A 57,671-nucleotide genomic window follows, 5' to 3' on the forward strand; every position below is an offset into this window, starting at 1 on the left:
CCTCGCCTCCAATCCACCGCAATGTCCGATGACTTGTGCTGCGTCTCATCACTTCTGATGCGGCGGAGGCCTCGGCAATCAAGAAGAGCTAGCAGTATCCGGCGGCGCTCAGTCGCCGCCCCCTGGTTTCGTCCACAGCATGCCATCGCACCACACGTGATCAACGCGATCCCACTGACAGGCGGATGCCGCATTCGGGAAAAAGCCGCGTCCATTGTGATTGGCGCTGGTGTTGCATAGTAGAGGAATTCCCGTGAGGCCTTCGTATTCGACGAGAAGCTCGGCAACTTTGTGCTGAGAGGTCCTGCAAATAGTCTGCAATCGGGCAGATCCGTCCAGATGTACAATAGCGGGAATCTTATCCCGCCATTCTGGTCGTGTTAGGTGCTCGAAGAGCATGTAAGGATCTGGCGTTCCGGGACTAAAAATATCCGTCGCCCGATCCTCCAGGCATATTGGCGCCACTGGCCGGAAGTGCTCGCGATGTTTGATGTCGTTGAGACGGTCCTTCATTTGCGGCGTTGTCGCCGCGGCCAGTATGCTTCTGCTACCCAGAGCCCGAGGTCCAAGCTCCGCGCGGCCCGCAAGAAAAATGACAGGCTTGTTGCTGGCAAGAATGGTCGCGAGTTCGCGCATGCTGCATGGTGCGCCGCTCCATCCGGACGGCACGTCCCCTCTTTCCACGGCTGGACCACTATAGACGGACCATTCCAAGGGTACAAAACCTTGTTCCGCCGCCAATGCGGAGCAAGCAGCACCTATTGCGGAGCCACTGTCATTCGGAAAGGGGGGCACCCAGATAGCATCGAACAAGCCGGTCGCTCGTAATGCACTATTCCATTTTATGTTGAGACCGCAGCCGCCGGTTATGCAGAGATTACGCGCGGGAAGGCTCGAATGTCTCTGTATGGCACTCGCGAGCTTGCTAACGAGCAATCGCTCTTGAAAGCAATGAAAGGATGCAAGCACATTTGCGGAAGGTTTGGCCCTTAGCCGAAGCGCGCAGGCATCGAAGAAAGCATGGACAGGCTCAAGCGCGACGTCCTCGCTGCAACGACCGACGGGCTCCGTAAACGTGCTAAAGTGCTTTGCGTAGAGCTGGTGAAAATCCTCGACGATGCCTTCATCGACTGAACCGAGTGCGATGTAGGCCATCAACTTGCCGGCAACACCCAGGTCCCACTTGGTCCGGTTCGCCTGCTTGTATGGCCCGAAATGATAACCCGCGGCAGCATAAGCATGCCCTATCAGCGGGAAGAGACACTCGAGGAACCTGGCTGCCCGACGTTCTACATGGTAGAGCCGTGGAAAGGAGGCACCGTCCCAAACCAGACAGAACGCGGGCTCCCCGGCTTTGGCGAAAGGACTAGTACAAAAAGCGGAAGCCACGTGGGCTGCGACATGCGGATAGCTTTTATAGGGGAAGGCGCTCTCCTTGAGCATGAGCCCAGCGCCGTCGTGCGCTATGAGGAGTCCTTCGGCATCGCTCTCAACATATGGCGCCGCTTTAAGGGCGATGGGTGCAGTCCCGCTGAGAACCTGAAATTGGGACTCAACCTCGCCCCACCATCCGTCGATAACGAATTGGTCAACGTCCCCCGGATCAAAACCGTGCTCTGCCAAGGCGTGAACAACCGCATCGAGATTGTGGAGTTTTTGATATCGTGGATTATTGTCCCGCTTCTCCTGCTCGACACAAAAGACTAGCCGTCCGTCCTCGACAAGCGCGACTGCTCCGTCATGGGTCAGTTTGATACCGCAGATTCGCATACAGTCTCCGCACCTAACGTCAGATACATCGATTTGCGTCCCAACTGCTGCTCATGTCGCGAGACTCAGATGGGCTCCCACAGTCACGATGCACGCTCCGGGCCAGTTCCAATCAGAGGAATCGCTGGCAACTGTCTGACCAAAGTGCAGGTTGGACGCGACTTGACCGATTCGCGACACCGAACGCGTTCGGTTTCGGACCAAGCACTCGCCCCTGCGGCAACAATCTCAATGCGCACGACCTGCGGCGCCTTGTGCCTTCGACGTCGGGCGAACGAGTGCAGCGAAACTCACAAGCAGATAAACGATATCGTCGCCGCGCAATGCACGGAATGGCTCATCGCCAAACGAACGCGCTTCGCAATTCAGTTAGCGCCTAGGCAATCGCGCTAGGACGAGATTGCATAAATCGTAGCGAACTGCGCGTATCATTGGCAACTGTGCCGAGATGCCCGGGAGTGTCGGGAACACCGATGCGCTCGTCTGCACCGATTTGGCGCTGAAGGCACGTTGAGAAAAACACAGATGCTCGTTTTGGAGTGGTGCTCGCTCAACCTCGCGAACAGCCGCCGATCGTTGCATCGCCGCCCGTGTTGCGTGAAGACACCGGACACGGATGCCCCGAACGGCTAAAGGGTAGGCAGCACATGATCCGGGATCATGGCGGCTCAACATATCCGCCTAACCACCGTTTATCTCAGCTCCGCCAGTCGAGCCGATTTGACCGTCACCATCATCAGATGGAACGCATCTCCGCCGTCCTTCCTTGGGCTCCGCTTGCCGCTGGAATAGGGCGAGTTGGCACAGCCCCGACCTCTCATCCTTTCGATCCGCATACTGACTCGTCGACCGGTCCTTCTATTTCTAAGATCAGGAGACATGGCCCGAAGCAACTAGGAATCGCAGTCCCTTCATGTCACACCTTAACCGATGCTCGCCGTTCACGGACACAGGAGCTGCTTACAGTGCACAGTGAAAGTAGTTAAGAGCTGAAGCGGAGATATTCATACCAATGCCTTCATCTGAGCCTCGACCAGCGATTATCTGAGCCTAAAGGCTATTTAGCGCCTGGACGATGCGCTTCAGTCCGATCGCCAATGTCCCTGGTGGGGCGCCGAATGAGACTCGCAGGCCGCTGACGTCGCCAAACGCTTCTCCCGCGGCGCAAGCCACATTAGTTTTCTTCAGAAGCCATCTTGCAAAATCATCCGTCACTCCAACTTGCCCCTCGTCCCTCAAGGCAGATGCAAGCCTGTTTAGATCAAGATAGAAGAAGAATGCGCCGTCGGCGCGAGATAGGGTTACATCGCGTAGATTAGAAAGAATATTAAGACCTGAGTCGCGAGCGCTGAAAAGCCGTTCGTATGTCTCCCGCTCAACCTGACCGCCGGCGCGAAAGCGGCTTAGCGTGGCGCGCTGCACCTCTTGGCTTGGTGTCATCGCTGAATAGCCCCGAAGCTTGCTTGCGGTGGAAACGATGGACCGGGGAGCCGCGAAATAACCCAAGCGAGCGCCAGATATTGCCAGTGCCTGTGAACATGGATTGACGATGATCGTTCGTGATCTCAAGGCGGGGTGCACCACGACGATCGACTCATGGCGCTGCAAGCCTGTGAATACTAATCTTGAGTAGCGCTCGTCCGAAATAATCCATATCCGGAACTCGATAGCAAGCTCGGCTAACTCCTGCAATGTTGTTCGATTGTAAACTGCACCCGTTGGATTGTTGGGTGAATTGATCATCATCGCTTTCGTGCGTGATGTGACGGCAGCTCGGATCGAACTGACATCTGGGGTATATCGTGGTCGCTGAGCATCGACGAACACCGGTATCGCGCCAGCGCCGTGAACGAGCGCTGGTACCGACGGCTGCCAGGGCCGGATAATGATAACTTCGTCGCCTCGCTCCAGAACAGCCAACACTGCATAAAGCAGCGCTTCATCTGAACCAGCGGTGATTGCGATCTCTTCCGGACACCAATCAAAACCTGTCTCGGCCGCCATCCTCTCCGCAATAGCTTTGCGGAGCGGCAGGTGGCCAGCGGGATCCACGACGCCGCTCGCCTCAGATTCGCCTGTATACACCGTCCTGTCGAGCACTGATGAGGATGTATGGAAGACCTCCTCATTCGCGAGATCGATGAACTGATGTTCGCCGCAAAATGCAGAGCTCGACGCCACGTCTTGGGCGCCGGGCGCCTGCCCGGTAACACAGAACATTGTCCGGAGGGGCGGCAAAGTGACCCTCATAAGGCAGTCGACCTCGAACGGCGAGCTGACGCTCGCGATCGCCGTTGTGGCTCAACATCAAGTCGGACTGATCCTTGGCTCAACAATGGCAACACAGAAACTTGTTCTGGACTGCTTGCAAATAGGGGCACCTGCCGTTGTCCTCCCTGCGAATCGTTCTGCCGATAGCGCCTCTATGCCTGTGTCATTCCGAGCCAAAGGATTTCGCAAGCGTGAGGATAAGGCAGCGCGCGCCGGGCAAAGACCATTGAAGGTGACATATTGCAGCTTCTGACCAAACTGTCCGATGGTGCATCGTCCGGGTCCGCGCGAGCGACCACTGTGCGTCATGGCTAATCCAGATCAATTGCCAGTGTTAGTAGTTGATAAGGCGAGCATCAAAGCCACTCTTTGGCCTGCACAGAGCCCTTCTTCTTGGTGGTCATCCTTCTCCGCTTTAATGGCTAGACGCAAAATGAAAGACATGAGTGAAAGATCAGAAAGCTCTCGCCTATTTAAGCCCGCATCTGTTCGTCCGCTGTGGCGCTTTTCGCACATGGTCGTAGCATCCCGAACATTGCGTGGGTGCTTAAGCGGCACACAATGCCCACTCGATCGCTAGAATGGCTTGTCTTCCAACTCGCCTCGCTCCGGAAATGCCAGCCAGCACATGCAAAAGGCTGGTACGACGCTTGCTTAAGGATGAAGCGAAGAGCCATCGAGATACCCCGCCAGAGCTAATCCTTAACAAGTGAGTGACTATATGTCCGGTGTCGCCGGTGCGTTTCTCTGCGTTTCAAGTGAACCATCGCCGCGTGTCGTTGATCAACTGAACAAAATGATTCCCACCCTTGCACTCCGTGGGCAAGCTGGTGTCGTAGTGTCTGCCGTTATGCAAGGGCGCGGACTCCGGCATGGTAGGGCGTTTCAATCAAACGATAGTTCGGTACGCATTGACTGCATCGACCAGGACCCGGGCTTTCAGCCTCATGTTGCAATTGCGCAGATCCGTAGCGGATCCTGTGGAACTGGAGATGGCGGCGGCGTCCAGTCAATTCCTAGCCGCCACTTCGCCATTTCGCTGGACGGCGCCTTGGTGAACGCTCATGAACTCAGGAGCGAATTACTCGCTCGAGGCCGGCTGCTAGATACGAGCACTGACGCCGAGCTCTTGCTGAGGTGGATTGAACACGCTTGCGAACGAGAATATTGGCGTCACGGCCGGCCCGTAAACTACGAAGCTATCTTTCGCGATCTTGATGACCGTATCGATGGTGCCCTTAGTGCGCTTTTGCTAGATAAGGACGGAGATCTTGTTGCATACCGCAGTCGAAGCGGTTTGCGACCATTGGAGACTATGCGAGCACGTAATGGCTTGTTGCTCTTTGCTTCTGAAAATTGTGCCTTCGCAGGCTTGGAAGGTGAAACCAGCGAGCTCTTGCCTGGGAGCATACAGCGCGTGGATGCTAAGACCGGCGCCAGCGTTGACCATGCCCTGAACTGCCGAGGATATAGGGCCAAGCTCTGCGCCTACGAAGCCCTCTATTTGGGAAGCCCGAACACGTCGGTCGACGGCCATTCACATCGCCAAACCCGTTACAACATCGGACTCTCTTTGGGGAGAATTGTTGCGGAGCGAGTTAAAACAGATCTCTTGATGCCGCCAATCGTGTCCTCCATGCCAAATACAGGGGGGCCATACGCCGATGGTCTGTTTGACTCTCTCGCCGAACAGGGCGTGGTTACCGACCGTATTGACGTAGTGGCGACGCAATTTTTTGAGCGAACGCTGCTCGGCAGAACCAACGCCCGGCAATCTCGCATCGCCCGGAAGTATCGAGTGTCCGAACCCGCCGTTGCTGAGCGGACCGTAATAATTGTCGACGAGGCGCTCATTCGAGGTGATACCAGCAAAGCCGTCACGACGATGCTTCTTGCCGCTGGAGCCAAAGCTGTACATTGGGCGATTGGTTCTCCTCCTATAGTTGCGCCAAACTACTACGGCATGGGTATTGATACGCTAGACGAGCTCGCATTCTGGCAGGCATTGAAGCGGCTGCCGTCCGAACTGCTCGCCCAATGCCTCCGCTTCCACAGGATGGAGCCGCCAGCGCTCAGAATCGTTGAGAGCAATATTGCGACGGGGATCCAAGCAGCATCGATAACCTATCTGCCCTTCCGCGCCCTTGTATCGGTATTGGCCAACAGGCTAGAGGGCATCGATCTGTCACCCTTCACGTTCGACATGCCGACCCCCGCTGGGCGGCAGCTCGCGCGTAGTCACTTGGAAGCGTTGCTGGCCACCCTTCCTATCAATACCCGTTCGAGGTCAAGATCATGAAACCCGTTCTCGTGTTTGACTGGAACGGAACACTGCTCGATGACACCTATGCGCTGCTCGAAACGACCAATGTCATTTTGGACCGCTTTGGTCGCCCGAGCATCGATATAAAGACCTTTCGAGATCGTTGTGATGTTCCCCTCTCTCGTCTCTATCATAGCCTTGGAATGCCGCAGGAGGAGGTTGAGGCAGTGGAGCATGACGAAGGCGCACTGTTTCACGACACATACGAGCCTCTTGCGGCCAAAGCCGATTTACGTGAGGGGGCGCGCAGAGTACTGGAGTTGGCGCAACGAGAATCAGCACTGCTCATCATTCTTAGCAACCACATAGTTGCGCCTCTGAAATCCCAGCTGAGAAGGCTTGGGGTGGATAACTACATCACCGATGTGCTCGCATTCGAAAGTCGCGCCACGCAGTACAAATCGATGAGCAAAGGAGAGCGACTTCGGCTTTATATGGACAACCACAACCTGAAGCCATCGTCCACCTTCATCATCGGCGACATGCCGGTCGAGACCAATATTGCACGAGACCTCGGGCTGACGAGCATATCTATTACCGGGGGATTTGTTTCGACCTCCCGCCTGCAAGCCGCCCATCCAGATTACACGATCAACAACCACCACGAGCTCGTGCCCATCCTGCAAAGGCATGGCTTTTTTCAGGATGTTGAATCATGAGCAAGGGATCATCAGTGAACGCGCCCTCCACAACGATCAAGCAGTGCATAGGTCTCGTCGGAGCAGGGCGCATGGGAACGGGTATAGGCATCAGCCTGCTGCGTCAGCAAAGCGAGCTCCACATCAAAGTCAACAAGAACCGGCTCGGTGCTGATCGCCTGACAGGTGCCGGAGCCCGAGAGCACAAGTCGCTCGCTGAGTTGGCGCAGCACGTAAGTGTGGTGGTGTTGTCCTTACCCTCCAGCCGCGAGGTTGAGACGGTGTGTCTCGGTCACGATGGGCTGTTTGCGCACATGAGCCGAGGAGGTTTGATAATTGATTGCACGACCTCTTATCCTGCCTCTACCATTGCATTGGCCAAAAAGGCGCAAAGACGAGGTCTAAGCTTTATTGACGCTCCAGTGACACGAAGCCCCGAGCAAGCTGAGCTCGGCCTTCTCAATGCGATGGTTGGATCAGATGCAACACTCTTTCCCGTCGCCGAACGCATTCTGGCCGCGTTTTGCGAGACCGTCCTGCATGCTGGCGATGTCGGACAAGGCCACAAGCTGAAGCTCGTTTACAACAGCATGACTATGGGCATAGCTGCGGTTGCCGCTGAGGTTTGCCAATTGGCAGATCGTCTTCAGATTGATCTTGTAACGCTGCGTTCCCTGGTCAGTCGGGGTTCTACTAACAGTGGAATATTTCAAGCCTTCGCTGCCTTTTTGTTGGGAGAGAGACCAGATGCACTGGCAATCTCGATTGGGAATGCTGCAAAGGATATCGAGTGTGCGGTGCGCCTAGCGCGCGAAAGCGCGGTGTGCGTGCCGGTTCTGGATGCTGCCGCGGTGGAATTCAGCGTCTCGGTTATCGCAGGAAAGGGTGAACTGACCCTACCACATTTGGCTCGATCATGAACGCTTATTATGACTTCAAGCGGACCATCTTTCAAGCATGCCCTCTCCTTCTCCCTGCTGGGCTTCGCAGCCAATGAAATCAAGTTGGTTTTTCATCACAGCCTGGAGAAAACTCCCGCCCGAGACCGTTGGACAAAAATCAGCAAGGCTGATTTCTGCATTCCGATGGATCCATATTCTCATCATAATAGCAGACGATCCGTGTGCCGTTGTTGCAGGGTCCTATCCATGCAACGTCCCCCGGCGCAGCGTGTTGTTGAGCGAAGTGTATGCCACTGGTCAAAGACTTGGGCTTCGCAACCTTCGGATGCCCCATCTTTTTTGAAGCGCTCAAGACCCTGGGGACCTTTTTCATCTTCTATCTCAGCTCCCTGATTTTACCGCTGCCGTGAATCCTGAATTCAGCTTCGCGATATCATGAGCCTGCGGAACTTTGCTCGGTGCGCCCAGCGATATGATTATGTCGCCGGTCGTTGTTCTGCCTGCTGCGATCAGATTAGCGGCCGTGTTTGCGGATACGTTTACGAGGGTCCAACTCGGGGTGATGTTACCGTTCGCCATCGCGACGAAATTTGCTTCGTGCGTCAGAACGTCGGGCGCAGTGGTCCCGACCTCAGAGGGTACATTGGCTGAAATTAAGAACGGCAGCGTCGCGCCATCGAGCCAGTCCTGGACCTTTAGATCGGCGTCGAGAAAAATGCCGCCTTTTTCAATGCAAGGTCGGGGCTCGACAAGGTCATGCGTTTGATTGTTGAGGAAGTCGGCAGCTACGTCGTAAGTGTAGTCGATGTTTTCCGTGCGCGTAGCGTCGGCTTGCAGGAGTCCTCCCAGTCCTAGAGCTGTCGATTGAGGCGTTGAGATACTCGTTCTGTTGCTAAAATTCGTTGTTGCACTGGGGAGCAGCTGCTTGAAGCTGAGCCCCGGATTTAGGCTGCCCTTTTCCTCGGCGATGAGCTTGATCGTGATCTTGGCTTTGGCCTTATCGAGCCAAGTCAGTCGTCGCGTGTGACATCGCAGAGCGTTCTTGAGATCGTTGTTGTGAGCCGCGATCACGGCATCGCGCAGTTCGCATTTCGCGTGATTCAAGATCCGGTTGATCAAGAACGCCGTAGCGTGCGGCTCGTTTGGTGCAACGATATCCGGGAGATAGGTCCCGCATCCCCCGACCATGAAGCAACAAGCTGCTGAAACGAGCGCTGCCACTTTTCGATCTAAAATGATCATCGGCTTGCCTAAATAAAAAGTCGCAAATAAACTTTCGTCCACGATATAGCATCTCGACCAGCAAGTCAGTTGCGAAAATATTGCAATGCAACTTAAATCGGAAATCACGAAAGGGGCTCGGCTAAAACTACGCCGCGCCGTGGCATCGATGAGAAGGTCCGCCGGTTTTAGTTCTGGCCTACGGCTTCCGTCCGCGCTTGCGCGATCCCTTCACGGCGCGTTTTACCTGTCTCACCAGTACGCCTCTGTTGTCCTCAATCTCGTGCTCCCAGAACCTCAGGACGGTCCAACCCTGGATCGGTCGATGTCGAACGCTTTCGCCAAGCCCAGCCCTCCTTAGGAGCCCATGATCGCACGATCGAAATCGTTTGGGCGCCAAAAGATTTCGTCAATTGGCTATCCGCTCGCCGTTTTGAGGATGCCGAGGGATCTGAACGCCCTTCTGTCCATTCCCCAGCGATGAACATCCAAATTTCCGGGTACACAGCTTCCGCCGCTTTTTCCCGCCGCGTGATGCCCGCACCTTAATGTCCCCAGCGAAGAGCCAGGGGGTTGACCTCATTCGCAAGCTCGATCAAGCCAGCTCTCGTCGCGGGATGGATCTGTTCGAGCGGATGCCGTACGGCTTCGCATTTGATCACGCCACCTTCAGCCATCACGCTCTTGGCAGCGCGCAGGCCACACTGGCGATTTTCGAAATTGATGAGCGGCAGCACCTTTGCATACGCCAGAGCGGCCTGCTGCCTGTCGCCCGCTCTGTGATGAGCGAGCACGGGGCCCAGCAGGTCCGGCAACAACGCGCTTGACATTGTTCCGCTCGCACCGGCGTCGAGGTCTGCCATCATGCTGATGGCTTCCTCCCCGTCGAAAGGACCAACTATGATCTCACCTCCGAGCTCGATCAGACTGCGCAGCTTGGCAGCCGCAAACGGCACCTCGATCTTGAAATATCTGGCGAGCGGCACCTCGCAAGCGAGCCGAACGAGAAACGGGACCGTCAATGTAACGCCGGACAGCGGAGCGTCCTGGACCATGATCGGAATCCCGGCTGTGTCCGCGACCCGGCCGAAATGCTCGATCATGGCGCCTTCGTCCGCTTTGAGGCTTGCACCATGATACGGCGGCATCAGCATGAGGAGACTTGCGCCACGTTCGGCCGCATAGCGGGCCCGTTGCACCGCAATCTGCGTGCTGAAATGGCTGCAGGTCACCATGACCGGCTTGCGGCCCGCAACATGCGAAAGACAGAGCTCGACCAGAATGTCACGTTCCTGATCAGAGAGCAGGAACTGCTCGGAGTAATTGGCCAGAATGCAGATCCCGTCCACGCCTTGATCAATCATGCAATCGAGAACGCGCCGCTGCCCTTCGAGATCGAGATCTCCCGAGTCCGTAAACGGCGTCGGAGCAACCGGGAACAAGCCGCGATAAATGGGAGTTTTCGCATTTCTCATGTAGAGGATTCCGGACAGGAGGCAGTCAATTGCTCTCGAACTCGGTCAGCCCATCGCAAACCTCCAAGGACTGGAGATTGACTGCCGTGGCGTCACGAACAAGTTTGGTTTGAGGTCTTGGTCGGAGCGTTTCGGCACCCCCTAGACCCAGCCAGGCGGCACCAGGTCCGTCAAAATGGCAAGACATTCAAACAGGAAGTAGCTTCCGAAGATCAGTTCAACGTTCTGGGCCGCATCGATATCGCGCACGATTGCCTTTCGGGTGAAGCAACCGCCGGTGAGCATTCCAGGCGGTCGCCGGTCATCGGGACCAGTCGGCGTCAGGTATTTTGAGATCAGCTGAGTAACTGTGCGCTCGGCAAATAATCTATATTTGGCGCCCCGCTCAGGACCAAGTGCGGATGCGAGGCGCAGCGCTGCGGCAGCAGCGATAGCAGTGGCCGCAGTATCCCTGCTAGTGTTGGGGATCGCCGGATCGTCGAAATCCCAGAAGGCAACGAGATCCGCAGGGACGTGGTCGATCCACCAGTTAAGAAGGCGCACGGCGTAGTCGCGCCATAGCTCCTCGTCCGGGCGGACCATGGCGGCGTGAGCGGTGTAGAGCATCGCCCATCCCTGCGCCCGGCCCCAGGTGCTGATATCGCTATATCCTTTGTGCGTGTGCGTCCTGAGTACCTCCCCGGTGTGGGGATAGAGGGTGGACGACTGGATAACTGAATTGTCCCGCCGCACATGGATGTCCAGAACACGCCGCAGATGTGCATTGGCAACCTCCTCCATCCCGGCATCGGAAAGCTCGTCCGCGGCCCAATAGAGCAGGCCTGTCGCCTGGAGCGAGTCGATGCTGCTCTCGGAGGCTCCGACTGCGTTCGCCTCCTCGGCATCGCTGCCCAACGGTATCAGTCCGAGATGTGGATCGAACATATCACGAAGCGACCTCGCCGCTGTCAGAGCAGCGTCGCGTGCGTTTTCGTCTTTGCACAAGATGCTGCCGAGGGCGCCAGCATGATAGAAGCCGAAGCCTTTGAAGGCCGTAAGCCGCTCGGCACGCGGCAACATTCGACTTAGCGCAGCACGGGCGTCTTCGATTGGGAACTGCCGGGGATCAGCGAGATGCGCGAGCCAGAGCTCGCCGACAAATGCCCCGCCCGTCCAATCACCATCGGGCGTGAAGGTCCATTTTCCGTCTGCGGCACTCGCCCAGTGTGGCAAGCCCGAGCGTGCAATGTCCCGAGTCTCAGCAATGCGCTTGAGCATGCGCCCGCGCGCGAGCAGATATTGGTTGTCCGACATGGCTTCCGGTCCATCATAAAACTCGCCGCGCGGCCTTTGGCCTGGCGACAACTCAAAGCTCTTTACCAACAGATCCTGGGCTAGCGCGAATGGTGAGTGTTCACGCGACTTCCAAGCGTGCTTGGTTGCATCGCCGCCGAGCAGCAAACCTCGTCAGCAGCACCGCGAGGGACCGACGCCGCGCGCAACGTTTAGGCCTCTCACTATGCCCCCCCCCGTTGGAAAGCTTGCTACTTCCAAGAAATCTCTTTGTTCGTTTAGTGATGCGAGTCCGCAGCGCCGATGGCGCCTGTATCGTAAAGATCCTTCAATTTCGTGTCGTCATAGCCGAGCTCTTTCAGAATCTCTTCGGTTTGCGCTCCGAGCTTTTGCGGCGGCAAACGCACGTCCGGCTGCTCGCCGTCGTAGCGCACGGGATGGCCGACAAGGGTAATGGGAGCGCCGGTCGCGCCGGTGACGACCTGAAAATGTCCGTTGTGCGCGATCTGCGGATCCGCAACCACGTCGGCATAATCGTTCACCGCAGCGTGCCAAATTCCATGGGCTTCGAACAAGCCGATGCATTCGCTCGTTGTGCGTTCGGCGACATTGGCCGCGATCATGGCGGAGGCCTCATCCCGCCGGCGATACGCATCCTCGTCAGGAATCCGCCGGTCGGCGGGAAGGCCAAGCGCGTCTGAGAGCGCCTCGAGGGATCCCAAAGAAATCGCAATGTGCCCATCGTGCGTCGCATAGATGCCGTAAGGCGCGCCATAATACCAGCCCGCGACCGGGCCCGGCTGACGGACGTCGTCAGGCCTTTGGCCGTTCAAGTAGCAGGTAAATGATTCCATCTGGAGATCGAGCGCAGCCGACAGCAAACTAACATCGACCCGGCAGCCCTGCCCTGTGCGCGCTTTCCTCACCAGCGCAGCCAGGATGCCCGCCGCAAACAAGGCGGCGCCGTGATGATCAATGGCGGAAACGCCGACGGCGCGAGGCCCTTGCTCGCGACTTCCGGTAATCATCGCAAGTCCTGACAGCGCCTGGATCAGCAGATCCTGGCCCGGGCGGTTGACGTAGGGCCCGTCAGGACCGTAGCCGGACGCAGCGGCATAGATGATCTGCGGATTGATCTTCTTTGCATCCTCGTAGCCGAGACCAAGCTTGTCGAGCACACCCGGGCGGAAGTTCTCTGCGATCACATCCGATTTCGCGATCAGTTGTCTGGCGATGACCACGGCTTCGGGTTTTTTCAGATCGAGCGCGAGGCTGCGCTTGTTGCGGTTTCCCGTGAGAAGCAACATCGACTGGCCATCAACCTGCTTGTCGGCCCCGCCCCATTTCCTCTGAAAGGCCCCTCCGGGCGGTTCTACGGCGATCACGTCCGCGCCGAGGTCGGCGAGAAACTGCACGCCGACCGGACCCATCAGAAAGTGATTGAGGCTGAGGACACGAACGCCCTTCAAGAGATCGACCATCACATCCTAGCCTTCGGTTTTTCGCTGAAACGAGCGCTTTGGTCTTCGATTTCTGAAATCGATTTCAGAGTTAAGCGATGCGAGAAGCGGAGTCAAGTGAATCACCCAACTTTCAAATGAGCCTGGCCTCGTCCCGCTTGATCTGCGCCTGAGTGGGTCAGAAATAGCGCGCACGGCCCGCATCCAGGGCTTGAGAAAGTGGCGCTGGTGATGGTTTAACCCTTGTGAGAGGAAACTCTCTCCGGCTCCTGGTGACCAACGCAAATGGACAAGAAACACGTGATCGCGCCGAAAAGCCGCCAGCAGCCGCGGGTGAAGATCGAGGACGTCGCCCGGAAGGCGGATGTGTCGCCGGCGACCGTATCGCGAGTGCTCAATCACCCCGATATCGTACGGCCGGAGCTTCGTGACCGGGTCATGCGGCATATCAATGATCTCGCCTATACGCGCGATAGCGCAGCGCGAGCATTGAAATCGGGACGCATGCGGACCATCGGCATCATCGTTCCGACGCTGGCACTCGGTATCTTTGCAGAAGGCGTCGAAGCGCTCCAGAACCGCCTTAGCGAGAGCGGCTACACATTGTTCATTGCGAATTCGCAATATGACCACCGGCGGGAATTTCAGGAACTGCGCAGCCTCATTGAACGTGGCATCGATGGAATCGTGCTGGTCGGAGCTTCCCACGGACGGGAGCTGAGGAGCCTGATCGAACAGTCAGGCGTACCCGTCATCACCACCTATGTTGCCAAGGCCGGCGGCATGCCCGCGATCGGAATCGACAACGAAAGCGCCACCCGCGAGATGACGCAGTATCTGCTCAGGCTTGGACACGCCCGCTTCGGCGCGATCGCCAACGTCGCTGCCGTGTCGAACGACAGATCCCGCGCCAGGCTCGAGGGAATTCAGCGCGCGCTCTCCGACGCCGGCCTCCCGCTCAAGCCAACCCAGATCGTCAAGGCCGATTATTCGCTTGCCCAGGGCCGTAGTGCCCTTCGTCAACTCCTCACCGATCACCCGGACACGACAGCAGTTATCTGCACCACCGACACGCTTGCCATCGGAGCAATGGCAGAGGCTCGCAAGATGGGTCTGGCCGTACCGGCTACGCTATCCATCACAGGATTTGACGATGTGGAGCTGGCGGCGCAAATGGACCCGCCGCTCACAACGGTCAGTGTTCCCGCAGCAGAAATCGGCCGGGGAGCCGCCGATTATCTCATCAATGCCATCGCCGGAAGTCCTGTCCCGAAAAGTGTCGTACTGCCGTACCGGCTGGTCATGCGCTCATCGAGCGCGCCGCCGCGGTCTGGCGCCCGTCGCGGGCGCAGTCGAGATCATTGAGCAGGCAACGTCCCTGAAATCATTTCAGAACCGCGGCCTATCCTTCGCGGCCCCAGGCAGCCGGTGGGCATTTCATTGAACAATCGCCCGTAAGCAGAGCCTGCCGAGCAGGCAGTGCGCCGAGCGACCGTCAATAGCGCCGAAGGCGTCTCAATGCTCGCGTTCAACGTGAACGGAGTGAACGGGCGCGTGGTGGTGGCTCGCACCCAGTTCGTGCAGTCTATGGTGCAGGCGATGATGCGCAAGTTCAAGGGCGGCTCGCAGCCGCAAGTGCCGGGCTTCATCGGACTTGGGAGCAAGCGTGTCCATATAGGCGATCGATCCCTCGATTTGTGCAAGGACCGACACTGCGTCCGCGGTGGCAAAGATGGGCATGTCGCCTACCTGGACATATACCGCACTGGTATGCGCCGCAATGTCGGCTTCGCGTCCGGCGACACTGCCCCGAACGCGTAGCGCGATCCAGCATGACGCGCTGACGGGCAGCGAGAGCTGTCCCTTGCAAGATAAGCCGCCACATCGAACCTGCTCGACGACGCTGCCGTTGCGGATCAGCTCCAGGCGCGCTGGCGGCACGCTGACCGATTCGATCCGCCAGTCGATCGTGAGGATGCCGCCTGAACGGGGAAAGCTCCACCGTGCCTCCAGGGCGCCGTCCTTCAACGGTCATCTCAATCAGAGGCCCGACAGTAATGAACGTGTCGCCATGACGTACGGCATCCATCCAGTTGCGATACGTAAAGTCACGTTCGCCAAGCCGCACATACGTCCGCGAGCCCCCGAGGAGTGCGGCCGCGTCCATCTTGTCGGAGCCGGCTACCAGCGGCAGATGGTAGCCGATGTTGAGGTAACGGTACCAGTCGGCGAGTCCAAATGCGCTGATCTGTGCAGTCCGCGGGTTGAACGACATCATTTCGATGGCGTCGACAAGACCGAGCACAATGTCGGCCGCCCGCTCCGCTTGCGGATTCGGCGCGTGCGGCATGACGACCAGTCCCCCTTGCTGGCGGCAGCGCTCCGCCCAATCGGCCATGGTCGCTTCCAGAACATCGCCGATCGCAGCTTCGTTGGGCCCGCCGCAAGAGAGCGGATTGATCATCTCGCCTTCGTAACCAAGCAAAGATATGTGCCCTAGAACCTGCATCCGGTTCTCGGTGCCGACCCGAACCAGAAATTCTCCGTCTCCGCCGAAATCCTTTGCCCCGATCGTCGTGCGTCCGTCGAAATCGGCGACGTTGGTGAATAGCTCGCCCCATTGTGCGGCGAGCAAGTTGACGACGTTGACACCCTCCGCCTTGCCCTCAAGCAGGGCTGTCTGCGGGCTCAGGAAATGGACGTGCGTATCAGAGCTCACCCATCCCCGTTCGCGCCAGCGCAGCACACGATCGAGCTCAAAGGTGAGATTGTCCGTCATTGGAGTGATTTCGACGATGGTGCGTAGCGGTCGCACCTCAAACCCTCTGCAGATCTCTACAAACACGGGCCCGAGCGGCAGGTCTGCCTCGCAGCTGCCGTCCACGTAAGCGTACTGATTTAGCCCATTGGCAAATTCGCCCGAGAAGTCCTCGAACCGGCCGGTATTGACCTTGCGGTGATGTCCCTTTGGTGGCAGATATTCGCCGTGCGCACCATGGACATGCAGCCGCGCGGCAACACGCGCGCTGCTGCCCTTCTCCACGATGCGGATCTTGACCGGCCTTGTGGCGGGCTCGACTGCTGCCATCTCGAACGAGGCGCCGCCTGCGCTGCCGCCACTTTCCAGCGATCGAAGGTCAAATATATGCAAGCGGCCATCCTCGGAGCACAGATAGAGCTTCGCATCAGGATGCGCCGAGTACTCGATGATGACTTCGTTTTCGGAGCGCACGGGCTGCACATCAACTTTGGCGCCTAGCCAATCCGCTCTGGAGTACTCGAGCACTGCGCGGGCGGAGATGACGGCGCCAAGGTCCATGCCGATCTGCTCGCCTCGATCGTCAACATCGAGCTCGCCAAGCTTATTTAGATGGACCCCGGGCGGCAGGCTCACTTTCAGTTTGCGACGGAACTGGAGGCGAAGCGGGTGCTGGGCGAGCGCTGTCGTGGTCACCGCAAACACAAGAGAGATTTCCTGCTCCGCGCGCAAACTTAACGCCGAGAGCTCCTTGTCCGGATAAGGATTGGGCAGCGCGTAAAGCCACAGGTTCTCGCCTTGCCGATCCATGCGTCCCGATTGGTTGCGGGCCTCGCCCTGGAAGAAGCTCGCCCCCGGCGCTCTGCCGAGTATGAAATCCTCGCCGGTGCTTGCATGTACAATGGGGGCGCGTAGAGGCAAGGCAGCGAATGGACTCGCACCCCAGGAGATATGGTTCTGCTGGACCGCGAAGCGGCGCAGCACCGGCACGTCGCTTTCGCTGCCGTCGGTATAGCGGAGCCCGTATGTCGCTATGCAATCACCGAGTGGATTGCCTTCTATAGGCAGCGTAGCCGGGCCAATCTCTCCGAAACCCTCGGGGCTTGCAATCGTGCGGTCTGCCGCCACTTGCACAAACAGCAAATAGCTCGCCATTGTCGGCGGCAAGGCAATGACGGCGGGAGGCGCCCCGGGGCGCAGCTCCAGCACATCCGGCCCTGTATCGCTGCCGAAGAGAAAGGGCATGCCGCGATGGGTCTGGAGCCCGCGAAGCGAATTGATCCAGCCCGTGTCACCCGGACGGCTTGCGAAACCTTCGGGCGCATTTGCGCGCCTGGCGTTGAAGTAGGCTTTCAAGTCCACTGGCGTGAAGTGCGGCGATGAAGGTGTTTTCATGCTTCGGACTCCAGTTTCGGCAACTCAGTGCATCGCAAGCAGTCTTCGTCTTGTGAATGGCCGCGCCCGCAAGAACGCTTGTGCCGCCCCATGCTCATGCCCAGCATGACGAGATACGCGCGACCCCATACGAGCTTGCGCTGACGCGAACGCCTTCCGCAGCCTCGGGGCACGGCGAAGGGCATGGGCAGAGCGCGTTCATTCACCGATGTAGAGGCGGCCGCGCTTCTTGGCGATCCGATAGACCAGCACGCTCAGGAGCGCGATCACCGATCCATAGACAGGAAACATCCAGGCGATGTGCTCGCGTTGCAGCCAGACAAGCAGATAGGGTGACGTCCCGCCAAACAGGGAGACACCGAGCGCATAGCCGAGAGCCACTCCCGTGGTCCGCACGGCGCGCGGCATCAGCGTGGTGGCGATGAAGTTATAGAGAGCCATGTTGAAGCCGACGATCGCGCCGCCGAATACCGTGACAAAGAAGAACGTGACAATGCCTTTTTCAGAATAGAGCATCGTCAGGAAGAAACACGGGATAAGCAGAAGGCGCAGCAGCGTGAACGCGCGCGAGGGTCGCACCTTGTCCGCGAAAGCACCGACGAGAGGTGCCGTCGACATCCAGATCAGGACCATCAGCGTCATGATCCCGTACACATACGTGCTGTTTTCCTTGAAGACCGTGTTGGCCATGTTGGGCAGGCCGGTATTCCAGGCATAGTTGGCGATCTGCACGGACCCGATCACCAGGATGACTGCGAGCAAGGATAGGCGGACACTCCATAGCGTTTTCCACACGCCGCCAGTCGTCTCCTGAAGGCGCGAAGAATCATCATGCCGATGCATGGCTTGATTGATCAGAGTCTCCGGCACCGTCGTGCGCAGATAGATGATCAGAAGGCCGAGCACGCCCCCGACTGCAAAGGGTATGCGCCATGCCCACTCCCGCATGGCTTCAGGCGCGACGGAGGCGCTCACCAGGAAGGCAACCAGGCTAGATCCAAGATTTCCCAACTGGATGAATGTGCCACCGATCAGACCGAGGTAGTGTCCCTCCTTGCCAGGAGGCGCCAATTCAATGGCAATGGCGTTTGCAACACCAGCCTCAGCGCCTGTGGCAAGTCCTTGAATCAGGCGCATGATCAGCAGTGCTACGGCCGCCGTGACGCCGATATCCTTGTAGGTGGGCAACAAGGATATCAAAAGCGAGCAAACCGCCATGGCGGTGACCGAGATCAGCATCACACGCTTGTGGCTGATGCGATCTGCGACCGGACCCAGCAAAGCTGCGCCCAGCGGCCGCGCGCAAAAACCCGCCCCGTACACGGCCAGTCCCGCTAGCAGCGAGGTGGTAGGATCATCTGAAGGGAAAAAGTGCGGCGAGAGAAACGCAGCCATGACGCCGTAGACATTCCAGTCGTACCACTCCAGCGCCACCCCTCCTCCAAGGCCGGCCGTCATCCGCTTGTTGGCGGTTGGCTTATCAAGCTGGATAGGTAAAGCGCTAGGCTGAGCAATGATGTTCATGGGTTCTCGGCTCTATTGATGACGTTCATGCGTTGCGGGTGCGCGCGAGAACGAGCAGCCGCTCGTCGGCTCAACTGCGCTCGCCGCTGTGGCGGCTACGAGTGTGGCTGTCTTAGAACCGACCGGAGTGCCCAAGCGCTTGGGCACAAGGTGCGGGGGAAGCCGGCGGGAAGCACGCCTGGCTCGGCGTATTTGCGCGCCTCGCCTCACGCCCGCCGTCTGCGCGCAGGACGCCTCCATCCTCGCGCCTGACTTGTGCGGCGGCGCGCATAAAACGCGCGCGACATTCCGTGCCATTCCCATGGCTAGCCTTCCTCCTGTTGCTCTAAGCGCGCTTCTGAAGAAGCTGACATTGTTGTTGGGCACCGCGGCGTCACAAGGCCGTCTCAGCGTCAATGGGACCCCTGAGATGCGCCCCGCCTCTCGGCCAGTTGCACTTCCGGCTCACCGCAGGACGGACATTTCAATACGCTTCTGAAATCGATTTCAGTTACAATAGAAATCCGAAACCATCAGTCAAGCCTTTTTTTGCGGCCAGACGCAGCATTGTGGGCCACGGTCCGCTGTGCGCGAGCAAGGCGCGCCAGCGCTTCGGACGAAATTGCACCAAAAAGCCGCCTCGTCCATCGTGTTTGCTAAGAAATCGTTTTCAGTCTAAGGCTGGCTTCATATTCATATCGGGAGAACTTGCATGACCCAGACGTCCGATCTCATCCTGTCGACATCCGTCGCGTCCCATGTGCGCCTCTTGACGCTGAATAGGACATCGAAGCGAAACGCCTTGAGCAACGACATGATTCTGGCGCTGGGCGCCGCCTTGCGCGAGGCCGCAATCGACCAAGATGTGCGCTGTGTCGTACTCTGTGGCAGTGATGCGTTCTTCTCTGCGGGGGCAGACATCAAGGAGATGCGAGAGCGCGGCTTTGAGGCAATCGACAATTCTGCACGACGTTCTGCCTGGCGGGATGTCGCCAATTTCCCCAAGCCTCTCATTGCCGCAGTCGAGGGCATTTGCTTTGGCGGCGGCCACGAATTGGCGCTTCTCGCCGATATCGTGATTGCAGGCGAAGGGGCGGCATTTGGACAGCCTGAGATTAACATCGGGATACTGCCGGGCGATGGCGCGACGCAAAGGCTGACGCGCGTGGCCGGCAAATCGCTGGCCATGCTGATGATCCTGAGCGGCCAATCCATCACGGCGCGGATGGCGATGCAGGCCGGCCTGGTGGCGGAAGTTGTCGAAAGTGGCAGGGCGCAGAATCGTGCGCTCGAACTAGCCGATCTGATAGCGCAAAAGCCCCCCCGTTCGGCTGAACTTGCCAAAGCGGCCGTTCTCGCCGCTTTTCAGACCACGCTGGACGCCGGACTTGAGTTTGAACGGCAAGCCATTCGCTTTGCGTTCAGCACAGCTGACCAGCAGGAAGGGATGAACGCCTTCTTTGAGAAAAGGCCGCCGAACTATCGCGGAAACTGACTGCCGCGATCTGCTCACATGCGTGGCCAGCCAAGCTGGCCCGTCCAGCATGGGCCATCAACACTCCTTCGGCTCGACCAGGCCGGCGCTACGGGCGACGATCTGGTATTGGCCCGCCTTTGCCACGCCAACATACATGTTCATCTTGCAGTGGCGCTTGCCCGGCACCATCTCCGCCGGGCCGCCAGGCCCGTGCGCAAGCTTTGCGTGGTCGAGCGCGGCAGCGACCGCCTCGCGGTCAGTTGTACCAGTTTCCTTCACTGCGGCTTCCCACAGCTTCAGCCCTCGATAAGTGCCGGTCGCGGCGCTCCCTGCTGAGAACCGGAACTTGCCAGGAAACTGCTTTTCGTAGGCGGACTGAATTTTGGCGCTCACCGGATCTTCCACCGCAAGTGCCTTGTAATAGTCGAGGCTGCTGGCGAGGCCCTCGATCTCGTGCGCCTGGTTCATCTCGAGCGTGTTCTCGTCATAGTAGACGCAGCCCAGCTTTCCCCCATTCCTGGAAAAGCCCGCTTCATAAAGCTGTTTGAAGAAGGAGCCGACGCCCGGCGGGATGACGCTGTTGAATACCACGTCTACTTTGTTGGAGGTGATGCGGCTCACGGTGGATGAAAAATCGATTTGGTCGAGGGGGTAGTACTCCTCGAACACCACCTCCCCGCCGCTGCTCTCGATCACCTTGCGCGCATAGGCGTTGATTGTCTGTGGCCAGATGTAGTTGGAGCCAGGCAGCGCGAAGCGTTTGCCGCCGTTCTTGATCAACCACGGAATGAACTGGTCGCAATTCTGCGCCGGTACCGGGCCCGTGCAGAACAGATAGGGCGTACATTCCCTGCCCTCGTAGGCCTGCGGATAGATGTAGAGGGTCTTACCACGAGCGATGATGATGTCCTTTATGGCGTTGCGCATGGAGCTCGCGATGCCACCGAGCACCAGGTCGACCTTGTCTCGCTGAATCAGCTTGCGGACATTGGCAACGGCGACCGACTCGTTGGACGCGGTGTCCTCGATTAGGAGCTCGATGGGGCGCCCCAGGAGACCCCCATTTTCGTTGATCTCGCTGACCACCATGCGAGCGACATTGGCGTCGGTATTCCCAGCAAAGCCGAGTGCCCCGGTAACATCGGTGGCAATGCCTATCCTGATCGGGCCTTCGGCGGCGTTGGCCCAGTCAGGACGGATGACCCAGCTGCCCGGGCCGGCCGCAATCGCCGCAGACGCAAAGGCGAAATTTCCGAGAAAGCGGCGGCGACTAAGCTGTCGGTGACGTTTCGACATCAAACTGACCTCCCCTTGGCTGATGGCGTAAGATCGACGTGCCCCGCTCTTTCAGGGGCACGGCAGCCGGAACGCTATCCGTCAATTTGGGGGAGCGAGCAGGCTCTTCGGCCCATTTTTTGGGTAAAATCGCGTAACGAAGGGGCGCATTCAGGACCGTCTGAAATAATCTCTCGCGTTCTCACCAAGGATTCTGACGGCTAAGCGCTCTGCGTCTCGAAATCCAAAGTAACCGCTCGCGACCTTTTCCTTCAGTACCTCACTGATGAGCTGGCGTGCGCCCTTTATCGCGGCAAACGTCTCCTCGACGTGAAGGCAGTCTCCACCGATCATCATCCGGGATTCATCCGGCAAGACTTCAATGGCCTCGTGCAGGGCGAGCTTGAAATGTGACGGGCTCAGCAGAAACGACCAGCACAAATCAAGCCAGACATTTCGATACACAAAAGCCATTCCTAACAAATCACGGCTCCAAGGATAGGCCAAATGCATCAGCAGAAAACGCGTCCGAGGATGACGCTCAATCAACCCGGTCATACGTAGCGGGTGGGAGCCCCTTATGATTGCCGTTCCAAGGTGAGTTTGCACCGGCAGGTCGGCCTCGCCTGCGAGTTGACAAAACAGGTCGACGATAAAGTCGCAGAATGCCTTGCGCGCTGCCGGTGACGGTGAAATTTGTCCCCAGGCCTGCCGAGCCAGTTCCTCGTTCGGTTCGTCAAAGCTTAGATCACGGTCATAGGCGAGTGCGTTTTTAAGCGCGATGTGATTGCGCCGGGAGCAGCCGGCTACGAGCTCACGGATTGCATCGCAATAATCGTCGAAGGTTTTCACCTCCATGCCGAGGCGCCGCAGCAACTTATGGCCGCAATTTCCATTGTGATCGCGGGATTCTGCGTGCCAGCCGAGAGCGAATGCGTTAATCCGCAGAACCGCATCGTAGCTTTGCCCTAGGACCGGCCGCGGATCCGTCAACGGATCGAGAAAAGGGTCCGTTACGATCCTCCCGATACCGGCGCGCCTAATTACTTCGCTTGGCCATGTCGCTTCCATGTGGCGCAAGCGCACGCTAGCATCCACCGCCTCCCAATTGTCGCGAGTAATTCCAATGTCGGCGACGCCGTAAAGATCGGCAACCCCGCGGACGAGATTGCGGACGAATGCGTTCGATCCGCTCCTCTCCACGAACGGCGCAAGGGCCTCCCAGGTGGTCGGCTCTGTCGGGGTAAATATCATATTGCTCGTTGCCTTGGGCTCGGATGGCAGCACCTGGCTGGTCCAAGCCGCATAGCTCTGCTGGAACAGCTTCAACAGATTTACGTCCCGGCTATGCGCGACCTCCGCCATGTGATGTTCATGGACATCGACGACTTGGCATGCATTTACAAAATTGCCTATAGTTTCAGACATCTTCCCTCTCTGTTCAGCCATCGTTAAGGAGCTCGAAAGCGCCACCTTTGGCTATGAGATGGCCGCCGCCGCGGACGCCTCTAGGGCGCTAGATATGTCAACAGGCGCGGGTCGTTGCGCAGCTCTTGCGATGGGCCTGACAGCGCGACACGGCCGCGATCCAGCACATAGGCGTGTTCCGCGACGCGCATTGCCAGATCGAGATGTTGCTCGACGATGATGATGGCGATCTCTGCGGCTAGCTCGACCAAGCGCTCACAGATTTCCTCGATGACGCCGATCCAGACACCTTCGGTCGGCTCATCCAACAGGAGGAGCTTAGGCTTTCCGAGCATCGCTCGACCGATTGCGAGCATCTTGCGTTCACCACCGGAGAGCGTTCCGGCCGGCTGGTCCAGGCGTTCGCCGAGTTTTGGAAACATGCTCATTACCCGGTCGACAGCCGATCCATCGGGGTACAAAAGCGATCCGACGGCGAGATTGTCGCGCACGGACAGGCGCGCGAACACTGAATGCTCTTGCGGCACATATCCAATACCGGCCCGCACGCGCTGTTCGGTCCGGCGGCGACCGATGTCTTGGCCGTTGAATTGAAGGCCGCCCTTCCATGCCGCTAGTTCGCCCACGATCGCTTTCATGAGCGTGCTCTTTCCGGCGCCGTTGCGGCCGAGGACGGCTACACCGCCGCGCGGCGGGACGGCCATATTGACGCCGAACAAAACCTGGCTGCGTCCATACCCGGCGTCGAGATTCTTGATATTGAGGAATTCAGGCACGGCGCAGATAAATCTCCTGGACGCTTCTGTTGGCCTGGATCTCGGCAACCGTTCCTGACGCCAGCACCTTGCCCTGATCGAGCACGGTCAGACGGTCACAGATATCACGGATGAAATCCAGGTCGTGCTCCACGATGACAAGCGAGCAATGCTGTTTGATCGGCAGCAGCAATTCGCCAGTGACGCGGCGCTCTTCCAGGCTCATGCCTCCGGTGGGCTCGTCAAGCAGCAGCAGGCGCGGTCTGCATGCGAGCGCCATCGCGATCTCCAGCCATTGCTGCTGCCCGTGAGAAAGGGTCGCCGCAGCATCGTAGGCGCGATCGGCCAGGCGGAACTGGAGGAGCATCGTCATGACCTGCTCGTGCAGTTGTCCTCGAGTGCGCGAGAATGCCAGGTCCAGGAGTGAGGACCGGGCCTGCAGGGCGAGCAGAATGTTGTCGTAGAGCGTCAGGGTCGGCAGCACGGCGGTGATCTGAAATTTAAGGCTCATACCGGCTCGCGCACGCTCTGGCGGCGTAAGCGAGGTGACGTCCGTATTGATGAACTTGACCCTGCCCTGTGTCGGCATTAGCGCTCCTGCAAGACACTTCATCAGCGTGCTCTTGCCCGATCCATTCGGCCCGATCAGGCCATGAAACTCGCCCTCGCCGACCGTGAGCGCCGCGCCGTCCAGCGCGGTCAGCTTGCCAAACACCTTGGAAATGCCGGCGGCTTCAAGAAGCGGCATTGCGCCTCCCCCTGAGGCTCGGGCCGAAATATCCGACACGTTCCCGCTCGCCGAGCACGAGGCTGATCAAGCCGAGAGGCCGGAACAGAATGACGAGTAACAGCAGAACGCCTAGGATGATCGGCCAGATATCGCGATAATTGTCGGAGAGCCAAAAGCTGAGACCCTCGACAATCGCGGTGCCCATCACGGCACCGATCAATGTCCCGGAGCCGCCGAATAAGACGTAGAGCACGACCTGGGTCGACATCACGACGCCCAGCATGTTGGTCCAGACAAATCCCTCGTGGAACGCATAAAGGCTGCCCGCGGTACCTGCAATCGCGCCGCTGATTGCGAAGATGATCGCCTTCAAATGCTGCGCTTTGTACCCGAAGAAGGCGATGCGCTGCTCGTTCTCTCGCAGGCCCGCCAGCGCGAGCCCAAACTGCGACCGCACCAGAAATCGCGACAGAAGGTAGATCAGAGCAAGAATGACGAGCACCAAGTAGTAAAAGCCAAGCCCCTCGTTCAGCTCGTGCGAGCCGATCGTCATCGGTTGAATCGAAGGGATACCGTTCTGACCGCCAAGATATTGAGACCCTCGCGCCAACCGATCAGCCGCATAAGCTCCGGTCATGGTGCCCAGCGAAACGAAGACCACACTGGAGGGGTGACGACCCAAAAGAAGGAAACCCGCCAGCAAGAGTGCCGCTACAAAACCTACAAGAGTTCCGACGGGAAGAACCGCAAAAATCGAACCAACCCCGAAATCGCGCGAAAGCAGCGCCACAGCGTAGCCGGCCATGCCAAAGAACAACGACTGACCTAAGCTCAAGATCCCCGCATAGCCCCACACCAGGTCGAACGACAAGGCGAAGAGGCACAGAATAAGCACCCGTGTCGCATAGACCGTGATGTAATCCCGCAGGAACAGGGGTGCGATGGAAGCGGCAATCAACAACGCTAGCTCGAGACTCGGAAGCCGTCGCCCGGTGAAGGCGGATGCCTTGACGGGCGAACGAGCCGCTTCAACGACGCTTGGCGTGGGCTGTATGCCAGTGTCGGTGGATGACATCAGCATTCCTTCGGATCGACCAAGCCGGCGCTACGCGCAACGATCTCGTATTGGCCACCCTTTGCCACCCCAATGTACATGTTCATTTTGCAGTGGCGCTTGCCGGGCGCCATCTCCGCAGGCCCGCCCGGCCCTTCCGCAATCTTGGCGTGGTCAAGGGCGGCGGCGACCGCGTCGCGCTCAATCGTCCCGGCTTCCTTCACCGCAGCCTCCCACAGTTTCAGCCCGCGGTAGGTGCCCGTAGCGGCGCTACCTGCCGAGAACCGGAATTTGGCAGGGAACTGCCTGTCGTAGGCCGACTGAATCCTGGCGCTCACTGGATCGTCCGCCGCGAGCACCTTGTAATAGTCGAGGCTGCTCGCAAGTCCTTCAATCTCGTGGGCCTGGTTCATTTCCAGGAAGTTTTCGTCGTAGTAGACGCAGCCCAGCCGCCCGCCATTTTTTGAGAAGCCAGCTTGATAGAGCTGTTTAAAGAACGGGCTAACGCCGGGCGGGACAATGGCGTTGAAAACCACGTCGACTTTGTTGGATATGACGCGGCTAACCGTGGAGGAAAAGTCGATCTGATCGAGCGGGTAGTATTCTTCAAAGACAACTTCGCCGCCGCTGCTCTCGATCACCTTGCGCGCATAGGCGTTGATAGTTTGTGGCCAAACATAATTGGAGCCAGGCAGCGCGAAGCGCTTGCCACCATTTTTGATCAACCAGGGAATGAATTGGTCGCAATTTTGAGCCGGTACCGGCCCGGTGCAAAACAGGTAGGGCGTGCACTCTTTGCCTTCGTAACCTTCCGGATAGATATAGAGGGTCTTGCCGCGAGAGATGATGACATCCTTGATCGCATTGCGCATCGAGCTCGAAATACCGCCAATTACCAGGTCGACCTTATCTCGCTGAATCAGCTTACGCACATTGCCCACGGCAACGGATTCGTCGGAGGCAGTATCCTCAATCAACAGTTCGATCGGGCGTCCCAACAAGCCGCCGGAGTCATTGATTTCCTTGACCAGCATGCGAGCCACGTTGGCGTCGGTATTGCCGGCGAAGCCGAGCGAGCCGGTAAGATCGGTAGCAATGCCGAGCCTGATTGGGCCTTCCACAGCATTTGCCCAGTCTGGGCGGATCACCCAGCTACCCGGACCGACCGCGATGGCCGCGGATGCGAGGGCGACATTGCCGAGAAAGCGACGGCGGCTCAGTTGTCGGTTGGCCTTGATCATCGGTTGACCCCTCTTCCTGAAATGAGGCCTTGCGGCCGGAACTTGACAAAAATGATAGCGAGCACGAACACCAGAACGTCGGCGATCATCGGGGACATCAGCCAAGGCAGCCAGGCACTGAACGTGCCGATGAGGCTGGCGCCAGCAACCGGCCCCGCGAAAGACCCGACGCCGCCGACCATCACGGCAACAAAACCCTGGATGAGAAAGCGAATGCCAAGATCGGCGAACAGTGAAAAGACCGGCACGATCAGCGCGCCGGCAAGGCCCGCGAGCGCCGCGCCAAATGCAAATGTGACGCTGTAGATCATGCCAGTGGAGATGCCCGAGGCACGCGCCAGGGACGGGTTCTCCAGCGAGGCACGAACCCGCAGGCCGAACGAGGTGTAGGCGAGCAATGCATGGCTCACGGCCATCACGAGCAAAGTGATGATGACAATGACGCCGCGCCAGGTCGCAAAGTGCAGACTACCGATCGTGATAGAACCGCTGATTGGCTCCGGCACCGAGAGATAGAGTCCGCCGGTCAGCCCGCGCACGGCTTCGCGAATGATCAACCCAAGTGCATAGGTGCCAAGCATGGCCACGATTGGAGCGGTATAGAACCGTCGCACCACGAGTTTTTCCAACACGAACCCAAGCGCGCCGACCGCGACGGGCGCGGCGAGCATGCCGAGCGGGACCGGCAAACCAACGCTGTGCACGAGATAAGTGACGTAGGCGCCGAGCAGCACGAACTCGCCCTGGGCAAAGTTGAAGATACCCATCATGCTGGCAATGATCCCGAGACCGAGCACAACCAGCACCACGATGGCGCCAAAACTCAGGATCTCGAATGACGCGATAAGGAGCGTATCCATTGCCGCTGCGTCACATTCCCTGAGATTGCGAGCACAGCCTCTTCACGTCCACTGCTGCAATGCGTGAACTACTCGTTGGAATGCGAAGGGCTGCTGTCACAAGAGCGCTCCTGGAAGGTCATCCCGGCAATGGGAGTTGCAGGCGATGGTGGGCTTCGCGAGCGGCCCGCCTCCTCTTCATTCACGACATGCAGCGGGAGATTGCCTAGAGAAAGGTAGGAAAGATCTGAGTAATGTTGGGTAATGTTCGCTGGGCGGATGAAATTGCGCCCGCGCTCATGACCGCTCTCCGGTGACGGCCCACGTTCTCGCCAGCCCAATTTCGATGCGGTCGAAGGCGATGGGAGAGCTATCCGTATCTCTGACTGGGTCCCGTACGGGCGGAATCGCGTGCCGCGCCAACGATACCGAACCATCGAAGCAAACCAGACGAGAAGATGCACCAGATGACGATGGCCGCTTATGGTTCATCCGCACCAAAACGACGAGGTCATTTCGTCCAACGTAGCGCGCCAAAGAGGCCGCAAACATATCCTAGGACATTTCAAGCAACTCGCCGGACGCGGGCGGCTGGTTATAGCGCTATTCTCAGCCGCCTGATGACAACCGCTGGTGGATTGCTTGAGCGACCAATCCACATCCCTTCCCAGGCGCCTTGATGCACCTTAGCCTTCGCTCGCGTGGACACCTGCTAGCCGCATCGATCCAGATCCAAGCCGCTCCTTCCAACCGCCACTGCGGCTACCGCGCGGTCCAGCAATTCCTCTATGAATGGCAACAATGGCGACATGGCACCAAGCCTGGAACATTCTGGGGCCATATCGACTTCGATTTAACCGATGAGACAATCGTCCGGGCGATCGAGTGCGATTCACGCCGAGAATCTCACCACGCCGGCAAAGCTCCTCGTTCCAGTGGGTCTTACAATCCGGAAGGACAGCGTTTTCGCACTGGCTGAACGCACAATCGCGGATCTTTCCTGAACGAGAGTCGCCATCGGCCAGGATATCAGTACCCCTCGCCAGGGATATCATTGAATATTACTTTATGAGGAAAGAGGAACCTGGCATGGCAACCAGCTACAGCATCGGAAAGCACGACGAGACCTTCGTCAACGACCTTGTCGATAGCGGCCGCTACAGCACAGCCAGTGAGGCTATGCGTGATGGCCTGCGCCTGATCGAAGAACGCGAGGAGCGTCGCAAGGCGAAGCTTGAGGCCTTGCGCGCTCCCGTTCAGGAAAGGCTGGACAGCGGCCCGGCCGATCCGTTCGAGCCCGGCGAACTCGTCGAGCGGGTCAAGGCCCGAGGACGTGAACGGCTGAAAGCCAGCAAGCGTGGCGGGTAATCTGGCCAGGCGTCCTCGGGTTGAAACCTACCTTGAGGAAATCTGGCTTTTCGTCGCATCAGACAACATCACGGCGGCGGATCGTCCCATCGACCGGATCTGCAACACCTTTCAGATGCTCGCCGAGAATCCGCAGGCTGGCCGCCAACGTCCTGAACTGGGTAGGAGCATCCGCAGCTTCGCGGTTGGCAATTACGGAAGCATTCCCGAATGGCGCCGAAATCGTCCGGGTACTGCATGGTGCCCGCGACAATGCACCGGCCGATCTCGATTAAGCTGTGATTTTCAGCGGGTAACCTTCCAATTCAGTTCAATCATCGATCAATCAACCTTTCGGTCCGTCCGGGAGAAGGAGAACCCCCATGTCTATTTTTCGCAGGGCCGCGAGTCCACTCTGCCCCGCGAACTCGCCGACGCTATCGCCAATCATGACCGGATCAAGCAGGAGCTTGGCACAGCAGAGGCAACCCTTCTCAGACAACAGGCCGAGGCAGGCTATAGCGCGACAATCTGGGTGGGAAGCACTGTCACCCTCATTGCCGCGCGGCAGCAGGCGCCGCGTGCAGGAAGCCATCTCGCGCGCTGCGAAGTCCAAAGATTAGTTTGAGCCACTTTCGAGGTACAGCCAGTCTGCGTCGCCGGACCGTATTAGGGACGAACTCGGCAGCCCATTCCTCCTCCTGCTGCTCGCCCTGCGGCCGTAGCAGACTGAGCAATGATCAAAATGGTCGCGGATGGTGCGCTGACGCCGACAGCGAACTTTCGGTATTATGGCGCAAACGCCACAAGAATTTTGAAGGGGACTGCCTAGCTGTCCGGCGCAGCCGCTAGGCAGTAACGACAAAGTAATGGAGGCGCTGGCCACCAACAGCGCCCAGACGACTGAAGCCCAAGACATCCAGTTGTCTCTTACCATAGTCGGAGCATCCGGCGGCTCGCCTCTGAGCCTTTGACCTAGATCAACCGGACACGACCATGGCCCGCCATAGACCTACGCAGAACCTGTACACTCGCCCCGCTATCTTCACCCTTGAGTGGCTTCATGCCGAACTAGGCGGGGCCATCCTTGAGAACCGGCAGAAGTACGATGAGATGAGCGAGCAGATGCGACAAGTGGAAGCCGTCATCAAGATGCTGGACCCGAACTACAACCTCGCTGGCATCGCCGTGAAGCGGCGGAAGCCGAACAAGTGGTTCAAGCGGAGCACATTGTATAGGAAGGCCGTGGACGTGCTCCGGACGGCACCGGAACCCATAACGGCGCAAGAGCTAGCCGCCGCCATTCTCGCCGCTCCTGGCGTGCAGGACGCCTCCAAGGAGGACGTGCAGAACGTCGCGTTGGGGATACAGCACAGCCTTGCCAACCACGACGGCCAGGGGGGGAGAAGGTTGGCGAGGCTAGACCGGCCCGCTGGCGACTGAAAGAAGCCGCGAGCAACGTTTAAGCGCGCGCCTCTTCAATGACTACCCCCTCAAGCGGAGGCGGTCAATAAATCGCGCACATAACGCTTTGTGCCGCGCGGATTGTCTTGGTGAAGACCCTCTCCGATTAGCTTTTTATCGGATTCTGACATAGCCGATATTGCAGCCTCGATGCTCTTTGTCACCGCTTCTAATTCTTGGTGGTCCAGAGGTGCCTTGGAGGCGCGACTAACCATCGCGGCCAATACTGCGTCGGACATAATTTTATTATGGAGGTAGCGCTCCGCGCGCTTCTTGGCCCTAAGACTTTTAAGCCCTCAAAAAAAGTTTTGGCAGACGCTGCCCCGGCCGCCAAAGAAACTGCGACCGACATAAGCGATAGAAGATTTTCTGAGTCGATCATGTCATTGACCCGCTATGGAAATGGCCTGTCCAAAACTACATGCCAACGGAATCTCTCAGAGGTATGCAGAAACGCAACTGCTGCGAGTAAAGTTCCAGAGTAGTGATGAACCATTTGCTCCGCAAGGCCACCCGATACGGCGTCCAAGAGTAACGCTATTACAAATAATAATGAGTAAATTACTTGGGCAATTCTGTGTCCAGCAGTAAAAATAAAGGTCGCCGAAAGTATTGACGCAGTTATCATAATGTTTCCTAGGTCAATCTGACCCTTCTTGAGTAATTCAACAAGCAGAGGAAGACAGGGAAGCGCTAGGCACGCAAGTACACTCATCAGCCAAGTACCGACCTTGTCGGATGATCCATAGCAAATTATAAATAGGTTTTTGCAAAACCCGACTATTCTATTGAATACTTGCTTCATTACCTTTGTCGCATTCGCAATTGAAACGGGTTGCCGCTGCCAGTAGCCAGTGAAGTCCACCGACTTGCCCCGCTTCAAAGCCAGCACCGCGACCCGTTGCGTCTGGTAGCCGTTGGAGACTCTGCGGTTGTCCTCGCGCCATGAGGACTCCTGAGCATACCGCAGCAGGTACGGGCCAGCGACATGGTGATGAATGCCTTTTTCGGCGCGACGAAGGCGGGAGAAGTATTCTGCGGCCCAATTGGTGCAGGCGCCGTCAAAGCTGTACGCCTCCTGATGGTTGATGCGCTTCACCTCGAAACGCTCATGAAGATGGTCCCAAGCTGAGGCTTCGTCGGCGTGAACCGTCGTACCCTTGGCAATGCGGGACCGGATGAATGAGGCGGCTTGGCTTTCCGAGTTGAAGACGGCCGGGACGGAGTTGCCGTCGCGCTCGCGAACGATCACAACAACCTTGCGCTTGCCGTTCTGGTTACGAGTAAAGCGGCGGTCAAGGCGCGTCGCTCGACGATTGCCGTGAGTTCGCGGGCCACGCGCCGCCCCGAGATCGACGTGTCCGGAATAGCGCCCAGGCATTCCTTGGTGACGTCGTCAACGATGTTGAGGATGCGGAAGCGTCTGCCATTGGCAAACTGGTCGTGGACGAAGTCCAACGACCAGCGGGCATTTGGCTTGGCCTCGACTAGGATCGGGGCCCGGCTCCCCACGGCCTTGCGGCGAGCCCGCCGCTTGCGGACGGTGAGCCTTTCTCGCGATAAAGCCGGTAGATCCGGTTGAGCCCCGATGGCTCGCCCTCCCGCCGCAGCAGGACGAACAGGCGGCGATAGCCGAAACGCCGCCGCTCGTTGGCGAGATCGCGCAACCGGCCCCGCAGAACTGCGTCCTGCGGCTGGAGCGATAGCGGATCATCTCCCGATCCGCACCCACGATCGAGCAGGCCCGCCGTTCCGACAGGCTCATGACGGCCTGCAGATGCGCTACCGCAGCGCGCTTGGCGGCGGGCCCTACCATTTTTTTGAAAGGAGCTCACGGAGTGCGGCTGCATCGAGCATCTGTTCGGCCAGAAGCTTCTTCAGCTTTCCGTTCTCCTCCTCCAGGCCCTCAACCGCTTCGTTTCGGAAACGTCCATGCCGCCGAATTTGGCCTTCCAATTGTAGATCGTCGCCTCGGAGATCCCGTGCTTGCGAGCCAGATCGGCCGTCTTCGCCCCCGGCCTCATGCTCCTTCAGCACCGCAATAATTTGCTCTTCCGTGAACCGTGCTCGCTTCATCTGTCCGTCCTTCTTCAGGGCGGACTCTAGCTCCTTCTGGAGGAAATACTCAGTGGCCGGTCATTATGATTTTAGAGCACGATGTGCCTGAAAGCGATTACCTCAATCTTCCTATAGTCCGAATGTGTCTTTGCATTAATCGCGCGTCGCACGCCCTTGCCTTGCCGGAAGTCAGTCGTCGCAGGGCGAACAGGAGAGAACATTCGGCTTACGCTTGCGATGCCGCCGCGGGCTGTCCCTGTCGCGCCGACCGTACGACGCTGTCGACCGCGCGGTAGGCAAACACAATGGCCGGGCCGATCGTAATGCCCGCCCCAGGATAAATTCCGCGCATCGGCGAGGTCATGTCGTTGCCGCAGGCATAGAGACCTGCGATCGGCGCCCCATTTTCATTCAGGACCTGTCCCTCTGCATCGGTCGAAAGGCCGGTGGCTGTTCCAAGCGTTGCCGGGACAATTGGGAGCGCGATGAATGGGCCGTTTTTGATAGGCCCAAGGTTCGGGTTTTTCTTTCCGGCCGCCGGATCTCCTAGGGTACGGTTGAAAGCTGATTCACCGCGGTTGAAGAGCGGATCGCGTCCTTCAGCCGCGTGGGCATTGTGTTCTTCAACAGTCTTTTGGAGCTGGTTAGGATCGAGTCCCAATTCGCCCGCAAGCTCCGTAATCGTCCGGCCGATCTCGATGTACCCCAAACGGGCATACTTCTTGATGCTCAATGTCCATGGCCAGGGCAGCAGGTGCCCCATCCCCCTGCGGCGGACGAACTCCTTGTCGCAAATAAAATAGAACCGTTTGTCCGCCGGATAACCGTTGTTGAACATGGCAAGGCAGATATCATGATACGAATTGGATTCATTGACGAAGCGTTTGGCATTTGGTCCGACGGCGATGACACCCGGACGGCCACGATCGAGCCAGCCGTACGGCACAACTTGCGAGGAGCGACCGTTCCTGAGTATTGACACCGGCGTCCAGAAGCCACTCGATGCAACGTCGTTATCGATTGCAGCCCCGAGCTTGCCTGCGAGCGCAAGGCCATCACCCGTGACATCGCTGTGCGCCAGCGTATCATTGTGCTGGTGAGCTCCACTCAGCCGAGCGCGCAATTGACCGTTCCGCGCAAAGCCACCGGTTGCCAAGACCACTCCGTGCGAGGCGCGGACGCGAAGATTCGCGCCATCACGCTTCAGGATTGCGCCAGTAACTCTCCCGCCATCCCTGGTCAGTTCTATCGCCGGGCAGCGCGGCCAGATTTCAACGCCATATCTGCGCAGGCTGACCAATAGCCGCGCGATCAGCGCATTCCCACCACTAAGTTCAGTGCCCCTCCTGTAGCGCAGCCGATCGCCTGCGTAGCGGCTGACCCGGCGCAGCACGTGCTTGAGCGAGGCAGCCGACTGGAACGGATTGAGGAAGTTTCTGACCTCGCCGGATGAAATCATCATGCCGCCGAGCACCACGCGGATCGGATCACCGATCAAATCGAAATCCTTGCCGAGAAGCCGCCCGTCGTAAGGTGCAGGACTCAGCGCCCGACCCTTGTCGACCCCGCCGATCTGGTTCGAATGATAATCGGGAGCGGAGGCCAGGGTGAACTTGACTTCACTTCCATTTTCCAAGCTGGCGAGCGCTGTTGGTCCGTCTTCAAGATAGGCGTCGACGTGCTCGGGGCGATAATAATTGCCGAGTTCGTGTTGCAGATAGGTCTTCGCCTTCGCGATCGAATCATCAATTTTCGCCGCCCGAGCCTGCATTGAGCATGGAACCCAGATCATGCCGTTCGAGAGGGCGGTCGTCCCACCGAGCTTGGCGGACTTTTCGCAGACCGTGACGCGAAGTCCTGCCTTTGCTGCGTAGAGCGCTGCGGACAGTCCGGCCGCGCCGCTGCCGATCACGAGCACGTCCGTCTCCCAATCGTGAGATGGTTTGCTCGCTTTGGAGGACGGAGCTGTATTGGGCTGGAATTTGGTGATCGGGCTATTCATTCGTGTCTCGGTGCGGATTCTGCTGAGGATGTTGATGCTTTCGCGGGAGCGGAACGGCTTTGAATTTTTCGGCCGCAGCCTTCACTGCCCGCTCGATCGGGATCCGTTCGATGGAGGAGGCGCCAACGAAGCCGACACATCCGGTCGATCGGTAGACTTCCGAGGTATCCTGGGGCTCAGCGATTGCCCCGCCATGGCAAAGAAGGATCACGTCCGGGCGGACCGCTTGAGCCGCAGCATTGATCTCGTTGATGCGCCTGATGGCCTCTTCGATCGATTGTCCCTCCTCATGCCCCACAAGCCCGCCGCGCGTTGCGCCGACATGTGGGACGATGCAGTCGGCTCCCGCGGTTGCCATCGCTTTGGCATCGTGCGGGCTCGCGACATAGGCGAGCGAGAAGATGTTCTTCTCGCGGGCCGCCGCGATCATCTCAACCTCGCGCTCAAAGCCGAGCCCGATGCGGCCTCGCCGCTCGCGCCACTTCTCGCCCATCGTTGAAATGGTTGGGTAGTTGATCACGCCGGAGAAGCCGGCAGCCCAGAACTTGTCCAGAAGATCATCGAGGTCGAGTCGGAGAGGGTCCCAAGCCTCGATCCCGCCGATGACAGGAACAGAGGAGACAACGTTGCGGATCTCGGCCGCGAGCTCCAGGGTGCGCGCATTGGAATCGCCGATCCGGCTCGTCGGCAATCCCATCAACCGTGACAGCCCGGTGCTGTAGACCACAAGCATGTCGGCTCCGCCGAGAGATGCGCATTTTGCGACGAGCCCGCAACTGCTTGCCGCAGCAAGAACTGCCTTTCCGGCAGCAACTTGAGCTGTGATCTTTGCGAGTATTTCGGCCCGATCAAACATCCGCACGGCATGCCCCTCCTGCCGTCAATCGTTCAACGATCCACGAAGACGCCGCTTCCGCAAATTCCGGATCGTTGATGTGACAATTCAACTCGCGGGCGACGATCGAGGGCGGTAGGTTTTGCCTGACTGCGTCGAACCAGGCTTTATCGGCTTCAGGATTTCGGAAGATGCCACCCTCCTGGTCATAGTCAGACACCCCCTTGGCCGGCCACAACACGACGGTGGGCGCTTTTGCTTGCGCGAGGCGCTCTGCTGTAAGCCTGCCTATGCGCTCGTTCTCCTCAGCGTTCGTGCGCATGAGCGTCGTGAAGGGCGTATGGAAATAGAATTGGCGGCCCTTGAACTCGGCAGGCACGCTCGAGGGAGGGCCGAAATTCACCATGTCGACGGCCCCCGGGGCGACGAGTTGCGGAATCATCCGGAGAGAAGCAGCCTTTAGCCGGTCTGGACCTGCACTGGCAGTGCCGCCGACCAGCTCGTCAGCAAGCTCGGTCGTGGTCAGATCGAGCACCGCATCGAACTCACCGGCGGATACGAGCTGCTCCATCTTACGTCCCCCGGCGCCATTGGCCGGAAAGACGATCGCGTCGACCCCTGCCTCTCCGAGCCGCGCTACGCAGCGATTTGCCGCCGGCGTCGTGACCCCAAAGGCCGTGATTGCAACGGTCTTTCTCTCCCGCCGACCTTGAGCGGGCACATAATGCATCGCTGCCACTGCCCGCCCTGCATTCTCGAGAGCACGTTCGGTGAACGCGTTAATTCCGAAAAGGTCGACCAAGGTTGGATAGAGGATAATGTCATTGTGGAGGGCTAATTCGGCCAGGAGGGCCGGCCTGGCGCTACTCACCAGCAGTTTCGGAAATCCATATGGCAGATCCGATACAAGTTCACCAAAGACTGCGCTGCCTTTGCCGCCTGCCACTCCAACGATCGCGTCAATCGCACTTGTTCGCAGCAGCTCATTGACCTCCTCACGCGCGCTTTGAGCTATCGCCCGCAAGAGCTCGGCGGGTGCAGCGACCCGCGCATCGCTACCGCCGGGCTTGCTTCTGGCCCTTCCGTTTGATGTGCCTACATCGATCGTAAGAGTCTTGCGGCCGCAATGTTCGATGACGCGCGCGAGATAAGAGGTTTCGCGGCCCTTTGTGTCCAGGGTTGCGACGATCGCGACCTTGCCGGCACGATCGGACGGATGACCATCCCGGATCGACGTCTGGTCGTCCGCGCGATGGTTAGACACGATCTTCCTCCTAGACCTTTCAGGACATTCGGAGGTCTAGATCGAAGTGAAATGGCTCATAAGCCCGGATCCGAGCGCGACTGGGTAAAGTTGGGTAGGCGCGCAATGCGGCAGCCCCAGAACATCAAGAGTCCGTTCCGGGCCTATGCAGGGCCTGGCTTAACCAGTAGGGGCAATCCAGTCTGCGCGGACCTCCTGCGCACCACCAGCATTCAGAACGTGGTCGGCACCTCCAAGCGACGGGTCGAACATCAACGATCTCACCGAGCACAGGCGCGGAACAACGCGCAGATCCTGCTCCGCGAGATGAGCCAGCACCGCCTAAAGGCGATCCTCGGTCAGGGCGCAGTTTGGGCGTCGCGTGTCCCGCGCACAACATCTCCAGCCGCGCAGGAGGTGGCGAACGTCCTCCACATCGCCGCGGAGTTCCTCAATCAGGTGCTGCTGGAGATCGGGGCCGGCTGGATGGGTCATCAAAACGTCAAAGCTCTGCTGCGCCGCCTCAATCGGCTATCTGACCGAGGGCCACGTCGATGCTGTTTCTCATCGCCATGAACGGCGCGGCCTAACACCGTTCGCACCGAGCGCCGGCATGGGCTCCGGAGCCGGAGATGCTGCCCGAAGCGTTTACGGGACCTTGGCCTCGAAGGCCTGGCCGAGCCCGCTGCGAGCGGCTACTACCAAACGACCTGTCGCCGCTGGCGATGCCTCAGGTGCAGTTCATGAACGATCTTGCCGAAGCCGCCGCCACTTGCCATCCCGCCATGACAGGTGCTGCGCAGGCGCGCGATGAACGGCGACTTCGATGCGACCGCCGAGGAGAACGACGAATGGGCCGCAGGTCCCGAACAGGCCGCGTTTGCGCGAGCGTGGAGGGAAGTTAAGCCAGCAAATCGTCCAGCGACACTTCACCAAACGGGTTCGAGAATATCCTGCGGGCGATAAAAAAGCCCGTGATCCTGCTGCTCGGAAACCGCTTCGAAAGTACATTCTTGGCGGCGCGGAAGTGCGCGCCAGCGGTGAGGATGTCGTCTACGACGCCTATGTATTTGGGATCTGCCGCGCAGCAGAGCGCTTCGTCGATCCGATAGTTCGCCTCGATCTCTTCCGGCTTGAGTCTGTTTCCATCGTGAACGGCCTTCGTTGATCGGATTTGAACGATCAACTCTCGAACATCGACGGTCGCCTCAGATCTAATTGCTTTGCAAACCTGCGTCATGCGGTCATCGTGCATTGGATCGGACTTGATCTTCGAGGGTGGGATAGGTACCAGAACAGCTTCTGCCAGCCATTTGGGGTTAATGGCCGGGCCGAGAGCGGCCGCGCAGCTCGCGATGGCTATTGCTTTCCAGGTGTATCCCCCTGCACCTTTCTTCTTTTTCAGATTCAGAATGAGCGAATTGGTCTCGCTGTGGGCGTAACCCATTCCAGCCGTATACTCGTAGAGGAAAAGGCACTCATCACCTTCGGTGATGTAGTAGTGATCAGCCCTATTCTTGTCTTCAATTTTTTGGAAGCGGACTGCTGACACTTAGGGCGTCCCAAACGTCTTCCATGCTCTTGATGCGAATGGCGCCGCGGGCCTCAAAAGCCGCGGGCCACGTAATGTCCTTCCGCTGGAAGCATGAGTCGAGGATGAACAACTTGCGCCTCTGATGAAGCGCAGCCCTGGCTTGGGTAAGAGTTCCACTCGTCTCACCCGCCTCGACAATGATAGTCGCCTCTGTCATCGCGCTCATTGTGATGTTGCGCTCAGGAAAGAATAGCCGGTTGTGGGGGACCGCCTGGCTCGCATATCGAAGCACCGGCACTTGCGATATCAAAAGGAAATCCGTTGCTATTCGCTTCTGAAGGTCTGTGTTCTCCTTGGGGTAATAAACGCCAAGTGGCGTACCTATGACCGCAATCGTTCTTCCTTTAGCATCCAAAGCCGCGGTGTGGGCAGCCGTATCGATGCCGTACGCCAATCCAGAGACGACCGTGAAGTCCTGAGCAACTAGCTCCCGCGCGATTTTCTTTGCGCGCGCGATACCATCATCGCTTGGCTTTCGGCTACCAACCACGGCTACAGAGCGTGTCTCCGATAGCTCCCAAGTTCCCTGAAAGTATAGGAGCTCGACCGGATGCTTCGCATCGCGCAGCCGCATTGGGTAATTACCAGCGTGATGAATTCGGACGCCGAACCGCGTAACTCCTGCCTTCGACAGTTTTGTCATTACTTCTCTAGCGCGGGTTTCCGCTATGCTAGGAGGCACAAAGTCGGATGGCATCGCTGTCGGATCGGCAGCAAAACGATCAGCTATGGTCTTGAAAGTCGCCCCTTGCTGAAGCCACAGCTCCTCGTACGCGCCCATCTCGCGCGACGGTGAAATGGGTGCGATGGCTGGACCATCATCGTTTCTGGCGAGAAGAGCGGCGTTCATTGGGTTTCCATGATCATCTTTGCCCTTCGATTCTGGAATAGCAAAGGCAGGGTGTGGACTACTTTCAATCGGGCCGTTCGCATCCGGGCGCAAAGATGCCTAAAGCATCGTTTTCGCTCTGCGGCCGATTAAAGCAGAGCCATAGCCGTGGCTTTAGGGCAACTTCCAATTTTTGCAGACCGGGAACCACGAGAATGTCAGTAATGCGGAGGTCGTAAAAGCAGCGTCGCACCCCAGATAAGTACAAAATAAGAACAACACGTCAACGCCTTGATTGTGGTAGCGGCGACGGTTGAAGGGGACTTAATCCAGTACCCGAGCATAGGGCGCGTGTCCCGGTTCTCCACCTTGCGCCAGTGCCGCACCGTCGGGCTCGATCGGGCCTCTCGCCGCGCTTCGACACGATGCTCTCCAGCCTGAATTTGCAGCCCCCTTGCGTAACAGTTGGCCCGATCTCGCGATCTCGAACGGGCCAGGAAGATCCTCTCGGGTAGCGGCCCAGCGCCGGTCGGAGTCACCTTGCGCATCTCGAGCGGCAGCTTGCGTATGTTTTTCGCCGTCAGCCCAAATGTCCGAAGGCCTAGAGCTGGAGCTCGTAATTCGAGCTGAATGCAGCCGCCGAAGTCGGAGCAGCCGTCGGGAGTGATCTTCGCGAACTGCGCTTGACGATGCGCGCGAGAGCCAAACCAATCGGCAGAAGCGAGACCGCGTAGCGCTCACGGTCGGATACGGCCCTCGGCGTCCAGGTGATCACGCCACGCCGTGTCCGCCCCCGAAGCAGCCATGTCGATGCCATCCCATATTGTGATCGACCGGACAATGCGGCTCGTCACGTCCTCGCTTTCCTCATCTCAGCCGAGGCGCGCTCCGAGACAAAAAGATGCCGCTGCCGGCGTTTTCCAGCAGCGGCTCTAGTCAGGGAGGAGCAGACGAGCCGGTCTGCTAGCGGATTCGTATGGCGCTGATGGCTCGCAAGCATTTCTGACAATACGTTTCACGAGCCCTTTGATGACGCTCGCAGCTCGAGCAGCATATGCAAGTAGACGTGGACGCGAAGAGGTCACTCAAAGCAAACCGCAGGTAAGACTGATGATGACGCCGTTCGCCTTTCTCGCTTCCTGCCGGCCCGGCTCCGGCGTCGAAGATAGATATTACCTTGCTCCCCATGATCAACAGTGATGGTCTAGACCTGGAGGGAGCCGCGTGTAAGATCGCCGGAAGGTTGAACTGGGTAGGATTGGGTAGAAACCATGAGAGCCAAGGTCGTAGGCCGCCTTGCCGCAAGTCTTACCTCATCTCGCGATGATCAGATGACGATCTATGCGCCGTCGCTGCGAGCCCTTCCACAGAACGCCACGCTCGTCATGGCCACGCTTCCCGTTATCGATTGGAACGACTGTCTCCTGCGAGACCTGCAAGCGAGCCCCATACTCCCCGCTTTCTGCTACACGGCGATGGTCATGATCGATCCGTTTGCGTGCTGGGAAGATCTTGGGGATTTATTGGAAGATGCAAAGGTGACCGGAGTAACGAATTTTCCGCCGGCCGCCATGATTGAACGGACACCGGCCGGAGTGCCGCTCGATAGCGGTCAGGAACTCGAGCTTCGGCGCATGGAGTGGTTTGCAAGCCGCGGGTTCAAAGTCCTATTTGTTGCGTCGGACGAGGCAAAGATGAAAGCAGCAGAGCAACGGCTAGGTGCGCAGGTCGATGCGTTCGTCTATTTGAGCCCCGACGATTTTGCTCTCTCGATTGGATCGGACATTGCGCTCGTAAGCATCGGCTTTCATGGATCATCGTCGATACCGAAGTTCTGCCTGGCCAAGCAGCCGCTCCGAACGGCATGAGGCTTATTCGAGGATCCGCAGCTTCTTAATTTTGTTGTAGAGGGTTTTGCGTGAAAGCCCGAGAGAGCGAGCAGTCCTGCCGCGGTGAAGCCGGTTTCTCTTCAGGCCCTCGATAATCCAGTCCCGCTCGGACAGCGAGGCCGCCGGCCGTGGCCCTGATGGTCCCTGCAAAAGGGGCTTTACCACCTCACCGGTAATGTGACTTGATGGCAGGGTCACAAGCTGATTCACGATCTGCCGCAACTCGCGCAAATTGCCTGGCCAATCGTGACCGGCGAGCGCCAGGAATGCAGAGTTTTCTATCGTGAGCGTCTGGGCGCTGGAATCTCCCTTGGCTTCGACCGTAAAATGTTGAACGAGTTGCGGCAGATCTTCAAGCCTATCGGGAAGCGAAGGTAGCTGGACATCCAGCCCGGTAAAGAGCGCAAGAAGCCGCGGGGACAGAACGCTTTCAAGACCAGCGCCTCGGGCCACCGTCGCGGTCGCAATGATCCGCGCACGGGAACGCATGACAGTTAGCCCGTTCAGAGGGGTAAACCCACCTGTCTCCATATAATCGGCGAGACGTTCCTGACCTTCACGCGAAAGCTGGTCAACATGCAGCAGCAAGACAGCGCCGTCGCTCGATGTCTCCAGGAGCGACAATTGACGTCTGCCGCTCTCAAGGCGCTCGGCGCCGAACAACGGGCCGAGTGTATCCATCGCCGGACCGGGTCGGCAATGAAACAGCGCCGCCTTGGCGTGCCTGCGGTCGCTAAACGCGTGAACCAGGCTTGCTATTCGACGCTTGCCGGAGCCTACCTCTCCCCAGATGAGAACTGGACGGGGGGTGACCGCAACGCGTTTGGTCGTTTCCAGGATGCGCTTCATTGCCGAGGACTGCGCAATGACGCCGTGCCTGAAGCCGCTCAACTGTAGCTGTCGTTCGAGCAGATCCACCTTCTCGCGCAACAGGTGGATAGTTTTGAAACCGGACGTCACCTCGAGGACCGACATCTCCAGAGGCACGCGGTCCAGCGAAGAGCCTCCGATAAACCCCTGGATTCCGGTCTCACGGCAGATGTCCAGGAGCTCGTCCGGCTTTGTGATCGGGCCGCCGCCCAGCAGGCAGATGGTGCTCTTGTTGACCGATTGAGCAACACGCGCAACGGCACTGGTACGCGCTGCAAGTTCAGCCAGGCTGATCGACGGATCGGATTCGCTTTCAACCCCGCGGTTAAGATTGAAGTTGATGCAAATGGCCTCGGCGCCTGCTTCGACCATTCGGCGGGCTTCGGATTGACTACGCGTATACCCGATCGTCATCACGCCGCGTTTTGCGGCCTTCACAAGGAGCTCGATCTCCCGGGAATATCCAAGGCCGGACTTCTCAAGCAATGACCTGCGGTGATCGTCGATGTGTATGACCGAAGGGAAGTTGGTTACACCTGCAAATCCCCATTTGATGATCCGGTCGAGCCATCGATCCAGATCAAGCTCGGGGTCGAATGTACAGACGCCGAAGAAAACCGGCAGTTTTGTGTTCGGCAGGATCTCGGTCCGCCCGAACCCCGCTACGAACTCGTTGCTATTGCGGATTGGAAGAATGGAGGCGGGCGATGCCCCGCCCATGGCGCGAAAACGGCCAGCATTGAGTGCGAGCACGAAATCGGCGCCCGCCCGCTCCGCGGCCCTGGCCGTCATGCCCGATCCGATCCCCGCACCAAGGACAAACGAACGGGAATTGCGGAAGAACTGCCTGATGCCGGCTCCCTTCACCTTCAGCTGTCCGCGTGTCGATCCTGAGCCGGCATCATCGCACGGCTGGCGTCAAGACTAGCTCCAAGTTGCAGGCGCTTGCAACCGCCGCACCGATTTTCCATTGCTCATGAACAAATGGCAATCGGCAGGAGCGGCTGTGAGAGTGAGCTTTGCCGCGTCCTTGCGCGAGCCGGATTTTGGCGCCCTGGCGACGACCGTTTCGTCCCCAGCCGAACCGTAGATGTACGTGACGCTACCGAAATGCTCAACGAAATCCACGTCGAGTGCAATGGAGATCTCCTGCAGCCCGGGCGTCGTCGAGGAAAAATCATCCGGGCGAATTCCAACGGTAACCGGCTTACCAATGAGTCCTTGGTCCGGCTGGACCGGAACGGATATCGTAGAACCGGCCTCCAGTCGGATGTCCAGGCCATGTTGGTGAGCGGCCTCGACCTTGCCGCCCAGGAAGTTCATCTTTGGCGAGCCGATGAAGCCTGCCACAAAGCGCGAGGCCGGATTGTGATATAGATCGTGGGGGCTGCCGACCTGTTCGATGTTGCCGTCCTTGAGGACGACGATCTTGTCGGCCATGGTCATCGCTTCTACCTGGTCATGCGTCACATAGATCATGGTATTTCCGAGCTGCTTGTGGAGCTTGGCGATCTGAACTCGCATTTGTACGCGCAGCTCGGTGTCCAGGTTGGACAGAGGCTCATCAAACAGGAATACTTTTGGTTCTCGCATGATGGCGCGCCCGATTGCGACGCGCTGGCGTTGCCCGCCCGAAAGTTGTCGAGGCTTGCGATCCAATAGATGGTCGATCTGCAATAGCGACGCCGTTTTGGCTATCTTCGTGGCGATCTCGGCTTTCGGGGCTTTCGCCATGCGCAGGGGAAAGGCCAGGTTCTCTTTCACCGTCATATGCGGATAGAGAGCGTAACTCTGAAAGACCATGCCGAGGTTGCGATCGGCCGCATCGATGTCATTGACGAGCTCGTTGTCGATGAGGAGCCGCCCACCGCTGATGGGCTCGAGCCCGCCGATCATACGCAGCAGCGTGGATTTGCCTGACCCGGACGGACCAACGAAGACGACAAATTCGCCGTGATCGATGGTCAGGTCGATATTGCGCAGGATCTCGATGGTTCCAAAGGACTTCCTGAGGCCCTCCAGGCGAACCTCTGCCATTATGCCCTCCTCTGTCTCGGTTGAGCCGCGCGAGCAGCACTGACCTGAATTTCGCGCAAGCTCGATACAATGAAGTCAGGGGCCATGAGGGACGGATCCTGACGGGTGGGCACGCCCGTTGTGACAAGCACCGTCGAAAGGCCCGCTCTCTTCCCGGCTTGAATATCCGTCGGAACTTGGTCTCCGATCATAATCGTTGACGCGCGGTTCGTCCCCAGGCGCGAGAGTGCGGTCTCGATCATCGGCACTTGCGGCTTTCCGACGATCAAAGGCTTCACTTGCGTAGCGGCAGTCACAGCTGCAATCGTCGCACCCGCCCCAGGCTCGAACCCGCTGCCTGTCGGCAGCAGTAGATCGGGATTAGTTCCGATGAACACAGCTCCATCGAGGATCGCCTCAACGGCAATTCGCATCTTCTCGTGCGTGATACCCCGGTCGAGCCCCATCACAACCGCTTCAGGCCTTTGCTCGGTGATCTCAAGCCCGACATCGCGCATGGCCGTGACAAGCGAGGGAGCGCCGATGACATAGATTCGCGTTAGGTCCGGATATCTCGTTCGAACGAGCTCCGCGGCGCTAATAGCGCTTGTAACGACCTGCGACGGCTCGATCGAAAGACCACATCCTCTCAGCCTGCGGACGACGTCCTCCGGAGTATGCGTTGAATTGTTCGTCGCAAAACAGAATGGCACCCCGGCTTTCCGCCACGCCGTAAATGCTTCTATGGCATCCGCGATTGCGGTGCTGCCACGATAGATGACGCCATCCAGATCGGAGATAATCCCTTCTATCGGCGGCCAGTTGATGTTGGAGCCGACGCTAACCATTCATCAGCATCCCGCCATTCACATGGACAATTTGCCCGGTCATATAGGAAGCTGCGGGGCTGGCCAGGAACACCGCAAGCCCTGCGATATCTTCCGGCTGTCCGACCCGACCCAGCGGAATTCGGCCACTATGGCGCGCTTCGGTTTCCTCCCGCGGACGACCATGCATGGGCGTATCAATAATCCCGGGGGCGATAGCGTTGACGTTGATCTTGAGCGGAGCACATTCATAAGCAAGCAGCTTTGTCACGTCGTGCACGATCGCTTTTGACAAGCAATAGTCGGCGCCGCCAGCCTGGTAGTTGAAAACAGCACCCTGAGATGACAATGAGGACCCGACATTGACGATGCGGCCGCCCTTGCTCCTCATGAAGCGCTCGATCGCTTGCTTGGCACAGCGAAGCACCGCGACGGAGTTTATCTGTATGGTTTTTTCGATCTTCTCGGCGTCGCCCGTGAGTAGGGGCTGAGCCGATTTTATTCCGGCGTTGTTGACCAGGACATCGAGCCTACCGAAGCGGTTGGCGATCTCATCAAGCACCCTGCCAACATCATCTTCTCGTGCCACGTCCATGCTCATCGGCAGGATACCATTGCCGTGCGGTAAGCGTGTCAGAATGTCCCGGAGGTTTTCCACATTTGCGTCGGTTGCCAGGACGTTCGCACCGCCTTGGCGGAAAGCATTGGCAATGGCTGAGCCAATGCCTCCCCCTGCACCGGTCACCAGCACGGTCCTGTGTTCAACTGAGAACTGCTCGGTCATTCCAACTCCAAGATCGATTGAGAATTCAGAAATTCGTCGACGGCCCAACTGCTGGGCATCGAGCTCTGGGCGCCGCGTCGCGTCACACATAGGGCGGCAACCGCGAGCGCCTTTTTGATCGCTTCTCGTATCGGCAACCGGTAAGCAAGTGAGGCTGCGAAAGCTCCATTGAAAGCATCGCCCGCCGCGGTCGTATCGACGACCTTCACAGGAAATGCCCGCAGCGCAAAAGTCGCACTGGCATCGGCGTAATAAGCTCCCTGCGCACCCAAGGTGATCAGCGCCGCTTTGGGCCCCAGATCGAGAAGCTTTCCCGCCGCATGGGCGGCGCTGTCGAAGTCATGCACCTCGACACCGGTGAGCTCGAAAGCTTCTGTCTGGTTTGGGGTGACGAAATCGACACTCCTCCACGCCGCCGACGACAGGCCCGTCCGCACTGGGGCGGGATTGAAAATGAGATCGAATCCCTTGGCGCTCTTCAATGCAAAGAGGTGATTGAGCGCGGCGACCGGCATGCCCATCTCCGCAACGACGATTGCGTCCCGCTCAATAAACTCGGCCGCCTTCTCGACCATGCTTGATGTGACGTTTGCATTTGCTCCCGGGTCTATGACAATCATGTTGGAGCCGTCGTCACCGACGAGGACGAGAGCAGAACCGGATATCTCCCCAGGGCTTACCTCAATGGCGTCGAGACGGACGCCGGCCTCACGCAGCGCTTGCAGCAACGATCGACCGGCATCGTCATCGCCAAGCCGGGTGTAGAAGCTCGGCCGAAGTCCCAATCGAGCGGCGGCCACCGCTTGATTGGCGCCCTTGCCTCCCGCATTCTGCTTTAAGCTTCCCATAAGGCTTTCACCAGGCGTTGGGAGCCGCTCGACGTTGAAGCAGAGGTCGAGATTGGTCGTTCCGAAGAACATCAATGGCCTGGGGCTCATTTCACGGCCCCAAAGGTAAGACCACGTTCGAGATGACGCTGGCCAAGGATGATCAGGATGACCGGCACGATCATGGTCACCACCAGACCCGCAGCCATGACTGGATAGAACTGAACGCCCGGATTAAGCAGCTTGAGCAGGGCGACGGTTACCGGTGCTTTCGTTGAACTGAGGATCACGCCGAGAGCGAAGTTGTGCCAGGCAAGCAAGAAAATAAGCAATGAAGCGCCTATCAGGCCCGGCTTTAGCAGCGGAAGAACGATGTGCCAGACAACACGGTATGGCTTTGCACCATCCATGGCGGCCGCCTCCTCTATGTCCTTTGGAATGTCCTCGATATATGAACGGCTCAGCCAGATGATCATTGGCAGCGTGACGACCTGATAAACCCAGATCATGCCAAAATAAGTGTCATAAAGGCCGACCCTCTGGAACACGCTGAACAGCGGTATGACGACAAGGAGCGCGGGGGCGAAGCGGAAGCCTAGAATGAAGAATGCGATGTCTTCCTTCATAGGGAGATCACGCCGCGCCAGGACGTAGCCTGCGGGCACCCCTGCGATCAGCGATACCAGCACCGCACCAAGCGAGATCACCAGGCTATTGGTGACCGGTGTCAGGAAATCAACTTTGATGGTGCCGTAGCTTGTTGCCCCCGCTTGGGCGGCATCGAATAAGACGCGGAAGTTTTCGAATGTTGGAGTGAAGACAAAGCGCGGCGGCCAGGTCGTGACTTCAGCCTGCTGCTTCAGCGACATCATGACTATCCAGACCAGCGGAAATGTCAGGACCAGCGTACAGGCAACAACCAACGCATTGAGGAACAAGCTTGCAGGCGTTGAGCGATGGAAACGCATCTTTGCCTCGCCTAGCTTACGCGCTGCCGGACGAGCAGCCACAATTTCACCATGGCCAAGGTCCCAACAAGCACGATCAACCAATTGACAACCATGAGCGCAGCACCACGGCCGAAGGCGAGATTTTGAAAGGCCGTAATGTAGGCACGGACCGAGAGCACAGAGGTACTGTCACCCGGGCCGCCCTGGGTTGTTCCGAAGATGATGTCGAACTGATTGAGCGACTCGATAAAACGAAAGACTGCGGCGATCAGAATATAGGGCGCGATGAGCGGAAGCTCGACATGGAGGAACGTCGCCCAACCCTTGGCGCCGTTGACCCGCGCGGCTTCTCTGATCTCCTCGTTGATGCCTTGCAAAGCGGCGAAGATGATTAACGTAAAAAATGGTGTGTAAGTCCAAATGTCGATCAGAACCAGCGAGAACATCGCCGTGCTGGCGTCCGAAGTCCATGTGAACCGGCCGATCCCAACAAGCGAGAGCAAATAGTTGAGGATCCCGTTTTGCGGATCCATCATGGTGGTCCACATCAAGGCGACGCTCATCGGCGGCAATACCAGCGGAAGGAGAATGACAGGCCGCATCAGTCGAGCAAGCAACACGCGGCTTACGAACAATTTGGCCAGCGCAAGCCCGAAGAACGCTTCCGCGAGCACCGCAGAACAGGCATACGCCATGGTCGCACGCACGCTGTTCCAGAAATCCTGGGTCTTGACTGCCGCTTCATAGTTGGTGAATCCAATGAAGCGAACGAGGGGGCGGCCAAACTTGAGATCAGTCAAGGATTGGAAGACGCCATAGGAAAACAGCAAAAGAAATCCGAGCAGTATGATGATCGCGGGAGCAATCGCAGCAAGGCTCCACCAGTCAAGAGCATGCTGCTCGGCGTTTTGCACCTGCTCGTTTTTGTGCGGTGCCAGTTGGCCTAGCGATGATTGTAGCGTCACGGTTGCGTCGATGCCTCGAAAGTTCATCGCTCACTTCTCGAAAGATATTCGCTCGTGGCGGGGCCGCAATCCGCCGATGCCGCCCCCGCGCCTTACATGGAGGAACGGATCTCGGAGGCGAGGTCGGTCAATGTCGACTTCACGTCCGCGCCATTGACCATTTTCTGCATGGCGACTGCCCAGGCGTTCATGGCCTCTGCAAAGCCCACGCGGGGTGTAAAGGCGAGCGCAGCCCTATCCTGCACGGTGTTGAACGTGTCGACGAAATTTGTGAATTCCGGTTTAGCCGCATAGTCGAGCCAAACCTTGTCTCTCCAGGTCGAAGCACGCGGCGAGTTGACGAGCTTGCCTGCGATTGCACCGTTTAGGTCGACCTGCTTTGACGTCGCCCACTGAATGAACAGCCAGGCCGCTCCCTTTTTCTGGGAAGCAGCATTCATGGCGAGCGACCAGATCCAGATGTTCGATTCGAAAGTCTTGCCGCTCGGAGCGCGCAGCGGGGGAGCGAAGGCGATCTTGCCCGAGGCGGGCTTGCCGGCAACATCGTTCCAGAACCCGAACATGTTGGAATCGATCGCCATCGCTGTCCGACCCGAATTGATGCCATCGACCACCTGGTACCAATTGTCATTGGCAAAGGATGGGGCAGCACACTTCTTGATCATCTCCACGTAGTCCTTGTGGAAGGCGATCGACTCAGGCGAATCGAGACCGGTTTCTAACTTGCCGTCCTTCACGACGAAGTCGTGCACTCCGTACGACTTGGCGATCGAGATCGCGGCCGTGTGGATGCTGCTCCAAAAGCGCACTCCCCGCACGCCCAGGGGCGTGATGCTAGGATCGGCAGATTTCAGCTTTTCGCATGCCGCCGACATTTCCGGCGGGGTCGTCGGAACTTTGATACCGTGTTTCTCCAGAATGTCCTTACGGTAGAACAATTGGATGTTTTCGAACCCGTGCGGGATGGCCCATACTTGGCCCCCGCCCGCTTCGATCTGCCCGCCATTGACTTGCCAGGTCAGCGCCTCACGCAATGCGGGGAAGAAGTCCTTGTAGTCATAAGTTTCCGATGTGAGCTTAGGGTGGTTCAGATAGCGGTCGAGCGGCTCAAGCAGTTGACCGGGCGCGAGATCCCAAGCCGGCTGAATGCCAGTGCCGACGACGTCCCACGAGGGGGATTTCGTGCTCAGCTGGATCGTCAGCTTATTCCAATAGGCGTCGTCCGGATAAAGCTCGGGCGTCACCTTGATACCCGTCAACTTCTCGAACTCAGGCAGCTGTGCGGCAACGGCGTCAGCATACGGATGGATGTCGTAAGCCCACACGATCGAAGCGCCCTCGAACTGTCGCCAGTTGATCTCATCCGCTTTGGCCTGGCCGAAAGATGCGGCCGCACCGGCAAATAGAGTTGAGCAAATCAGAGCGGCTTTGACAAAGTGAGAAGAATGGCCGCGCGATGCGGTTAGCGTCCTTGGCATCAGTCCCTCCTCTGGGCTCTTTGGCCCTCAAATTCACGTGCCTCTCGTCCTTGAGGGCCGCGAGTGTTGGAAACGCTAGCCGTGATTGTCTGCCTATATGCGCCCATTCAGATCGAAGTTGGGTACTATTGGGTAAGTCAAGAAACAACTCACGGAAGCCCGTTTCAACAGCCATGGGGAGATGATCAATGCAGGCGCATGTTCTGGCCCCGTGCTGCCAGTCAAGGCTCGAGGCAGCGTCGACTGCTCGGACTGTTTCTTCAGCAGTTGGTTCAAATGCTCAGTTGATCTCGCCGTTCGTCACAGACGCGGCGATGAGCCCCGCTGTCCTCGCCAAGAACGAGCGCGAAGCCATCACCAAGGGCAAAGCCCTCTACGACATCGACGGTCTGGCCGACTTCTCGGTCAACGACAGCGGCGAAAGAGTCCTGGCCCGTGCAGGTTCTTGATCGGGAGGTGCGGTCATCAGCACCAGCCTCAGACACGGTCGCCCATGGCGACTATGTCGACGTAATGCGCCGGATGCAGTCCGCTTCGGTGGATTTCATTCTCACCCACCCGCGCCCTACCTCTGTCGCGGCCAATCCCGCGATCGGCAGACCATCGCCAAGGACGACCGCGACGACTGGCTTGTGCCCGCCTTCGCTGAAATGCATCGCGTACTGAAGCCCGGCTCCTTATGCCAGAGCTTCTGCAGCTGGAATGCCGCCGACAAGTTCATCGGCGCGTGGCGCGCTGCGGGATTCCGCATGGTGGGCCATATCGTTTTCACCAAGGGATGGCTTCATTCACTCGCTTCGTCGAGAGCAAAGCACGAGCAGGCTTGCCTGCTCGCCTAGGGCGAACCCGCCCGTCCTCTGCATCCAATCGATGACGTCCGCGTTTGGCATTACACCGGTAATCGCCTTCATCCATCCCAAAAGCCAATCAAAGTATTTCAGCCGCATATTGAAGCATTCTGTCCTGCCAACCGACTGATTTTCGAATCGTTTCGCGGGTCGGCTCGACGTTGGTAGCGGCGCAAACGACGGCCGTGATTATGCTGACATCGAATTGGATGCGCAGCATTGCGAACGCGCTCGGGATGCGGGTGGCCTGCAACGAGTTGCGCGCTGCCTAGCACGCCCCGGCTCGCGAGCCGGGGCACACTTTGCGTTTCGTCTCTACGAGCGCTGCGAGCACGCCTTCCCGGCAGGTTTCTTGGCGGCGTCTAGACGCATTTCCTCAACTGCTTTCCCTAAACTCGTTAATTCCTTGTACGCATCCGGGCTGTTTTTTGTCGCTCATCGATGATCGGCTTTATCCTATTAAATTGCTGAACAATACCAATTACCAGACATCTGCTTGAACGTTGTTAGGTCGTAGACGCCGGAATTTACACCAACTGAAAACGCCTCCAGAGCTCTCAGTTGGGCGCGGAGTTCTTTCTCGGGGCTCTCTTTGGAGAGATGAGCTAAATCTAGCTCGGTTCTAACCTTCATCCAAGCACCTACCGTTGCTTGTATCTTGCGATTGCGGCTATCTTCCTTAGCTGATTCGAACAGAACATTTGTTGCTCTGACCAGCAAAGCGGTAGCGACAACCAGCAGTAACGTAGCCACCCCGGTTAAAAACTCTCCCGGATTTCGGTTTGCATATTCCAGCAGCTTTTCAAAAAACCCCAGCATGGCGCCTCCTGTGTGACTACAGCTAGGATGCCATTAGGCCGCTGCGATTTAGCTTGACGCTGTTCTATTGCGCGAGGAGCCGGCTCATCGTTAACAAGAATCAAGGAAATAGCCAACGCGATCAGCCCTTGCGTGTCGCGGTTTTCGCTCTCCACTCGCCGCGCGAATGTAGCCTGTTGGGCAGCACTCGTTGAGCGGACGTGAAGGGGATCCGAGGGCTTTGCCCCCGGCGAAAACATCGGACAACAAATGTCCGCTGAATATCATGTCGCCTGGGCCCGTTCTTGGTTTTGGACCGACAGTCTTTACCCGGGCCCCCTGCAAGATTGCAAACGGAAGGAAGCGGAAGGATTGTGAGGGTGTGGAATGGCGCGCTTATACACCGCTGCGACATAGGTGCACGGCCAGCACAGGTGCATGGCCGTAATGAGTCGCTCCGCGACAGGTTCATTGAGGCTCATTGCGTCGTATCATTTCTCGGCACAGGCGGTGAATCCGCGCGGCTCCAACTTTCAGAACAGTATAGGCAAACGTAGCAAGCAGCACTTCTCGCGTCTTCAAATGACGTACAGCGATCGCGCTAGGGCAGTTTAACCTTTGGGTCTAGGCACGTCAGCTCACCGACAGCTGATCTTCATAAAGAGGGAGCCAGACAGCAACACACTCCAACGAGGTGGTCCATGGACGCATTTAACAATGTCAATCCATTCGACCGAGACTTCGCTATCTACAACGCCGCGGCGCCACAACCGCAACAGCAGCAAGCGAAGTTCGAGCCGTACTTAAATGAAGTGCCTCAGCCTGATACCGCCGACGAAGACAACCCAGCTTGTCAAGATGCTTACCAACCTCACGTGTCTGAAGAAAAGCGTAGGCTCGCCGAGTTGCCGGGTCTTGAGCACCAGAGGTCCGATGGCCCTCATCCGGAATACGCCCTCGTCGGACGCGAAAACGCTGCTGCGCCGCATAGCGCACCGTCGGAAGCTCTGAATTGGCTGAATGAGCTTGCTGCGGGACGTGTCGACCGGAATCTGCTCGAAGCGCTCACGTCTCTCAACTCACCCGTGCCCCATCACCAGGAACCAGATTCAGCCGTTCGACACTTTAACGGGAGTGACGGTTACCAGCCGGTTGCGAACAAGCGATCGGAGATCGCTGCCCTTTCTGGTCGCGATGTTCTCACGGACCAGAATTCCAACTTGCAATTGAGGCCTGCGAAGAGGCAGAGGACGCTCAGCCCGACGGACGGAGATGCGATTGAGCACCAGCTCAATCCCCCTGATAACTCCGCCGCTCGCCACATAGTAGAAGACATGGGCACACCCCTTCGGGCTAGCGATCGGCTGGTCGTTCCTTCGGAAAGCTACGATCAGGATCTGCTATGGCCTATGATGGAGAGCGCCGGCCCATCTTCATCTGTCGCGCCAACAGAGCGTCATGACCGCGCCGAGGATTTGGGAGTGGCCGTCCGCTCCTTCGATCCGCGCCCCGGCGACCGACTCATGTCAGCTGCGCCCGAGGGACGTAGCGCCGTGCCGAGCCAGGACACCCCGCCTGCTCCTTTCATATTCCACAATGACCGCTTCACGGCGCTGTTCGTGCCCGAGGTGGCGATGAGGAGCGGGGTTCCACTCAATTTGTCAGGCGCAACCATTCATTCCGGATCTCGACCGGAAAGCGGATCGCAACCGAGCGCACAGCCGGCGAATCGGCCGTCGCCAGCACTGCTTACACAGATGACGGAGCAAGCCGCTCCGGCTTCCGGCATAGCTGAGACCACGCCCCCATCTTCATCTGTCGCGCCAACAGAGCGTCATGACCGCGCCGAGGATTTGGGAGTGGCCGTCCGCTCCTTCGATCCGCGCCTCGGCGACCGACTCATGTCAGCTGCGCCCGAGGGACGTAGCGCCGTGCCGAGCCAGGACACTCCGCCTGCTCCTTTCATATTCCACAATGACCGCTTCACGGCGCTGTTCGTGCCCGAGGTGGCGATGAGGAGCGGGGTTCCACTCAATTTGTCAGGCGCAACCATTCATTCCGGATCTCGACCGGAAAGCGGATCGCAACCGAGCGCACAGCCGGCGAATCGGCCGTCGCCAGCACTGCTTACACAGATGACGGAGCAAGCCGCTCCGGCTTCCGGCATAGCTGAGACCACGCCCCCGGCCCGCGAGATCTACGCCGCTTCATTCGCCGTTCCTGAGGGCTTTTTACATGGCACCCAACCTGCACCAATCGCGATGATCTCGAAGCTCGACCGCTGGCGCCTCTTGCCTGACGCAGCGCAGCCGATGAAGCAATACGACATTCGCGGTGAGCTTTACACGGCCCTCCGGGGGCCGGGAGGACCCAATGACATTCGGCTCATCCATCACCCACAAATGTAGACGCCAGCGACAGCCGTCCCACGAGGTGCCAATCCCCACAGCTCGTGTAAGGACATGTTGGTGGACTATAACTCGCTTCAGCCAATCTTGCGAGACTTAGTGGGGCACCGGGCGTTGCGGATAAGCGGCGTGCCCCCGGGATACGCTTGCCAACGTCACCGTTTAGCGACTCCCTGTCACGGCGAACAGCTCTCCCTCCTTTGTTGCTTGCTCGGAGCGTGATCACGTTGGCGGCCTAGTCGCAACGAGGCGTTGTACGACGAGATCGACGGTCCTGCCGACGATCTCCAACGGTCGCTCTTTGGTGCAATATCGGCCCATATCTCCACTTTTCTCTGGACGCCCGAGGCCAGGAACGGTTGGGATCGACGCGTTAGGTGGCGGCTCTTCGAAGCCCTGATCCAGGACATGTAGCTTGCCTGGCCGCGAGAAATTCTAGCGTGGCGCCGCGCTGAGAGGTCCGGCTCAACGTCACGCGGCATTAAACCGATCGACGTCGATCTATGCTCGGAGCCCCATTGATTCACAGCCCTTCTAGCTGTCAGCACGATGGCGGTGCTGCGTATCGCGATCCGCCGTAAGCCGCCGAACGAATGCTGAGGAACTCCGAGGTGCGATGGAAGCGCTATAAAGGCCTACCAATCCATGGAGGAGATTTCGCACCTGACGCGAGCTAGCTTGCAGGCATTAGTGATTTCGGAGCTTTCTTCGATGTTGATCGTTGTACTATTTTGAAGCCCGACCAGTTTGGCGGCATCGGTCTTTTCTCCCCCACTCATTTGCCAAAAGATGCTCTAGTTTGGATTCACAACCCGATCGTTGACATCGCCGTCACGCCCGAGCAATACAAGGCTCTAGCTCCAACATTTCAAGCTCTGCTTGATAAACATGCCTATCCAAGAGACCACAAAGCTAATGACGGCGTTGTCGAGTACAATGCTGACAACGCTCGGTCCATGAATCACAGCAGTTACCCAAACACAGATCAAGACGATCATTGCCGCATTTTCACAACCCGTGACATTAAACCTGGTGAAGAACTGACGTGTGATTACTTGTCGTTCGATCCAAGCTGTGACTTATCGTGAAATAAAGAGGAATCGCCGAACGTTTGTGCCGCAACGGTCTAAGTGGCTGTGTATTGAGTTTGCGGTCTGACGATGTGATTGCCGACGACTTTGCATGGCGGCATTCTGCGCTGGTTCTGGCCATCGACCGACGCGACTTTTCCAAGATGCTCGACGAACTTAAGATGACAAGGGAACGCAGGTTTCGAGGCAGATCACTCCGCGCGGAGAGTGGGGTGACATAGCCGGGACGCGCTTGCAAAATTGCAAGCGTGTGAGCTTGAGTTCACTGGATCTGTAGAGCCTACTCGGCAAGATAGTAGCAAACGCGCCCGATCTCGCACTTGCTCGCCAGGTGCGATCTTGACACGTTCGGCTAACTTCCATCGCACTCGAAGACGATCAGCGCGTCGATTTTGAAGCAGAGGCAGCACTCCTCACCTCGCCGGCAGTCACTCTTCCCGGAACTGACACTAGCATGCGCTGAATTCGTAGCGCGGGCGCCAGCTCGCGCATTGAAAGAAACCGTTGTGCTTCAAATCACTACGTTGATCCAAGCTGAACGCTTTTGTGCATGCTCGAAGGACTTGAAACTAGCGCCGTGCCCAGGACTGTCGCGCCATATAGGAGCTGTCGAGTTGAATTGTCGGCCTCAAAACCATTGTCGGATAGCTGACGCGACACACTCTCGGAAAGGCCTTGCGGGGTCGCGATTTAGTTCGGCACGCGGTTTGCTCCCGCCGTGACATCGTCACCAATCTTCGTGGGGTGATCTTCGGAGCGGCCTTCGCACATCATGGCGTTGCTGGCTGGCTCCGATGGTTTGCCCTTCGGGGAGCTTAGAGAGCCGGGCTCTGCCCGGAGGAAGTACAATCTTTATGCGATCAAGAGTTCTCTTTTTGGGTACTGTGACGATGGCACTCGTCACCGCCGGGACAGCCATGGCGAACCTCGGGGGACAAGCACTCCCAGCGGCAGTGTGGAACTGGTCTGGTGGGTACATTGGAGGCCACGTAGGCGGCGGGTATGGCCAAACCTCCTTCAGCAATCCCTTCGGCTCCTCGATCTACGGCGACGTCGTCGATGTTCCATCGTTCATCGCAGGTGGCCAGATCGGCTACAACTGGCAGAACAACCGCTGGGTGTTCGGCCTCGAACTGGATGCCAGCACAGCGGTCGGGGGCGGCTCAAACACCTGCCTCGCCGCGTCCCACTTGTTTGTAAGCGCAAACTGCAACGCAGGTCCGAACTTGTTTGCGGCCGGGGCCGGCCGCATTGGTTACGCCTTTGGCGCACTGGGGCAGACACTTGCCTATCTCAAGGCAGGTGTAGCCTGGCAAAACAATCAGGGAGATGTTGTCAACAACTTCGAAGGTGGCGACCTGCCACAGGAGAAAACTCATTTCGACTATGGCCGAATTGGTGGGGTCATCGGGCTCGGCGTCGAGCAAACCCTTACGCCTGCATGGTCTGTGAATGTCGAGTATGACTATTTGCACTTTGGCGGACCAAGCGTCCCGACTGCTTCGACATTGCAATTCCCTCCGTTTGCGGTTCTCCCGGCGAACGCTACCAACCTGTCCAGCAGCTATCATATCGGGAAAGTGGGTCTAAACTACCACTTTGGTGCGGACCCCGCGGGCGCACCAAAATCCGATACGCCGCTGTATGCGAAATCAGCTGGCAGCGGACAACCCGTTTCTTACGCGCCCGGTTGGTCGTTCGAAGCCGGCTCGCGGCTTTGGCTGAGCCGGGGGCGATTCCAGTGGGATCCCAGCGCAATTCCGTACGGTTCGACTGAAGACCCCAGCATACTAATATCCCGGCTCACCTATCATGGGCTGGATGGCCTCTCGGGGGAGATATTCGGCCGTGTCGATAGTCCGTGGGGAGTGTTCCTGAAGAGCAACTTGGGCATCGGAGGCTTCAACAAAGGGAAGATTAACGATGAAGACTGGATTCCGCACCTAGGAGTTTCCTACCAGAACACCCTTTCGGGTCAGTCTAACGGTAGGTTCGCGTATTACACCGCCGACGCCGGTTACGACTTCCTTCGCGGTGCGACCTACAAGATCGGCAGTTTTATAGGCTGGGCCTCTTACAGCCAGACCTCAGACTCGACTGGCCTCGTTGGGGTTACTCATCCAGATCTAAGTCTCGCTCCTGGCGACGACAGGATCGTTGGCAGCCAGGATACTCAATGGAATGCGCCTCGAATCGGCGTGAGCGCCGAAGCCATGCTGACCGAGCGTTGGCGCCTGAATGCCGATGTCGCTTACCTGCCCTGGACCACCTTCTTGGGGCGAGACTATCATCTGTTGCGTCCCAAAACGACCTTTGCCGAACAACGCGGCAATGGTGGCGGGGGAGTCCAGCTGGAAGGCATCCTGTCCTACTTCATCAGCGACAACTTTAGCGTCGGAGTTGGTGGCCGCTATTGGGCCATGTGGACGAAAACAGGTGCCGAGTCCATGGACTGCGGAAACGGTTGCATCAGACACTCCCGAGGCTTTGCGAAGTACAGCATGGAACGTTGGGGTATGTTCTTACAGGCCTCTTACAAGCTCAACTAAACGCTAGTGGAGCGAGGCTGCATATTTCAGATCCCTGCAAGCCATTTTGAACCTTGCTGAGTATCACGGGCGTCGGCTGTCGCGCGGCGATCCGACCTGCGCGTTCACGCCCGGGTAGCTTTCGTTGCGTATCACCTTGCGCAAACGAGAAGACCACAGCTTCGTACACTGGACCAGAGCGTCTTTCGACAGAAAACAGCTCGATCAGTGAA

The 57,671-nt window shown here is 58.3% G+C and carries 44 protein-coding genes and 1 pseudogene; 13 read left to right on the forward strand and 32 right to left on the reverse strand.

All coding sequences use genetic code 11. The features are described from left to right. Nucleotides 1-108: 108 nt before the first annotated feature. Nucleotides 109-1,770, reverse strand: a complete 1,662-nt coding sequence (gene nodU, locus ACVWZ4_RS05850) for a nodulation protein NodU (protein ID WP_456701548.1) — start codon at nucleotides 1,768-1,770, stop codon at nucleotides 109-111. 1,050 nt (nucleotides 1,771-2,820) lie between these two features. Continuing rightward, nucleotides 2,821-3,951, reverse strand: coding sequence for a pyridoxal phosphate-dependent aminotransferase (locus ACVWZ4_RS05855; protein ID WP_456790061.1), 1,131 nt, complete (start codon nucleotides 3,949-3,951; stop codon nucleotides 2,821-2,823). An 811-nt stretch (nucleotides 3,952-4,762) separates the two neighbouring features. Here ACVWZ4_RS05855 and ACVWZ4_RS05860 point away from each other — a divergent pair. The 3 genes from ACVWZ4_RS05860 to ACVWZ4_RS05870 are packed head-to-tail and all read left to right on the forward strand — an operon-like array spanning nucleotide 4,763 to nucleotide 7,922. Then, a complete protein-coding gene (locus tag ACVWZ4_RS05860; protein WP_456701546.1) occupies nucleotides 4,763-6,340 on the forward strand; it encodes a hypothetical protein in 1,578 nt (525 codons plus the stop codon). Then, complete coding sequence (locus ACVWZ4_RS05865) at nucleotides 6,337-7,023, forward strand: HAD family hydrolase (RefSeq protein ID WP_456701545.1); 687 nt, start codon at nucleotides 6,337-6,339, stop codon at nucleotides 7,021-7,023. Before ACVWZ4_RS05860 ends, ACVWZ4_RS05865 begins: the two co-directional genes overlap by 4 nt. Continuing rightward, a complete protein-coding gene (locus ACVWZ4_RS05870) occupies nucleotides 7,020-7,922 on the forward strand; it encodes an NAD(P)-dependent oxidoreductase (RefSeq protein WP_456737448.1) in 903 nt (300 codons plus the stop codon). The genes ACVWZ4_RS05865 and ACVWZ4_RS05870 overlap by 4 nt, the downstream gene beginning before the upstream one ends. A gap of 363 nt (nucleotides 7,923-8,285) precedes the next feature. On the opposite strand, the gene ACVWZ4_RS05875 is transcribed toward ACVWZ4_RS05870, so the two are convergent. The 4 genes from ACVWZ4_RS05875 to ACVWZ4_RS05890 all read right to left on the reverse strand — a co-directional run bounded on the left by ACVWZ4_RS05875 (nucleotide 8,286) and on the right by ACVWZ4_RS05890 (nucleotide 13,353). Then, nucleotides 8,286-9,188 carry a hypothetical protein gene (locus ACVWZ4_RS05875; protein ID WP_456701543.1) on the reverse strand — a complete coding sequence of 301 codons (903 nt, stop codon included), beginning with the start codon at nucleotides 9,186-9,188 and terminating at the stop codon, nucleotides 8,286-8,288. A gap of 482 nt (nucleotides 9,189-9,670) precedes the next feature. Then, nucleotides 9,671-10,600 carry a dihydrodipicolinate synthase family protein gene (locus ACVWZ4_RS05880; RefSeq protein ID WP_456701542.1) on the reverse strand — a complete coding sequence of 310 codons (930 nt, stop codon included), beginning with the start codon at nucleotides 10,598-10,600 and terminating at the stop codon, nucleotides 9,671-9,673. A gap of 141 nt (nucleotides 10,601-10,741) precedes the next feature. Beyond that, on the reverse strand, nucleotides 10,742-12,040 hold the full coding sequence (locus tag ACVWZ4_RS05885; protein WP_456701541.1) for a hypothetical protein: 1,299 nt from the start codon (nucleotides 12,038-12,040) through the stop codon (nucleotides 10,742-10,744). Between the two features lie 110 nt (nucleotides 12,041-12,150). Further along, a complete protein-coding gene (locus tag ACVWZ4_RS05890; protein ID WP_456701540.1) occupies nucleotides 12,151-13,353 on the reverse strand; it encodes a CaiB/BaiF CoA transferase family protein in 1,203 nt (400 codons plus the stop codon). Between the two features lie 279 nt (nucleotides 13,354-13,632). Here ACVWZ4_RS05890 and ACVWZ4_RS05895 point away from each other — a divergent pair, with 279 nt between their 5' ends. Continuing rightward, on the forward strand, nucleotides 13,633-14,697 hold the full coding sequence (locus ACVWZ4_RS05895) for a LacI family DNA-binding transcriptional regulator (protein WP_456738339.1): 1,065 nt from the start codon (nucleotides 13,633-13,635) through the stop codon (nucleotides 14,695-14,697). Nucleotides 14,698-14,977: 280 nt separating this feature from the next. On the opposite strand, the gene ACVWZ4_RS05900 is transcribed toward ACVWZ4_RS05895, so the two are convergent. After that, the gene (locus tag ACVWZ4_RS05900) at nucleotides 14,978-17,485 is read right to left on the reverse strand and encodes a CehA/McbA family metallohydrolase (protein WP_456790062.1); all 2,508 of its coding nucleotides are present in this window, start codon (nucleotides 17,483-17,485) and stop codon (nucleotides 14,978-14,980) included. A gap of 198 nt (nucleotides 17,486-17,683) precedes the next feature. Continuing rightward, complete coding sequence (locus ACVWZ4_RS05905) at nucleotides 17,684-19,009, reverse strand: MFS transporter (protein WP_456701537.1); 1,326 nt, start codon at nucleotides 19,007-19,009, stop codon at nucleotides 17,684-17,686. Nucleotides 19,010-19,700: 691 nt separating this feature from the next. Between ACVWZ4_RS05905 and ACVWZ4_RS05910 the strand changes: the two genes are divergently transcribed. After that, complete coding sequence (locus ACVWZ4_RS05910; RefSeq protein ID WP_456701536.1) at nucleotides 19,701-20,483, forward strand: enoyl-CoA hydratase-related protein; 783 nt, start codon at nucleotides 19,701-19,703, stop codon at nucleotides 20,481-20,483. Nucleotides 20,484-20,540: 57 nt separating this feature from the next. Here the strand turns inward: ACVWZ4_RS05910 and ACVWZ4_RS05915 are convergent, their stop codons facing one another. The 7 genes from ACVWZ4_RS05915 to ACVWZ4_RS05945 form a co-directional block, all read right to left on the reverse strand. Continuing rightward, nucleotides 20,541-21,761: a substrate-binding protein gene (locus ACVWZ4_RS05915; protein WP_456701535.1), complete on the reverse strand. Its 1,221-nt coding sequence runs from the start codon at nucleotides 21,759-21,761 to the stop codon at nucleotides 20,541-20,543. A gap of 150 nt (nucleotides 21,762-21,911) precedes the next feature. Beyond that, nucleotides 21,912-23,168, reverse strand: a complete 1,257-nt coding sequence (locus tag ACVWZ4_RS05920) for an amidohydrolase family protein (protein ID WP_456701534.1) — start codon at nucleotides 23,166-23,168, stop codon at nucleotides 21,912-21,914. 80 nt (nucleotides 23,169-23,248) lie between these two features. Continuing rightward, entirely contained in the window at nucleotides 23,249-23,944 is a 696-nt protein-coding gene (locus ACVWZ4_RS05925) for an ABC transporter ATP-binding protein (protein WP_456701533.1), read from the reverse strand. Further along, the gene (locus ACVWZ4_RS05930; RefSeq protein ID WP_456701532.1) at nucleotides 23,937-24,671 is read right to left on the reverse strand and encodes an ABC transporter ATP-binding protein; all 735 of its coding nucleotides are present in this window, start codon (nucleotides 24,669-24,671) and stop codon (nucleotides 23,937-23,939) included. Before ACVWZ4_RS05930 ends, ACVWZ4_RS05925 begins: the two co-directional genes overlap by 8 nt. After that, nucleotides 24,658-25,728: a branched-chain amino acid ABC transporter permease gene (locus tag ACVWZ4_RS05935; RefSeq protein ID WP_456701531.1), complete on the reverse strand. Its 1,071-nt coding sequence runs from the start codon at nucleotides 25,726-25,728 to the stop codon at nucleotides 24,658-24,660. Before ACVWZ4_RS05935 ends, ACVWZ4_RS05930 begins: the two co-directional genes overlap by 14 nt. Next, nucleotides 25,728-26,948, reverse strand: a complete 1,221-nt coding sequence (locus ACVWZ4_RS05940) for a substrate-binding protein (RefSeq protein ID WP_456701530.1) — start codon at nucleotides 26,946-26,948, stop codon at nucleotides 25,728-25,730. Before ACVWZ4_RS05940 ends, ACVWZ4_RS05935 begins: the two co-directional genes overlap by 1 nt. After that, nucleotides 26,945-27,808, reverse strand: coding sequence for a branched-chain amino acid ABC transporter permease (locus ACVWZ4_RS05945; protein ID WP_456701529.1), 864 nt, complete (start codon nucleotides 27,806-27,808; stop codon nucleotides 26,945-26,947). Before ACVWZ4_RS05945 ends, ACVWZ4_RS05940 begins: the two co-directional genes overlap by 4 nt. A gap of 1,068 nt (nucleotides 27,809-28,876) precedes the next feature. Here ACVWZ4_RS05945 and ACVWZ4_RS05950 point away from each other — a divergent pair. The 3 genes from ACVWZ4_RS05950 to ACVWZ4_RS05960 all read left to right on the forward strand — a co-directional run bounded on the left by ACVWZ4_RS05950 (nucleotide 28,877) and on the right by ACVWZ4_RS05960 (nucleotide 30,577). Continuing rightward, a complete protein-coding gene (locus ACVWZ4_RS05950) occupies nucleotides 28,877-29,155 on the forward strand; it encodes a type II toxin-antitoxin system ParD family antitoxin (protein ID WP_456701528.1) in 279 nt (92 codons plus the stop codon). Further along, entirely contained in the window at nucleotides 29,145-29,762 is a 618-nt protein-coding gene (locus ACVWZ4_RS05955; RefSeq protein ID WP_456701527.1) for a type II toxin-antitoxin system RelE/ParE family toxin, read from the forward strand. The genes ACVWZ4_RS05950 and ACVWZ4_RS05955 overlap by 11 nt, the downstream gene beginning before the upstream one ends. Before the next feature lie 368 nt (nucleotides 29,763-30,130). Next, nucleotides 30,131-30,577 carry a hypothetical protein gene (locus ACVWZ4_RS05960; RefSeq protein WP_456701526.1) on the forward strand — a complete coding sequence of 149 codons (447 nt, stop codon included), beginning with the start codon at nucleotides 30,131-30,133 and terminating at the stop codon, nucleotides 30,575-30,577. Between the two features lie 50 nt (nucleotides 30,578-30,627). Here the strand turns inward: ACVWZ4_RS05960 and ACVWZ4_RS05965 are convergent, their stop codons facing one another. The 8 genes and pseudogenes from ACVWZ4_RS05965 to ACVWZ4_RS06000 form a co-directional block, all read right to left on the reverse strand. Beyond that, nucleotides 30,628-30,837, reverse strand: coding sequence for a hypothetical protein (locus ACVWZ4_RS05965; RefSeq protein ID WP_456701525.1), 210 nt, complete (start codon nucleotides 30,835-30,837; stop codon nucleotides 30,628-30,630). A 155-nt stretch (nucleotides 30,838-30,992) separates the two neighbouring features. Next, a complete protein-coding gene (locus ACVWZ4_RS05970; RefSeq protein WP_456701524.1) occupies nucleotides 30,993-31,979 on the reverse strand; it encodes a transposase in 987 nt (328 codons plus the stop codon). After that, nucleotides 31,901-32,674, reverse strand: a pseudogene (locus tag ACVWZ4_RS05975) (IS3 family transposase); the annotation flags it as partial. The gene ACVWZ4_RS05970 and the pseudogene ACVWZ4_RS05975, both read right to left, overlap by 79 nt. 208 nt (nucleotides 32,675-32,882) lie before the next feature. Then, complete coding sequence (locus ACVWZ4_RS05980; protein WP_456763493.1) at nucleotides 32,883-34,658, reverse strand: FAD-dependent oxidoreductase; 1,776 nt, start codon at nucleotides 34,656-34,658, stop codon at nucleotides 32,883-32,885. Beyond that, entirely contained in the window at nucleotides 34,651-35,514 is an 864-nt protein-coding gene (locus ACVWZ4_RS05985) for a phosphoenolpyruvate hydrolase family protein (RefSeq protein ID WP_456705162.1), read from the reverse strand. Before ACVWZ4_RS05985 ends, ACVWZ4_RS05980 begins: the two co-directional genes overlap by 8 nt. Next, nucleotides 35,507-36,757 carry a Tm-1-like ATP-binding domain-containing protein gene (locus ACVWZ4_RS05990; RefSeq protein WP_456701522.1) on the reverse strand — a complete coding sequence of 417 codons (1,251 nt, stop codon included), beginning with the start codon at nucleotides 36,755-36,757 and terminating at the stop codon, nucleotides 35,507-35,509. Before ACVWZ4_RS05990 ends, ACVWZ4_RS05985 begins: the two co-directional genes overlap by 8 nt. 880 nt (nucleotides 36,758-37,637) lie before the next feature. Beyond that, nucleotides 37,638-38,288: a hypothetical protein gene (locus tag ACVWZ4_RS05995; RefSeq protein WP_456701520.1), complete on the reverse strand. Its 651-nt coding sequence runs from the start codon at nucleotides 38,286-38,288 to the stop codon at nucleotides 37,638-37,640. Beyond that, entirely contained in the window at nucleotides 38,260-39,180 is a 921-nt protein-coding gene (locus ACVWZ4_RS06000; protein ID WP_456736171.1) for a DNA-processing protein DprA, read from the reverse strand. Before ACVWZ4_RS06000 ends, ACVWZ4_RS05995 begins: the two co-directional genes overlap by 29 nt. Before the next feature lie 1,310 nt (nucleotides 39,181-40,490). Between ACVWZ4_RS06000 and ACVWZ4_RS06005 the strand changes: the two genes are divergently transcribed. Continuing rightward, nucleotides 40,491-41,027 carry a hypothetical protein gene (locus tag ACVWZ4_RS06005; RefSeq protein ID WP_456701517.1) on the forward strand — a complete coding sequence of 179 codons (537 nt, stop codon included), beginning with the start codon at nucleotides 40,491-40,493 and terminating at the stop codon, nucleotides 41,025-41,027. A gap of 3 nt (nucleotides 41,028-41,030) precedes the next feature. Here the strand turns inward: ACVWZ4_RS06005 and ACVWZ4_RS06010 are convergent, their stop codons facing one another. From ACVWZ4_RS06010 to ACVWZ4_RS06045, 8 genes are all read right to left on the reverse strand, one after another. Continuing rightward, complete coding sequence (locus tag ACVWZ4_RS06010) at nucleotides 41,031-42,785, reverse strand: phosphoenolpyruvate hydrolase family protein (protein WP_456701516.1); 1,755 nt, start codon at nucleotides 42,783-42,785, stop codon at nucleotides 41,031-41,033. Between the two features lie 57 nt (nucleotides 42,786-42,842). Next, nucleotides 42,843-43,955: an ABC transporter ATP-binding protein gene (locus ACVWZ4_RS06015; RefSeq protein WP_456701515.1), complete on the reverse strand. Its 1,113-nt coding sequence runs from the start codon at nucleotides 43,953-43,955 to the stop codon at nucleotides 42,843-42,845. After that, nucleotides 43,955-44,782, reverse strand: a complete 828-nt coding sequence (locus tag ACVWZ4_RS06020; protein ID WP_456701514.1) for an HAD-IIA family hydrolase — start codon at nucleotides 44,780-44,782, stop codon at nucleotides 43,955-43,957. Before ACVWZ4_RS06020 ends, ACVWZ4_RS06015 begins: the two co-directional genes overlap by 1 nt. After that, complete coding sequence (locus tag ACVWZ4_RS06025; RefSeq protein ID WP_456701513.1) at nucleotides 44,775-45,545, reverse strand: SDR family NAD(P)-dependent oxidoreductase; 771 nt, start codon at nucleotides 45,543-45,545, stop codon at nucleotides 44,775-44,777. Before ACVWZ4_RS06025 ends, ACVWZ4_RS06020 begins: the two co-directional genes overlap by 8 nt. Further along, nucleotides 45,542-46,465: a ribokinase gene (locus tag ACVWZ4_RS06030; protein WP_456705161.1), complete on the reverse strand. Its 924-nt coding sequence runs from the start codon at nucleotides 46,463-46,465 to the stop codon at nucleotides 45,542-45,544. Before ACVWZ4_RS06030 ends, ACVWZ4_RS06025 begins: the two co-directional genes overlap by 4 nt. A 14-nt stretch (nucleotides 46,466-46,479) precedes the next feature. After that, nucleotides 46,480-47,340 carry a carbohydrate ABC transporter permease gene (locus ACVWZ4_RS06035; protein ID WP_456701512.1) on the reverse strand — a complete coding sequence of 287 codons (861 nt, stop codon included), beginning with the start codon at nucleotides 47,338-47,340 and terminating at the stop codon, nucleotides 46,480-46,482. An 11-nt stretch (nucleotides 47,341-47,351) separates the two neighbouring features. Next, nucleotides 47,352-48,314, reverse strand: a complete 963-nt coding sequence (locus ACVWZ4_RS06040; RefSeq protein ID WP_456701511.1) for a carbohydrate ABC transporter permease — start codon at nucleotides 48,312-48,314, stop codon at nucleotides 47,352-47,354. Between the two features lie 65 nt (nucleotides 48,315-48,379). After that, entirely contained in the window at nucleotides 48,380-49,765 is a 1,386-nt protein-coding gene (locus ACVWZ4_RS06045) for an ABC transporter substrate-binding protein (RefSeq protein WP_456701510.1), read from the reverse strand. Between the two features lie 188 nt (nucleotides 49,766-49,953). Between ACVWZ4_RS06045 and ACVWZ4_RS06050 the strand changes: the two genes are divergently transcribed. Further along, on the forward strand, nucleotides 49,954-50,214 hold the full coding sequence (locus ACVWZ4_RS06050; protein WP_456701509.1) for a hypothetical protein: 261 nt from the start codon (nucleotides 49,954-49,956) through the stop codon (nucleotides 50,212-50,214). Between the two features lie 858 nt (nucleotides 50,215-51,072). Here ACVWZ4_RS06050 and ACVWZ4_RS06055 read toward each other — a convergent pair. Beyond that, a complete protein-coding gene (locus tag ACVWZ4_RS06055) occupies nucleotides 51,073-51,432 on the reverse strand; it encodes a hypothetical protein (RefSeq protein ID WP_456701507.1) in 360 nt (119 codons plus the stop codon). Between the two features lie 680 nt (nucleotides 51,433-52,112). Here ACVWZ4_RS06055 and ACVWZ4_RS06060 point away from each other — a divergent pair. The 3 genes from ACVWZ4_RS06060 (at nucleotide 52,113) to ACVWZ4_RS06070 (ending at nucleotide 57,459) form a co-directional block, all read left to right on the forward strand. After that, the gene (locus tag ACVWZ4_RS06060) at nucleotides 52,113-53,819 is read left to right on the forward strand and encodes a hypothetical protein (protein WP_456701506.1); all 1,707 of its coding nucleotides are present in this window, start codon (nucleotides 52,113-52,115) and stop codon (nucleotides 53,817-53,819) included. Nucleotides 53,820-54,550: 731 nt separating this feature from the next. Continuing rightward, nucleotides 54,551-54,907 (forward strand): SET domain-containing protein-lysine N-methyltransferase, encoded by a 357-nt coding sequence (locus ACVWZ4_RS06065; RefSeq protein ID WP_456701505.1) that lies wholly within the window; start codon nucleotides 54,551-54,553, stop codon nucleotides 54,905-54,907. A gap of 893 nt (nucleotides 54,908-55,800) precedes the next feature. Continuing rightward, the gene (locus ACVWZ4_RS06070) at nucleotides 55,801-57,459 is read left to right on the forward strand and encodes an outer membrane protein (protein ID WP_456701504.1); all 1,659 of its coding nucleotides are present in this window, start codon (nucleotides 55,801-55,803) and stop codon (nucleotides 57,457-57,459) included. The last annotated feature ends 212 nt before the right edge of the window (nucleotides 57,460-57,671 follow it).

Source organism: Bradyrhizobium sp. USDA 4472 (genome assembly GCF_054058595.1).

What these genes read in the sequence shown, in the direction of transcription:
- ACVWZ4_RS06045 (WP_456701510.1), bottom strand. Translation starts at nt 49,765, where the DNA reads ATGCCAAGGACGCTAACCGCATCGCGCGGCCATTCTTCTCACTTTGTC.
- ACVWZ4_RS05965 (WP_456701525.1), bottom strand. Translation starts at nt 30,837, where the DNA reads ATGTCCGACGCAGTATTGGCCGCGATGGTTAGTCGCGCCTCCAAGGCA.
- ACVWZ4_RS05935 (WP_456701531.1), bottom strand. Translation starts at nt 25,728, where the DNA reads ATGTCATCCACCGACACTGGCATACAGCCCACGCCAAGCGTCGTTGAA.
- ACVWZ4_RS05920 (WP_456701534.1), bottom strand. Translation starts at nt 23,168, where the DNA reads ATGTCTGAAACTATAGGCAATTTTGTAAATGCATGCCAAGTCGTCGAT.
- ACVWZ4_RS05980 (WP_456763493.1), bottom strand. Translation starts at nt 34,658, where the DNA reads ATGAATAGCCCGATCACCAAATTCCAGCCCAATACAGCTCCGTCCTCC.
- ACVWZ4_RS05950 (WP_456701528.1), top strand. Translation starts at nt 28,877, where the DNA reads ATGGCAACCAGCTACAGCATCGGAAAGCACGACGAGACCTTCGTCAAC.
- ACVWZ4_RS05905 (WP_456701537.1), bottom strand. Translation starts at nt 19,009, where the DNA reads ATGAACATCATTGCTCAGCCTAGCGCTTTACCTATCCAGCTTGATAAG.
- nodU (WP_456701548.1), bottom strand. Translation starts at nt 1,770, where the DNA reads ATGCGAATCTGCGGTATCAAACTGACCCATGACGGAGCAGTCGCGCTT.
- ACVWZ4_RS05915 (WP_456701535.1), bottom strand. Translation starts at nt 21,761, where the DNA reads ATGTCGAAACGTCACCGACAGCTTAGTCGCCGCCGCTTTCTCGGAAAT.
- ACVWZ4_RS05900 (WP_456790062.1), bottom strand. Translation starts at nt 17,485, where the DNA reads ATGAAAACACCTTCATCGCCGCACTTCACGCCAGTGGACTTGAAAGCC.
- ACVWZ4_RS05865 (WP_456701545.1), top strand. Translation starts at nt 6,337, where the DNA reads ATGAAACCCGTTCTCGTGTTTGACTGGAACGGAACACTGCTCGATGAC.
- ACVWZ4_RS05930 (WP_456701532.1), bottom strand. Translation starts at nt 24,671, where the DNA reads ATGCCGCTTCTTGAAGCCGCCGGCATTTCCAAGGTGTTTGGCAAGCTG.
- ACVWZ4_RS06030 (WP_456705161.1), bottom strand. Translation starts at nt 46,465, where the DNA reads ATGTTCTTCGGAACGACCAATCTCGACCTCTGCTTCAACGTCGAGCGG.
- ACVWZ4_RS06050 (WP_456701509.1), top strand. Translation starts at nt 49,954, where the DNA reads ATGCAGGCGCATGTTCTGGCCCCGTGCTGCCAGTCAAGGCTCGAGGCA.
- ACVWZ4_RS05890 (WP_456701540.1), bottom strand. Translation starts at nt 13,353, where the DNA reads ATGGTCGATCTCTTGAAGGGCGTTCGTGTCCTCAGCCTCAATCACTTT.
- ACVWZ4_RS06070 (WP_456701504.1), top strand. Translation starts at nt 55,801, where the DNA reads ATGGCACTCGTCACCGCCGGGACAGCCATGGCGAACCTCGGGGGACAA.
- ACVWZ4_RS06020 (WP_456701514.1), bottom strand. Translation starts at nt 44,782, where the DNA reads ATGGTTAGCGTCGGCTCCAACATCAACTGGCCGCCGATAGAAGGGATT.
- ACVWZ4_RS06005 (WP_456701517.1), top strand. Translation starts at nt 40,491, where the DNA reads ATGACGATCTATGCGCCGTCGCTGCGAGCCCTTCCACAGAACGCCACG.
- ACVWZ4_RS06000 (WP_456736171.1), bottom strand. Translation starts at nt 39,180, where the DNA reads ATGAACGCCGCTCTTCTCGCCAGAAACGATGATGGTCCAGCCATCGCA.
- ACVWZ4_RS05945 (WP_456701529.1), bottom strand. Translation starts at nt 27,808, where the DNA reads ATGGATACGCTCCTTATCGCGTCATTCGAGATCCTGAGTTTTGGCGCC.
- ACVWZ4_RS06060 (WP_456701506.1), top strand. Translation starts at nt 52,113, where the DNA reads ATGGACGCATTTAACAATGTCAATCCATTCGACCGAGACTTCGCTATC.
- ACVWZ4_RS06025 (WP_456701513.1), bottom strand. Translation starts at nt 45,545, where the DNA reads ATGACCGAGCAGTTCTCAGTTGAACACAGGACCGTGCTGGTGACCGGT.
- ACVWZ4_RS06040 (WP_456701511.1), bottom strand. Translation starts at nt 48,314, where the DNA reads ATGAACTTTCGAGGCATCGACGCAACCGTGACGCTACAATCATCGCTA.
- ACVWZ4_RS06035 (WP_456701512.1), bottom strand. Translation starts at nt 47,340, where the DNA reads ATGCGTTTCCATCGCTCAACGCCTGCAAGCTTGTTCCTCAATGCGTTG.
- ACVWZ4_RS05880 (WP_456701542.1), bottom strand. Translation starts at nt 10,600, where the DNA reads ATGAGAAATGCGAAAACTCCCATTTATCGCGGCTTGTTCCCGGTTGCT.
- ACVWZ4_RS05870 (WP_456737448.1), top strand. Translation starts at nt 7,020, where the DNA reads ATGAGCAAGGGATCATCAGTGAACGCGCCCTCCACAACGATCAAGCAG.
- ACVWZ4_RS05940 (WP_456701530.1), bottom strand. Translation starts at nt 26,948, where the DNA reads ATGATCAAGGCCAACCGACAACTGAGCCGCCGTCGCTTTCTCGGCAAT.
- ACVWZ4_RS05860 (WP_456701546.1), top strand. Translation starts at nt 4,763, where the DNA reads ATGTCCGGTGTCGCCGGTGCGTTTCTCTGCGTTTCAAGTGAACCATCG.
- ACVWZ4_RS05970 (WP_456701524.1), bottom strand. Translation starts at nt 31,979, where the DNA reads ATGCCTGGGCGCTATTCCGGACACGTCGATCTCGGGGCGGCGCGTGGC.
- ACVWZ4_RS06015 (WP_456701515.1), bottom strand. Translation starts at nt 43,955, where the DNA reads ATGGCAGAGGTTCGCCTGGAGGGCCTCAGGAAGTCCTTTGGAACCATC.
- ACVWZ4_RS05985 (WP_456705162.1), bottom strand. Translation starts at nt 35,514, where the DNA reads ATGTTTGATCGGGCCGAAATACTCGCAAAGATCACAGCTCAAGTTGCT.
- ACVWZ4_RS06055 (WP_456701507.1), bottom strand. Translation starts at nt 51,432, where the DNA reads ATGCTGGGGTTTTTTGAAAAGCTGCTGGAATATGCAAACCGAAATCCG.
- ACVWZ4_RS05960 (WP_456701526.1), top strand. Translation starts at nt 30,131, where the DNA reads ATGGCCCGCCATAGACCTACGCAGAACCTGTACACTCGCCCCGCTATC.
- ACVWZ4_RS05910 (WP_456701536.1), top strand. Translation starts at nt 19,701, where the DNA reads ATGACCCAGACGTCCGATCTCATCCTGTCGACATCCGTCGCGTCCCAT.